Source organism: Lederbergia sp. NSJ-179 (assembly GCF_022867885.1).
In the GTDB taxonomy this organism is placed as follows: Bacteria; Bacillota; Bacilli; order Bacillales; family Bacillaceae_C; genus Lederbergia.
The window spans coordinates 57,672-104,132 of the sequence record NZ_JALIFP010000014.1; the positions used below are offsets into that span (position 1 = coordinate 57,672).

40 protein-coding genes and 1 pseudogene (1 of these 41 cut by a window edge) are annotated in these 46,461 nt (G+C 37.4%); 11 read left to right on the forward strand and 30 right to left on the reverse strand.

What is annotated here, in order from left to right; translation table 11 throughout:
* From MUB24_RS12210 to MUB24_RS12230, 5 genes are all read right to left on the reverse strand, one after another.
* On the reverse strand, nucleotides 1-1,502 hold the 5' portion of the coding sequence (locus tag MUB24_RS12210; RefSeq protein WP_244704412.1) for a beta-glucoside-specific PTS transporter subunit IIABC. Its footprint begins 364 nt before the window's first position; the window shows 1,502 of its 1,866 coding nt (coding positions 1-1,502); its start codon is at nucleotides 1,500-1,502; its stop codon lies beyond the left edge, outside the window.
* A 126-nt stretch (nucleotides 1,503-1,628) separates the two neighbouring features.
* Complete coding sequence (gene licT / locus MUB24_RS12215) at nucleotides 1,629-2,486, reverse strand: BglG family transcription antiterminator LicT (protein WP_244704414.1); 858 nt, start codon at nucleotides 2,484-2,486, stop codon at nucleotides 1,629-1,631.
* Between the two features lie 495 nt (nucleotides 2,487-2,981).
* A complete protein-coding gene (locus tag MUB24_RS12220) occupies nucleotides 2,982-3,248 on the reverse strand; it encodes a phosphocarrier protein HPr (RefSeq protein ID WP_244704416.1) in 267 nt (88 codons plus the stop codon).
* 335 nt (nucleotides 3,249-3,583) lie between these two features.
* Nucleotides 3,584-6,364, reverse strand: a complete 2,781-nt coding sequence (locus tag MUB24_RS12225) for a DEAD/DEAH box helicase (RefSeq protein ID WP_244704418.1) — start codon at nucleotides 6,362-6,364, stop codon at nucleotides 3,584-3,586.
* 390 nt (nucleotides 6,365-6,754) lie between these two features.
* A complete protein-coding gene (locus MUB24_RS12230) occupies nucleotides 6,755-7,642 on the reverse strand; it encodes a DMT family transporter (protein ID WP_244704420.1) in 888 nt (295 codons plus the stop codon).
* A 144-nt stretch (nucleotides 7,643-7,786) separates the two neighbouring features.
* Here MUB24_RS12230 and MUB24_RS12235 point away from each other — a divergent pair, with 144 nt between their 5' ends.
* A complete protein-coding gene (locus MUB24_RS12235) occupies nucleotides 7,787-8,680 on the forward strand; it encodes a LysR family transcriptional regulator (protein WP_244704422.1) in 894 nt (297 codons plus the stop codon).
* A 407-nt stretch (nucleotides 8,681-9,087) separates the two neighbouring features.
* On the opposite strand, the gene MUB24_RS12240 is transcribed toward MUB24_RS12235, so the two are convergent.
* From MUB24_RS12240 to MUB24_RS12250, 3 genes are all read right to left on the reverse strand, one after another.
* Nucleotides 9,088-10,419, reverse strand: coding sequence for an ABC transporter substrate-binding protein (locus MUB24_RS12240; RefSeq protein WP_244704423.1), 1,332 nt, complete (start codon nucleotides 10,417-10,419; stop codon nucleotides 9,088-9,090).
* Nucleotides 10,420-10,459: 40 nt separating this feature from the next.
* Entirely contained in the window at nucleotides 10,460-11,254 is a 795-nt protein-coding gene (locus MUB24_RS12245; RefSeq protein ID WP_244704425.1) for a glycoside hydrolase family 16 protein, read from the reverse strand.
* Between the two features lie 62 nt (nucleotides 11,255-11,316).
* Nucleotides 11,317-12,324: a LacI family DNA-binding transcriptional regulator gene (locus MUB24_RS12250; RefSeq protein WP_244704427.1), complete on the reverse strand. Its 1,008-nt coding sequence runs from the start codon at nucleotides 12,322-12,324 to the stop codon at nucleotides 11,317-11,319.
* Nucleotides 12,325-12,910: 586 nt separating this feature from the next.
* On the opposite strand from MUB24_RS12250, the gene MUB24_RS12255 reads away from it, so the two are divergent.
* From MUB24_RS12255 to MUB24_RS12275, 6 genes are all read left to right on the forward strand, one after another.
* Nucleotides 12,911-14,119: a YqcI/YcgG family protein gene (locus MUB24_RS12255; protein WP_244704429.1), complete on the forward strand. Its 1,209-nt coding sequence runs from the start codon at nucleotides 12,911-12,913 to the stop codon at nucleotides 14,117-14,119.
* Between the two features lie 65 nt (nucleotides 14,120-14,184).
* On the forward strand, nucleotides 14,185-14,511 hold the full coding sequence (locus MUB24_RS23670; RefSeq protein ID WP_396426747.1) for an EamA family transporter: 327 nt from the start codon (nucleotides 14,185-14,187) through the stop codon (nucleotides 14,509-14,511).
* A 58-nt stretch (nucleotides 14,512-14,569) separates the two neighbouring features.
* A complete protein-coding gene (locus tag MUB24_RS12260) occupies nucleotides 14,570-15,070 on the forward strand; it encodes a hypothetical protein (RefSeq protein WP_244704431.1) in 501 nt (166 codons plus the stop codon).
* 821 nt (nucleotides 15,071-15,891) lie between these two features.
* Nucleotides 15,892-16,527: a pentapeptide repeat-containing protein gene (locus MUB24_RS12270; protein WP_244704433.1), complete on the forward strand. Its 636-nt coding sequence runs from the start codon at nucleotides 15,892-15,894 to the stop codon at nucleotides 16,525-16,527.
* A gap of 514 nt (nucleotides 16,528-17,041) precedes the next feature.
* On the forward strand, nucleotides 17,042-17,143 hold the full coding sequence (locus MUB24_RS23675; protein ID WP_396426748.1) for a VOC family protein: 102 nt from the start codon (nucleotides 17,042-17,044) through the stop codon (nucleotides 17,141-17,143).
* Between the two features lie 20 nt (nucleotides 17,144-17,163).
* On the forward strand, nucleotides 17,164-17,409 hold the full coding sequence (locus MUB24_RS12275) for a VOC family protein (RefSeq protein WP_244704435.1): 246 nt from the start codon (nucleotides 17,164-17,166) through the stop codon (nucleotides 17,407-17,409).
* A gap of 303 nt (nucleotides 17,410-17,712) precedes the next feature.
* Here MUB24_RS12275 and MUB24_RS12280 read toward each other — a convergent pair whose 3' ends face one another.
* From MUB24_RS12280 to MUB24_RS12330, 11 genes are all read right to left on the reverse strand, one after another.
* Nucleotides 17,713-18,468: a SurA N-terminal domain-containing protein gene (locus tag MUB24_RS12280; RefSeq protein WP_244704437.1), complete on the reverse strand. Its 756-nt coding sequence runs from the start codon at nucleotides 18,466-18,468 to the stop codon at nucleotides 17,713-17,715.
* A gap of 101 nt (nucleotides 18,469-18,569) precedes the next feature.
* Nucleotides 18,570-19,502, reverse strand: a complete 933-nt coding sequence (locus MUB24_RS12285) for an FAD:protein FMN transferase (protein ID WP_244704438.1) — start codon at nucleotides 19,500-19,502, stop codon at nucleotides 18,570-18,572.
* A gap of 80 nt (nucleotides 19,503-19,582) precedes the next feature.
* On the reverse strand, nucleotides 19,583-20,770 hold the full coding sequence (locus MUB24_RS12290; protein ID WP_244704440.1) for an NAD(P)H-dependent oxidoreductase: 1,188 nt from the start codon (nucleotides 20,768-20,770) through the stop codon (nucleotides 19,583-19,585).
* A gap of 19 nt (nucleotides 20,771-20,789) precedes the next feature.
* A complete protein-coding gene (locus tag MUB24_RS12295) occupies nucleotides 20,790-21,395 on the reverse strand; it encodes an NADPH-dependent FMN reductase (protein WP_244704441.1) in 606 nt (201 codons plus the stop codon).
* Nucleotides 21,396-22,401: 1,006 nt separating this feature from the next.
* Nucleotides 22,402-22,791: a nucleoside 2-deoxyribosyltransferase gene (locus tag MUB24_RS12300; RefSeq protein WP_244704443.1), complete on the reverse strand. Its 390-nt coding sequence runs from the start codon at nucleotides 22,789-22,791 to the stop codon at nucleotides 22,402-22,404.
* A 508-nt stretch (nucleotides 22,792-23,299) separates the two neighbouring features.
* Nucleotides 23,300-24,133, reverse strand: coding sequence for a hypothetical protein (locus MUB24_RS12305; RefSeq protein WP_244704445.1), 834 nt, complete (start codon nucleotides 24,131-24,133; stop codon nucleotides 23,300-23,302).
* 64 nt (nucleotides 24,134-24,197) lie between these two features.
* Complete coding sequence (locus MUB24_RS12310; protein ID WP_244704447.1) at nucleotides 24,198-24,317, reverse strand: NUDIX hydrolase N-terminal domain-containing protein; 120 nt, start codon at nucleotides 24,315-24,317, stop codon at nucleotides 24,198-24,200.
* An 11-nt stretch (nucleotides 24,318-24,328) separates the two neighbouring features.
* A complete protein-coding gene (locus MUB24_RS12315; protein ID WP_244704449.1) occupies nucleotides 24,329-25,492 on the reverse strand; it encodes an extracellular solute-binding protein in 1,164 nt (387 codons plus the stop codon).
* A 69-nt stretch (nucleotides 25,493-25,561) separates the two neighbouring features.
* A complete protein-coding gene (locus MUB24_RS12320) occupies nucleotides 25,562-27,232 on the reverse strand; it encodes an ABC transporter permease (protein WP_244704451.1) in 1,671 nt (556 codons plus the stop codon).
* Nucleotides 27,195-28,301 (reverse strand): ABC transporter ATP-binding protein, encoded by a 1,107-nt coding sequence (locus MUB24_RS12325; protein ID WP_396426754.1) that lies wholly within the window; start codon nucleotides 28,299-28,301, stop codon nucleotides 27,195-27,197. The genes MUB24_RS12320 and MUB24_RS12325 overlap by 38 nt, the downstream gene beginning before the upstream one ends.
* Nucleotides 28,302-28,379: 78 nt before the next feature.
* On the reverse strand, nucleotides 28,380-29,402 hold the full coding sequence (locus MUB24_RS12330; RefSeq protein ID WP_244704455.1) for an ABC transporter substrate-binding protein: 1,023 nt from the start codon (nucleotides 29,400-29,402) through the stop codon (nucleotides 28,380-28,382).
* A gap of 122 nt (nucleotides 29,403-29,524) precedes the next feature.
* Here MUB24_RS12330 and MUB24_RS12335 point away from each other — a divergent pair, with 122 nt between their 5' ends.
* Both MUB24_RS12335 and MUB24_RS12340 read left to right on the forward strand, forming a co-directional pair.
* Nucleotides 29,525-31,297, forward strand: coding sequence for a cache domain-containing sensor histidine kinase (locus MUB24_RS12335; RefSeq protein WP_244704457.1), 1,773 nt, complete (start codon nucleotides 29,525-29,527; stop codon nucleotides 31,295-31,297).
* 4 nt (nucleotides 31,298-31,301) lie between these two features.
* Nucleotides 31,302-32,444 (forward strand): response regulator transcription factor, encoded by a 1,143-nt coding sequence (locus tag MUB24_RS12340; RefSeq protein ID WP_244704459.1) that lies wholly within the window; start codon nucleotides 31,302-31,304, stop codon nucleotides 32,442-32,444.
* A gap of 453 nt (nucleotides 32,445-32,897) precedes the next feature.
* Here the strand turns inward: MUB24_RS12340 and MUB24_RS12345 are convergent, their stop codons facing one another.
* The 4 genes from MUB24_RS12345 to MUB24_RS12365 form a co-directional block, all read right to left on the reverse strand.
* Nucleotides 32,898-33,404: a DUF6516 family protein gene (locus MUB24_RS12345; protein ID WP_244704460.1), complete on the reverse strand. Its 507-nt coding sequence runs from the start codon at nucleotides 33,402-33,404 to the stop codon at nucleotides 32,898-32,900.
* Nucleotides 33,388-34,176, reverse strand: a complete 789-nt coding sequence (locus MUB24_RS12350; RefSeq protein ID WP_396426751.1) for a MerR family transcriptional regulator — start codon at nucleotides 34,174-34,176, stop codon at nucleotides 33,388-33,390. The genes MUB24_RS12345 and MUB24_RS12350 overlap by 17 nt, the downstream gene beginning before the upstream one ends.
* Nucleotides 34,177-34,620: 444 nt before the next feature.
* A complete protein-coding gene (locus MUB24_RS12360) occupies nucleotides 34,621-35,232 on the reverse strand; it encodes a hypothetical protein (RefSeq protein WP_244704462.1) in 612 nt (203 codons plus the stop codon).
* 15 nt (nucleotides 35,233-35,247) lie between these two features.
* Nucleotides 35,248-36,420: a ParM/StbA family protein gene (locus MUB24_RS12365; RefSeq protein ID WP_244704464.1), complete on the reverse strand. Its 1,173-nt coding sequence runs from the start codon at nucleotides 36,418-36,420 to the stop codon at nucleotides 35,248-35,250.
* Nucleotides 36,421-36,989: 569 nt separating this feature from the next.
* Here MUB24_RS12365 and MUB24_RS12370 point away from each other — a divergent pair.
* The gene (locus MUB24_RS12370; RefSeq protein WP_244704466.1) at nucleotides 36,990-38,102 is read left to right on the forward strand and encodes a hypothetical protein; all 1,113 of its coding nucleotides are present in this window, start codon (nucleotides 36,990-36,992) and stop codon (nucleotides 38,100-38,102) included.
* Between the two features lie 311 nt (nucleotides 38,103-38,413).
* Here the strand turns inward: MUB24_RS12370 and MUB24_RS12375 are convergent, their stop codons facing one another.
* The 6 genes from MUB24_RS12375 to MUB24_RS12400 all read right to left on the reverse strand — a co-directional run bounded on the left by MUB24_RS12375 (nucleotide 38,414) and on the right by MUB24_RS12400 (nucleotide 44,362).
* Nucleotides 38,414-39,487: a pyruvate kinase gene (locus MUB24_RS12375; protein WP_244704468.1), complete on the reverse strand. Its 1,074-nt coding sequence runs from the start codon at nucleotides 39,485-39,487 to the stop codon at nucleotides 38,414-38,416.
* Nucleotides 39,475-39,852, reverse strand: coding sequence for a hypothetical protein (locus tag MUB24_RS12380; protein WP_244704470.1), 378 nt, complete (start codon nucleotides 39,850-39,852; stop codon nucleotides 39,475-39,477). Before MUB24_RS12380 ends, MUB24_RS12375 begins: the two co-directional genes overlap by 13 nt.
* 120 nt (nucleotides 39,853-39,972) lie before the next feature.
* On the reverse strand, nucleotides 39,973-40,740 hold the full coding sequence (locus tag MUB24_RS12385) for a Cof-type HAD-IIB family hydrolase (protein ID WP_244704472.1): 768 nt from the start codon (nucleotides 40,738-40,740) through the stop codon (nucleotides 39,973-39,975).
* Nucleotides 40,741-40,770: 30 nt separating this feature from the next.
* Nucleotides 40,771-41,664, reverse strand: a complete 894-nt coding sequence (locus tag MUB24_RS12390) for a carbohydrate ABC transporter permease (RefSeq protein ID WP_244704474.1) — start codon at nucleotides 41,662-41,664, stop codon at nucleotides 40,771-40,773.
* An 11-nt stretch (nucleotides 41,665-41,675) separates the two neighbouring features.
* Nucleotides 41,676-42,605: an ABC transporter permease gene (locus tag MUB24_RS12395; RefSeq protein WP_244704489.1), complete on the reverse strand. Its 930-nt coding sequence runs from the start codon at nucleotides 42,603-42,605 to the stop codon at nucleotides 41,676-41,678.
* Nucleotides 42,606-42,733: 128 nt separating this feature from the next.
* A complete protein-coding gene (locus MUB24_RS12400; protein WP_244704476.1) occupies nucleotides 42,734-44,362 on the reverse strand; it encodes an extracellular solute-binding protein in 1,629 nt (542 codons plus the stop codon).
* 538 nt (nucleotides 44,363-44,900) lie between these two features.
* On the opposite strand from MUB24_RS12400, the gene MUB24_RS12405 reads away from it, so the two are divergent.
* The gene (locus MUB24_RS12405) at nucleotides 44,901-45,119 is read left to right on the forward strand and encodes a helix-turn-helix domain-containing protein (RefSeq protein WP_244704477.1); all 219 of its coding nucleotides are present in this window, start codon (nucleotides 44,901-44,903) and stop codon (nucleotides 45,117-45,119) included.
* Nucleotides 45,120-45,367: 248 nt separating this feature from the next.
* Here the strand turns inward: MUB24_RS12405 and MUB24_RS12410 are convergent.
* A pseudogene (locus MUB24_RS12410) lies at nucleotides 45,368-46,315 on the reverse strand (hypothetical protein); the annotation flags it as partial.
* Nucleotides 46,316-46,461 lie beyond the last annotated feature (146 nt).

Consider the following 46,461-nt stretch of genomic DNA (forward strand, 5'->3'; position numbering starts at 1 on the left):
GGTCCCATCAAACTACTTGAAAATGTTTTATCAGGTACACTTTCTAACGGAACGACATTCCCTTCTAGCGGGCTAAACATTTCAAATTCTCGGCTACCAGACTCTTCCATAACTTTATCCTGTTGCTCCTCTTCCTCATTCTTTACATCTTCAAATCCTAAAAGCAAAGTAGCAACAAATGAAACGACAAACGCTATTATTACTGAAATAATGGCATAGATAAGATTTTTGGAATCAGCAGGATCAATATAGACAGGAAGAGCTTGCAATCCTTGTGCCACTACACCAAAACATTTAACGGCGAAAAAGACAGAGAACCCCCCACTAATAGCCCCGGCAATCATCGTGGCATATAATGGCCTTTTCAATTTTAAATTCACACCAAATAAAGCCGGCTCTGTAACACCTAATAAGGCAGAAAAGCCTGATGAAGCAGCAATTGATTTTAATTTTTTATCTTTTGTGCGTAATGCAACAGCAAACACAGCACCTGATTGCGCTAAGCTGTTTATAAAGTTCAAAGGTAAGATTGCCGTATCATAGCCATTCTTACCAATATTCTGAAGAAAGATTGGTAAAAATCCATAATGCATACCAGTTATGATAAACATTGGCAATAAGCCACCGAGGATAACCCCCGCAATTGCACCTCCATGAGCAAAAAGCCAGCCAATTACAATTCCTACATAATCACCAACCGTAAATCCGATAGGGCCCGCAACAATAAGTGTAAATGGGATCATAATTAATAGAACTAGTGTGGGCGTTAAAATAATACGTAAAATCTTTGGAACAATAGCGTTAATAAATTTATATACATAACTTAAAACCCAAACAGCCAGAATAACCGGAATGACTGATGCACTATATGTGTTAAAAGGAATGGTTAATCCTAAAAAAGTTAATCCATTTGCACCTTCTGCTAGTCCACTTGTCATCGTTGGGTACAATAGAGAGCCTGTTACCGCAAGCGCCAAATATTCACTCACTTTAAACCTTCTAGCTGCAGATACGGCTAGGAGAAATGGTAAAAAATAAAAGGCAACATCAGAAATAATGGTGAATACTTGATAGGCATCACTCTCAACAGAAATCCACCCCATTACTTGTAATAAGGCAAGGATTCCTTTCATCATACCTGCTCCAGCAATCGCTGGAATCACTGGTGAAAATACCCCTGAAATCATATCAAGAAAACGGCTAATGAGATTTTTCTTTTCTTCCTTCTCTTGATCCGCTGTATCTACCGAACCACCTTGCCCAATAATTCCTTCAACTTCCTTAAATACATTGCTTACATTGTTACCGATAATAATCTGAAACTGGCCATTTTGAAATTGGGCCCCAAACACTTCTGGACTTTTTTTAATAGACTCTATATCAACCTTGTCTTCATCCACTAAATTAAACCTAAGTCTTGTTACACAATGCCATGCTCTGTTGACATTTTCTTTTCCACCTATTTTGTCAATAATTGACTGAGCCAAAGATGAATTACTCAATTTTCTCACTCCCAATTTTTTACTATTGAAGCATAAAAAAACCTAAACGCTTCCTAGAATACATAATTGTTTTACATACTCTAGGGAACGTTTAGGTAATGCCTGATTTAACAGTTACACCCTAAATTATTCGTCCGTTTTATTAGTAATCCGTGAAGTCATTCTTTGGATATGAAGAATTAAATAGGTCATTTCATCGTCAGATATATTCCATCCATATTCTAAACGCAAATATTTTGCAATCTTTAACACACATTGGTAGATTTGCGGATTCTGCTGGGTCACCAAGGTAAAAATAGAACTTGCAGAATTCGTCCGAATTAACTTTTTCTCAAGATGTCTTAAGATAAAATAACGTAAATGGGTTAAGAATCTTGAGAAATTCAATGAGTCCTCTTCTAAGTTCACTTGAAAATGATAACTAATAATATCAAGAATTTTATTGGTAATTTCAGTTATCTTAATAGTCTCTGGCATACCTTCAATTCCAGATTGTGCATTCACAAAGTGTAACGCAATCGCCGTCGCTTCTGTAGCAGGCATTTCCTGGCCAGTTTGTTCCAAGATCATTTGTACGGCTCGTTCACCCACTTGAAATTCCTTTTTATATAAACTCTTTACTTCCCAATGAAGTGGATTTTTTATAAACAACTGATTTTCTGCTCTTTTAATTGCAAAGTTCAGATGATCTGACAAAGTAATTAAAAATGCATCGTTGAATTTCTTATCTAGAATTTTCTCTCCTAATGAGATAATCTTGGTCGTTAAATAAATTATCTCAGGAGGTATTTCATTTAAAATGTTTAATATTGGATGGCTATTTGAAGATGAATCTAAGGTATAAATTTTATCAACAAGCTGTTGATCAATCTCCTCGTTCTTTTTCCTTTTAAAACCGATTCCCTTTCCAATGACAACGACTTCCTGTCCATTATGGTCAACAGCCAGTACAACATTATTATTGAACGCTTGTTTCAATATCATTATTATGAACACCTCACTTTATGACTATAACTTAGTCTTTCCGAAGAAAATAAAAAAACCAATTATAAATAATGAGCAACAAAAAGGTTTTTGCACTCAAAATTTATAATTGGTTTTGCCTGATTTAATCAGTAACAATCCGCTATTTACTTTTATACTATCACAGTTGAGTAAGCGCAGTCAATATGTATCCGTCAAGTGCTCCTTGGAGCCTGTCCACCTCTGCAGTAGGATCGGATACGGTTTCTTCTCAAAAATCACAGACCACCCGTTCAACGGGTGGTTTGACTCAGCCCTGTTCTGCCCGACATTGGCTTGCGAAAACCTTTGTCATTATAGCGGAGGAGGACTTTTTATCATACGTAAAGGTACTTCCGTTTCTGTTCTCCCACGCATAACGTGGGGCTTAATCTGGAGTTAGATCTGGTTCTACTAAACGATAAGCCTTCGCGATAGCTATTCATCTTGAAGCAGCTATTCCCGCAAGTACGTTCATTAGTCAACCAACCCCTCATTTTTTAATGTTTCGGCAATATGATTCAATGCCGCTTCTTCATCATTTCCCTCAGCAATCACTTTAATCTCAGCATCCTTGCCAATTCCCATAGCCATGATCGACATAATCGATTTCAAATTAGCTAGCCTCCCTTTATATTCGAGAGTAACCTCAGACTGAAATTGACTAGCTGCCTTTACTAAATTTGTCGCTGGACGTGCATGAATACCTGTCTCATCTGTTATTGTGAATGCTCTCTCTAACATATCAAATTCTCCTTTAGAAATAAAATCATAGTACTAGTGTCGCAAAATAAAAACCCAAATAAGTACATATATGGCTTGCATATACATTACTTACCTAGGTTTTGCCTCCATGACCAGTCACAATCCTATAAAAGATTGAACAACATATATTATATACAAATATCCACCTAACTTCAAAAGTTTACCTTAGATCATCACCATTTGTTTCGATAACTTGCTGATACCACTCAAAACTTTTTTCCGCATTGTTTTCCTGTAACAGGGGAAAAACCTACATTTTTATCCCTTAATAGCTTATGTACTTGCTTAAAAAGTTCCCTATTAAAATCTCGAGTTTATGGATTGTTTGCCGTTTTATTTAATTCTTTCAAAGCAACTTCAAAATACTTCACCTTTCCCCATGTCTCTTTATTTCCAATTACAACAAAGTATTCTTTTGCCCGGCTTGCCGCTACATTTAGCAAGTTTGGCGTGTCAGACGCCCAGCGTAGAGGACCGTTTTCGCCATCATTTACCCCTAGAACCAATAGGACTAGTGGAGCCTCTTTTCCTTGAAAAGTATGGACCGTGCCAATTTTTACATTGCACACAGACATTTGCTTGTTCATTCTCTCTAAACCTTGTTTGACACTCATAAACGGAGTAATCATAAAGCACGTTTTATGAGGATATTCCTCAACGTAATCTTGGGCAATTTTGAATGCTTGTTCTGCTTGCTCTTGTACAAAGTGGTCCCCCTTTTGGGCAGTTTGACCAGGTACATGTAGCCACTGGCTCGTATATACCTTGCCGTCTTCAAGCTTATCATGCTTGGTACCGTAAAGCATTTTATTCTGATATGTCGTCTTATTACAGATAGTAAACATGGGATCAGCACAACGGCGATGAACCCTGAGTGGACATCCCAGCCAAATACGATTCCCTCTATCGTCCTCCATCTGGCCACCATACTTATTATTTAAATCAGCATATTCCTGGGCACTCGCTTCAGGCCTTGTCACTTTATGGAAATAGGCTGCTTTTTCATCCATGCCAACGCCGTTGGTCGCTATAAATTTGAGCTGATCATGACTTAAAGTAACGACTGGTGGAATCTGTAATGGATCCCCTACAACCACTGCCCGCTTACTGCGCCAAATGGCTCCGACTGCTGATTGAGGGCTAGCCTGTCCGGCTTCATCAATAAATAACCAGCCGATATCTTCCTTTTTTAAGTCTTTCAAAAAACTGGCGATTGACGCGAAAGTGGAAGAGAGAATGGGACTTATCAGAAAAACCGTATCAAACATTGCCTGAATAAAGGCTTGGCGTTTTTCATTATTTATATCTTCACTCAATGGATGTCTTCCATTTACAATATATTGTTGTGCCAACTCCATGTTTTTCTTAATTTTTTCAAAATGCGTATAAATAAACTGTTCATATTGCTCCATGGCCAGTCCAAATAATTTACTTCTTTCGCAGCGGATTAAGCTTCCTTCATCTACATTGATATACTGTTCTTCAGATTTTTGCCACTGTTCATGATCAATATCATCCAAGCCAGTTGCCGTATTAGCCGCCTGAATTTTTTTCAGTATGCTTTTCTCTATCTGTTCGAGACTATCTCTATCTTTCTCTATTTCCGGAATCCCCGCTTCCAGCTTCTGCATCATCTTTTCAAAAAACTGCTCTCGGTTCTTCTTTTTTCCTAGTGCACTTGAGATTGTCCCCCACTCGGATTGGCCGCTCCCAAAAAATCTATAGTGATTTCCCAGTAATACCTCATCCTCTGGTAATTCTTTACTAATATTTTCTACCGCAGCATTATTATTAGAGACAACAAGCATTCGAAAATCCTTCAGTTTTGGATGAAAAGTATAATATATATCCTCTTCTCCTGGTCCATATTTTATTTCTTCTATAATGGCTTGTTCCCTTTGCAAAAATTTAACCTTTTCAACCAAAATATTGGCAAAGACATCCTTTAGTAATGTTGTTTTTCCTGTTCCTGGAGGTCCATTAACAGAAAAAAGAAAACCGTCTTCTTTCTTATACTTCTCAAAAATTATATTTAAGGCTACCTGTTGCATTAAACCAAGTGGATATTTAGAAGGCCATTTTGCCGGTGGCATCTGCCTTAAAATGCGCTTGCACTCTGTGATGGAAGAATGACTAAAGAAATCGACCTGTTCCTTGGATTGCTTTGTTACCTCCCACTGATCAGCAGCAAGATAGGTCTTTAAAGCCTGGCCAATTTGCTTCTTATGTAAAGCCGTATGAACAGCCTTCAAATCCTTTAAGTAAAAACTATTAATTCCCACATACTCGTCAAAGGTCAGTATTTCATAGTGAGTGTTAAAAGCATCCGCACCGAATCGCAAGATACCGTCTCCTTGTAGATGGACAGGCGCAAGGTATGACTGCAAAACGCCATGGATGAGATGATTTAATTGTCGCCAATTTTGATAGCGAATATGGATGAACTTCAGATCTTTCAGCAAGTTAGGATCTTCCTCATCTTGAAATGCCAACTCGTGATCCATTCTTCCGTATCCTTCATCTTGGGTTAACTCGCCAATCGCCTGTTCCAGCTCATGCTGCAGGCCTTCTAATGTTTTTCCAGTCCTAAGCAGGAACCTCACGATTGGGCTGATCACAAGCGGACTTCTCTGCTCAGCTTCCTTATCGATTTTCAGCATATGATCCAACTTTACATGAATTAAAAAGCTGTCCGGCTTTTCCTTGAAGTCCATGAAGGAATTACTTTTATTTGCAAGCGAGGCGAAGTAACGCAAAACTTCCTCCTTCGCCACTGGCAAATAAAACAGGGAGGCACTTTTCTCTCTTAAATATACGCCTTTCACTCGACTCCCTTTCGTTTCAAGGAACATGCTCATATCACCCATCGGTTTTCCGTTATAAGTTACAAAATCTCTTCGCCTAAGTACTGGTTCTTCAGTAAAAAAACTTTGGAATTGCTTCATCGTTATATAGTTCTTACTATATTCCATAAAATTATAATGCTCTAACTCAATAAAATAACGAAGGAGCACATCGGCTGATTCTGATTGCCTAAGGGGTTGCTCTTTCGGTTTTCTACCAAAAATCTTTTTAAAAAACTCTATGAGTTTCATATGTGACTAGTCTTCCTCCCGTGTCTTTATTTTTAATATTCGCATTTTAATATCCAGTATAACATTTTTAAACGTACTTGTTTGGAAATTTCCTTAAACAAAAGACCTAAACAAAAGCAACGCTGAATGAATAGTTACGGCCAAGCATTTCTGAAGCTACACAAGGCGCATGAACGAATACGGAAGTCATTTGGAGATCCTAAGGTTGAAAAAGATTTGCATAAAAAATTTGATTACTATGCATAAAGAAACATGTACAGGGTAAATAGAAAAATAGAGTAAATTTATTTGAGGAGTCAAAGCACAAGTGCCATGAAAAAAGTTAAATTATCTGAATGAGACCATGTCCTTTAACCATGGTCTTGTTCAGAAATTTATAAGGATTAGCAACTAGAGTGCTTGATCCATTTGATCCGATATCTTGACAGGGTTTTTTTGAGGACTTGGACTATTAACATAGCGAATTCCTACCAGCACAAGAAAAATCCCCACCAATGTTACGAGACTTAAATTTTCATTTAAAAATAAATAACCACAAATAACCCCCATGATAGGCACAAATAATAAAGAAATCGACGCTTTACTTGCTTCTGTTTGGCGCAAAATATAATTCCACATCACAAAGGCAAGCGCTGATGCAACAATACCAGAATACATAATATAAACGAGAGGCATGATTCCCCATTGAGATTCACCATGCTCAAATAATAAAGTGTAGAGAAATAACCCGATTGTCCCGATCGACATTTGCCATGTCGTAAATTGCACGCTGTCGCTGTGTTTTAATTTCAATTTAAAAATCAAATTAGCTATTGCCCAAGAAATAGCAGAGCTCAATCCTAACAGCATAATCCAGACGGATCCTCCCCCATGAATATCCATCGCAACAAACAGTCCTATGATCCCGATCGCGATGCCCAATGTCTTTTTGGTTGTCAGACGTTCTCCAGGAATCCATTTATGAGCCATAAGAGATAAGAAAAGTGGCATACTGTAGGTTAACACCGAGGTTAGGCCGGCACTAATATAATTCAGTGATATTTGAATCGCGATATTGAAATAAGCTGTTTGGAGCAGTCCGCATAAAACAAGCCACTTTAAATCAGATTTATGGGGCAAAGGTGTTTTTTTCAATACACATATACATATCAATACGAATGACCCCGTTAAAAATCTTAGTGTCGCAAACTCTCCAGGTGGGAAAAAACCATTTCCTAGCTTCATGATGACAAAATTAAATCCCCATATTAGACATAAAATAACCATATAAATATACATGTAGACGGTTTTCTCCTCACTTTAAATAGATATAACTTCTTTCGTTTCTTCTAAAAAAACTCTACAATAAGAATGAATAAGTGTCTAATATATATTTATAGAAGTTTTCATTCGTAAAACGACTTAATCAAAAAGGTGAGAAAAATGGAACTAAGACAGATTAAGTATTTTATTGCTGTGGCAGAAGAATTACATTTTGGCCGTGCTGCCATTCGCCTACAAATAACACAACCCCCTTTAAGTCAACAAATTCTACAGTTAGAAAGAGAACTTGGTGTTACATTGTTTAAGAGAACAAAACGCCATGTAGAGTTAACCAATGCAGGGCAGATTTTTTTACAAGAAGTACGTGGGATTTTCACCCAATTAGAACAAGCGAAAGCTCTTACTTTAAGAGCCGAAGAGGGGATGGTGGGGAGACTTGCGATTGGTTTTGTAGGGTCTGCCACTTTCGACATTTTCCCTCTTGTTATAAGAGGTTTTCAAGAACAATTTCCAAATGTAGATCTAGTGCTACACGAAATGCCTACGCCAAAACAAATTGAAGCATTTCATCATAAAGAAATTGATATTGGCTTTGTCAGACCTTCCGTATTTGACCCAACGATATCACTTTTGTCGATCCAGCAAGAGACATGTGTAGCTGTCGTGCCAAAGTTTCACCCTCTTGCTCAACGTTCTACAATCTCCATGAATGATTTAAGTAAGGAACAATTTATTCTTGTGGAAAGGGAGATTTGGCCAAGTTGGTATGATGACATTTTATCCAAATGTCATCAGGCAGGATTTAGTCCAACTATACGTCAAAGTGTCAAAGAAATTCAGACTGTTGTGGGATTAGTTGCTTCAGGACTAGGTGTTAGTATTGTTCCAAGATCAACTTCAAACTTCCATATATGGGACGTTTCCTACTTAGACATCCAGCAAGATTCACCTCGCATTGAGATGAGTCTTGCTTGGCGAACAGATGATGAATCCATTTTAGTGAAACAATTTATTGACACGGCTGCACAAATCATTAATCGGCCTGACAGGTAACCGTCAAGAAGAGATAAATGCTTTTACATTTGGAGATCACAAGTTGTCAACATTGATGAGAACGAACCCGATAACCAATTGACAATATCTTTGTTGTAAAATGGTCCATCGCGTTCAACTCTTCTCCTCCTTCCGTTTGAACAAATCGGTCCTTCCAAATTGTTCATAAAAAAACATGAAAACTGGAGAATATCGTGCCTAGAAGAAATAAGCATTGACAAATTAGTGCTTCAGACTGTTACATTTGCTACTCAAGGCAAAAACTCCTTTGTAGAAAACCTGTTTTGTATAGGGACTTCACAATGTTTATTTCAACAATAGGAGTTTTTCCCATTTAGTCCATAAATTCCAATCGTTAATTATTTCCAATCATGCATTGGCCACTGGTCAGATCTAGTAATCGTCCTTTATTTCTTCGTCTTTTCATCCTTTAGTAGAATGGTTAACGCTTCGTCTGCTTCTCGTAAAACGGTGTTAATATCTTTATCTTTTTCTATCAACTCCCGTACCATAGTATCATATATGCCCCCAGCCAAATGCTCATATTCTGAATAACGGTCACTTCCAGCTGATGGTGTTTGCTTCGTTAATGCTTCTATATTAAGATCACCAACATGGGGACGTTCCTGGATTAGATCTTCGAGTAAATGCTCATTAATGGCTGGATCTTCTAGTGCGGATGCTTGCCCCGCTTTTGCCCACTCAATCTGTTTTTCATCTGAGAGTAAATAGGTAATCACCTTAAACGCGTCATCCGGATATTCACTTGTCGCGGTGACACCTAGACTAAATGCTTTAGATGGGCGCGTAATCCCCGGAAGATCCTCCCATTCTGGATAGGTAACAATATCGAAATTAAACGTTTCATCACTGGAATACCACTCGATTAATTGCCAAAGTGGGAGCATGGCGACATTCCGTTCACTAATAAACTGTTCTCCCCATTCAAGTAAAAATGCGTCTGAATCTTCTTTCGGTATATTCCCAGGAATACTTGCTATTTGCTCCATTGTTTGTAAAACTTTTACAAATTCTTCACGAAATTCATCGTTCATAATTCTTGACTCATCCGTATCTGGGTCAACAAAGGTTATCCCACGTTGATCATATAAAATACTTGGAAAAGCAGGCTGTAACCCGTGATACTGTACACCCTCTCTTTCGCCAGTGACTTTTTCAGCTAATGAAATAACCTCTTCCCAAGTCATATGATCTGTCGGATATTCAACCCCAAATTTATCAAATATATCTTTGTTGTAATGCAAGGTAGTCAAACCTAATGATAATGGGATTGTATATAAATTCCCATTTGAAAAAGTACGGTGTTCAGTCAAAATATTAGGTTGTATCCGACTTAAATCAAAACCGTGCTTTTCAATTAAATCTGACAAGTCGAGCGCTAATTCTCTTTCTACATATTGTTTTATGTGGACGGGATTCTCGACAAAGTAAATATCTGGCATTTCCCCTTTTGCGATTAATTCATCTAAATCACCAGTATCAATACGTTCAATCGTTATATAAGGGAACTTATCTTCGATTGGATTTTTATATTGCTTCTCAAATCCCTCATCATCAATGCCATGAGCATGCAGGAATTTTAACGTAATGGGTTCTGGCTCAGCATTCAGTTCATTTTCTGTATTTTCTTTAGGATTATTAGTACTTGAAGAGCAGGCCGCTATAAATAAGCTCAGGAATACGAGTAAAGTTATTATTCGCCACTGTAAAACTTTCATTTGCATCTCCTCCCTTATCTTTATTTATTTTTAATAAAATCTACGAAAAGTTAGAAGTAGACTCATACACTCGGACATAATCGATTTCAAACGTTTGTGGAAATACAGTCGTCTGATCAGGATTTCCCGGCCAGTTCCCGCCAACGGCAAGGTTTAATTGTAAATAGAAAGGTCTGTTAAACGGTGCCGGGAATGGTTCTTGCTCTTCTCCTTTTTTATGAGAGGTAAACCAAGTACTTTGTTTCGAGTAAAGTTTGTCATCAACGAACCAGCGAATCTCAGTAGGTGTCCATTCCAATGAAAAGATATGATAGTCTTCGGAAAAGTCCCCTTTGCTAAGGGTGTAGCTTTGTCCTGTGTACGTATGAGGGTGACCATAGTGCAACGTTCCATGAACTGTATTAGGAGAACTGCCAATCAATTCCATAATATCGATTTCACCACAGCTAGGCCATTCCCCATATGTCAACGTATCAGCTGGCATCATCCAAATAGCTGGCCAAATCCCTTGACCTTTTGGAGATTTAGCTCTAATTTCAAATCTGCCATATTGCCATTCAGCCTTTCCTTTTGTCATCAATTTTGCTGACGTATATGCCTTATCTTGATAGGTTTCTTTCAATGCGCGAATCACTAATTTCCCATTTTTCAGGTAAGCGTTTTCTTTGCGACCCGTATAAAACTGCAACTCATTATTCCCAAAACCATGTCCGCCTTCGACTTGGGTCCATTTGGATCGATCAATCTCGTCGCCAGTGAATTCATCTGACCAGATCAATCTCCATTTACCTTGAGGAACGCGTGTATCTAGAGTCTCATCTGCGTTTATGTTCATCTTAAAACCTCCTTCTTTGAATAGTGGAAAACGAAACCCATTTCGTTAAAGAGCAAAAAATATTATGTGATTCTTTGACACGATTCTCTTACCATTAATTCAGTAGGAATCATATTCATTGAAATCGTCTCTTTACGATCAATAGCCTCTATTAAAATATCAGCAGCTTTTCCACCTAGACGATTTGTATTCTGTCTAATCGTCGTTAACTTTGGGGTAGTATATCGAGCTAATTCAATATCATCAAAGCCAATAACAGAGATGTCTTGAGGAACTTGAAGACCACGATCTTTAATCGCTTGTATGGCGCCAAGAGCCATATAATCACCAGCAACAAAAACAGCCGTTGGCCTCTCTCCTAAATTCATTAGTGTTTGCATCGCTTGATATCCACTATCATAAGTAAAATAACCGCCATCCACGATCCATTCCGCTTTGATCGGTAATCCATACTGCTTTAACGCTTGTTTAAACCCATCTTTCCGTTTTGGGCCGGAAAATGTGTCATCTCCTCCTGAAATATGGGCAATGTTTCTATGACCTAAGGAATATAAATAGTCTACCGCTTCAACACTACCGCGGTAATTATCTGAACAGATCGTGCTGCCGTGTTCTGATTCCATATCAATTAGGACACAAGGGATATCACTTCTAAGTAGTTCTTGTACATCTTCATTATGATAATCTGAATGAACAATGATAACACCGTCTATACTCCTAAATTGACAATGCTCCAAGTAACTAAACTTCCTTTTTCCGATATCTTTTGAAATGAACATTAAGTCATAGCCTTTAGATTCAATTCTTTCTTTGAAACCTTCAATGACCGCATTAAAAAATGGGTGCTTAATCCCTATTCCAGAAAATTCCAAATAAAGAACACCAACCGTCCATGATTTCTTTGTTAAAATAGTCTGTGCATGTGAATTGGGGAGATAGCCCATTTCCTTTGCTATTTTTAAGATTTCCTTTTTTGTTTTAGGGCTAATATCCGAGTAATCATTAAAGGCTTTAGAAACAGTCGTGGCCGAAAATCCTGATTTTAAAGCAACATCATAAATTGTGGGCAAGTTCGTACACCTCACCAATCGAAATGGGTTTCGCTGTTGTGTATACGGTACCATGATCAAAGAAAATAATCAACAGAATAAATACATTATTTTTATTTTTTCACCATTTTTCATTTTTCTATTTTTATTGACAAAAAAATATTGCAAAAATGCCAAGCAGCCAAACAACACCGAATAGGATTCGTTCCGAGATTCTAGCTATTAATGAATAAGTCTTTGCCCTGCTGCTAAAGTTCACAGGTATACCAAAACGTGATTTCCTTGCGAATAAGGCAAGAATAGGTTCGATGTCAATCGCTGAAAAATAGCATTAAATCATTGGGTAAGTTCTAAATCATATAAATCTTGCAGGTCAAAAAGGCCTCCTTGTTGTAGAAAGCACCCAAAAAAGAAACTGGTGGAGCAAACTATTTTCAAAATGAGTTATGCAACAATTGTTTTTAAAAAGGTGTGAAGACCAGAAATGGAGGATTTTGTTCATTGTAACTAGGTATTTCTATTCCATTCCTCTGTTTGATAAACATAATAAACTATATTAAAATAATGGCATATTAATATAGTTTATTATGTTTGGGGGAGAAATATAATGATTGTTAACGAAAAACTAAGTCTTATTAGTATTGATCAATATCAAAAACTTATAGACGGGTCTATAAGAAGTCTTGGGGGCTATTGGAGATCAATATCCGCATTAGCGAGGCTAATGGAGGAGTTAGGAGAGCTGGGGGAGATTCTTTTAGACGTCCCAGATGAGTCTGAAGAGCTAGGTGGGGAATTGGCTGATATATTTGTTATTTCAACATGTATAGCAAATCAGTATCTTTCCGACTTAAAATTGGAGTATGAGCGTATGGGATTTCCAACTGACATTAATGAGTTAAATTTAATCAACTGTAATGACTCGATCTATGAAAAATTTTTAAAGATGTCCATGATTGCGGGTAGAATTGCAAGAATTATTAATCATTATGAAGGGGATAAGGTTAAAAAGCCAAAAGAAAGAGATAGAACTTTAGGCAGTGAAATTTCTAAACTACATTATGAACTAATAGGACTTTCAAACTTGTTAAATATAAATATATTTCATTATGTTTCCAAGGTCGTGAATATAAGTTCAGTTCGCGATAAGAATAGATTCAAAATCTCACATGACCCAACAACAGAAGCTTCTCTAGATAGATTTAAATCTGTAATTAATGAAACAGCTTGTTTCTTCTCTCAAAAAGCAAAGGTATGGGGAAGTTATGAATGGGATTCCAATATTAGTATTAAAGATAATGTCAGAAATACCCTACCATCATTAATGAGATTTACCAAATGCGCAGAAATTGAAGCTTTAGACGGCTTCGTTATCGAAGTTCGTGATGACAGGTATGCTAATGATATAGATGGTTTAAGTACAGTGTTAAAAGAAACTTTCAACGTGATAGCAGAAAACGATCCTACGGGAAAGAATTGCATGAAGGAAAATATAGAAGATGAAAACTGGCAGTTTTCATTTAATAATGTACGCTTATTTGTTACAACATTCGCTAACTTTTATTCAGAAAACAATCCAAGATATTCGCCTATTGTTGGTTCATCATTTATTTTTTTACAACCCGAGTTCTCATTTGATCACCACAGAATACACTTTGGGAATCCACATCGGGATAAAACCAAAGAAACTATTAGAAAAGTATTTAAAAGGAAAGGCTGCATTTATGAGGCGGAACTTATAAAGCAACCCATTGAAGCCTACAAATATATAAAACCATTGCATATGGATGATGACCCTGTTAGATGGTGGGTGTAGACTTTGGATTTGATAAAAAGCTCACATAAAAGGGCGGTCATTGTGGCTATAATAGTAACCTTTCTTTGGTCTGGTCTAGAAGACATTCCGCCTTTAATTTATGCAGGTATGCGATATGGGGAATAGCATCACTTTGTTTATTACCCTTTATCTTTACAAAGAAAAATAGAGAAATAGTTAAAGAGATGTCATGGAGAGAGTGGCTAACCATTATCATATTGGGAATAACGAACTATACTTTGACCCAAGGTGCTCAGTTTTTGGCTCTAAAATATCTACCCGCCTCTACAGTAACCTTGCTATTAAACTTTACAACCGTTTTGGTAGCGCTTTTTAGTTTATTATTTTTATCTGAGTCCTTGTCTCTAAAAAAATGGGCAAAAGCATTGTGAGCATTGCCTGAAACGAGAATATAAGAATGAAGAAACAGGAGAGGTAAAGACTATTTATATGCATCACGTTTTGGAAGCAAAGCTAGTGGTTGGGGACATGGTTTTCAGTATTGCATCAGAATTTATTGAGAACGAATCAGAAGATGTGGAAAAACAAGATTGTGAACGGAATGCCTTTTATCGGATGGAAAAGAAGTTGAAAAATACTTTTAAACGGCTACCAATTTGTATCATCGCAGACAGCTTATATGCATGTGAAAACGTATTTCAGCTATGCGATAAGAATAAATGGAAGTTCTTAATTAGGTTCAAAGAAGGAAGCATCAAATCGGTCATGAGGGAATTTCAGAGTCTTAAAGTATTGGAAAACAGCCATTCTTATGAAGGAATTTCATGGGTAAATGACATATCTTACAACGAACGAACAGTTCATGTACTAGAATTTGTGGAAGAACTAGAGAAAGACAAAAGGACATTTACTTATATTACCAACATCAAAGTTGGAAAGAAAAAGGCAAAGAAAAAAGCCTCTGATCTGTTAGAGCATTCCAGACTCTAACACTAACAGAAGAGGACTTAATAAAACTAGAGAAACCCATTCAAGTTAGATTTAACCTAGTAACTAAATTATAGCAAAGGGTGTGGTAATAAGAAAGTAAAAATTAAGTTATCCACAATCTTAAAGTGAAAACAAGGAATTTGGTTCAATTTGATCTTAAAAATAGGAAGCTCAATTGACGGAACATTCAAAATTTTTGATAAGGTACTTTTCTTAAAAAAAGGGAACAAAATATAAATTTACTCCTCAGAGCTGAGAACATCTTTTCTAAGTTGACCATACATGGTTCTACGTCTATAGTTAGGAATAAACACAATATGGTACATGCAATTCCAATTTGTATGTGATAAACTTGATTTATCTAATATGGATGTCCTCCTCTGCCCGACATTGGCTTGCGAAATCTTTGTCATTATAGCAGAGGAGGACTTTTTTATAGGATAGGAAAGTATAAATTTTGGCTAATGTTGGATCTAGCTCCAGCGCCCAGCGACTAGCAAACTTTCGGTGCCTGCTTGCGTAAGTCAACATCGATTCACCCTTCGGGTTCATCGTGTTTCCTTTATCTCGTCAGGCCCCTAAAAAGTTTGTACGTCGCTAAACGGGCGCTTGCGCTTTTCTTATCATACGTAAAGGTACTTCCGTTTCTGTTCTCCCACGCATAGCGTGGGGCTTAAACTGGAGTTAGTTATAGCGACTTACCCATTTTGACATTTGGAGGAGATACTCCTTTTTTACATCTCAAAAGCCTTGAGGCTATGGTATATGAAATTGATTCAGTTAGCTAACTAAATATTCACGCTCTTGAAAGAAGGTATAAAATGAAGATTGATACGCCTAAAATTCCAAATGATTTAACAGAAAGAAAATTTCCCGATATTTATTATGCAGAAGATCCCGAATTTGAAATGTGTATGATTACCGATTCAGAATTTACCAACGAAGCATTGGATCGATTGAGATTATATAAAACAATCATCAGAAATTGTAACTTTACTAATACGGATTTTAGCAGGATTGACCTTACAGATGTGCGCTTTGAAAATTGCGATTTATCCAATACAAATCTAAGTAATGCTTCTATGAATCGAGTTGAATTTCACAATTGTAAGCTGTTAGGCAACAATCTTACGGAATCATATATTGGTAATACAAGGTTTGAGCAGTCCATTCTAAATATGGTGATGTTTGGGAATTCAAAATTTGAAAAAGTAATCTTTGACAGTGCTTCTTTAAAAAGTGCTGACCTATATGATTGTAAGTTTAAGAAGGTCGAGTTTCTTTCTTGCAACCTCAATGGTGCGAGTTTTGAAGAGACGTCATTAAATGGGATTGATATAAGCTCATCCAATTTTGATTCTTTAATTGTGTCCATTGAAAACTTAAAAGGCTGCAAAGTGTCGGCGCCTCAAGCCATTCAGTTTGCATCTTTATTAGGGTTAAAGGTTCAAGAATAGATGATCTCCCACTATCGGACGATTGTGGAACACCTCAACAATTCAGGCATTCACTAGTCGCACAGGACAAAAGCGTAAGTGCTCGTTTAGCGACGTTGGTATATGAAAAGACATTGTGGAACTTTATTCGTCGTTGAAATGGATTTATTCGCCGTAACCCCGTTTTTATTCGTCGTCAGGCTACTTTTATTCGTCATGCTCTGTCTTTACTCGTCATCATGCCGCTTTTATTCGCCGTTAAAGGCTTTCAGACCCATTATTTGGCTCAGATAAAATAAGCTCGGATGTAGCTTGAAACGAAAGCGCCTGCTACCTTTGACAAGCAAATGTTTTAGGCAAAAGAAAGGCGTTCTTTGCCTTTCAATGGCTCAGGTTGTAGGAAGAACATCGGCTAAAAGCACGCCGTCCCGGCGTAACGCTGATGGACTCGCTCCTGCGAGAGCCTCTCATCGATGGCGCCTGAAGCTAGACAACAAATCATTTACATTACAAAAATGAGGAGGGGGAATCTAGTATGGGAATAACACTGAAATCAACATATTTGACCATCCCGGTAAGCAACTTCGATCGTTCTATAGAATGGTACGGACAACATTTGGGTTTTAAGGTACTATGAGGGATCCGTTTTATATTGAATTGGAAAATGAAGAAGGAATAAAAATCTTACTTCAACAAAATGAAGACAACCTTAATTCCCATTTTGTCTATCCAAATGGAGCACTCCAGTCATCTTACGGATTTATGGTTGATGACGCAGAATCTGCGTATCAGTATTTCATTGATAAAGGCATAAAAGTCGGAGAATTCTTTGACTATCAAGGCAAATCCTTTTCATTCTACGACCCGGATGGGAATTTTATAGAAATATGGGGTTTAAGCTAACAGGCAGCGATAGCACAATAAAAGCAACGGCAGTTTAGGTCTTTCGAGCTCTTATTCTGCCACCGCTTTTTTGATTCATGATTACATCTTAAGGAGGACAGATCACACCTATACATAATAAATTAGTCCGTGACCGCATTCCGGAAATGATCCAAAACTCAGGAAAAAGACTAAAAGACGATTAAAGACGATCTCATTGCATACAAAAGGACCTAAACAATTAGACTGTTTGTTTTTGAAACAGTAAAAAACACTTGCTCGCTCCCAGCACGGGGAGTAAGCAAGTGTCTTTTACTTGATAACTTATAGGTTAATCGTGACGTCTGCATCTTTGCGGAGTTCCGCCACATATTTCTGGGTTGCCTCTTGTTGCTTCGATTCTTTTAATTCATCTGCTATTTGTGATTTCGCTTCGTCAAAGCTGGGCAATTCTTGATCACTGCCTGTTTCTTCTTGTTGTGCTTTCATACTTTCATAAGCTTCTTTAATTTCATCTTCTGATGGTTCAATATCTCCGGAAACTTTCGCGATTAGTTGATCTAGCTTCACTTGTGTTTCGACCTGTGACATGAATTCATCTTCAGCCACGCCTTGTTTTTTAAGTACTTTGAGGAGTTCATCTTTAGATTCCATGTCATATTCTGCGATAAATTCATCTATTGTTTTATTGATGTCATCATCCGAGACATTCTTGATTGTATTATTTGCTTCTTGAATAAGCAGTGTTTGTCCCACCATGCCCTCGGCAACCTGCTTTTTTAATTGATCTTGATCGAGGTCATCTAGGCCTTGTCCAGACATTTGAGCTTGTATGAGTAGTTGTTGAAATTGACCTTGATACATATTTTCGAAATCCTCTTTCAATACTTCTTCATCATTCACTTTAGCTACAACATCTGGAATACCCTCTAAATCAGGTTTTGGCATTTCTGTAGCGGCCTTTTCGTTTCCATTGCCTTCGGAACCTTCATGTCCTTCTTCATTATCTTTATCCCCACACGCGGCTAGGATGCCGGCAATGAGTATAAAAGATAGCATTAATAACCAGGATTTTTTCATAGTAACCTCCCTTTTTTATCGTGTTGTGCCAGTCTAACATATACACAATAGAAATAACAAGAGGGATTTTCCAATACTCTTCTGAATTGTGTCAGAGTCTATTAAACTGATTCCATTAAATATGGTTCAAGAGCTTCAGAATAATAAAGCTTACCATTATTCGTTACCACAATTCCTGCTACATCTTCGATCTGATTTAATGTATCAATGATTTGGCCGGGCGACTGTCCGAATAGGCGGCCTGTCCATATTTCTCCATCAACTGATTTTTTGGATACAATGGTCAACCCAGCAATTTCTGATTGAATCGGATATCCTGTATGAGGGTCCAGGATGTGGTGGTAAGTTTTGTTATTGGTTGTGAATTTTCTTTCGTATACTCCAGAGGTGACAACGGATTGATTGAATGCCCTTAAAACTGCGATGTTATTTCCCCGTGGGAGGAAAGGGTGTTGAATTCCGATTCGCCAGTAACCATCCTCATGTTTGGGAGAAAATCCATAGGTCATAACATTTCCACCTAAATTGATTAAACCTGCTTGAACATTCATAGATTTCAAATCGTGGATAAGAAGATCGGCAATAAATCCTTTTGCTAAAGCGCCCAAATCAATAAACATACCAGTATGTTTTAGAAAAACGGTTTGTTCCTGGTCATCCAGGATGATCTCACTAGCATTCGTTTTGCTAAGCAAAGATTGAATAGTTGCTTTTGATGGAATATGAGCATCTGCAAATCCGATCCGCCAAGCCTGGACAAGCGGCCCAATGGCGATATTTAAAGAACTCCCCGCAGCCGTGCTATGTTTCTTTCCAACTTTAATTAATTCATACAAACTCGGATGTACTTTCACCGGCTTAATGCCTGCATTTTTGTTCACTTCCATTAATTCTGAAGTGGGATCATGAGCACTAAAACGTTGCTCATATTCTTTCAATTGAATAACCAGTTCATCCAAAACAAAATTGGCATATTTATGTTGAATTGATAATTGGATAATCGTCCCCATCATATGTATTTCACGGCTTTGCATGGTGATCCCCCTTCCGTTACGAATCTTTAAAAATCAACTTGAAAAAAGAGGTCGTCGTGACCTCTTTTTATGAAGAATTGTTATTCTTTAACAGTTGCTCCCGATACGGTATCTACTTTCGACGTTGCCCCTGATACAGCGTCAACACTCCCACCTGTTAATTGTTGTCCTGTTTGTTCTAGGTACCAATCAATAATTGGCTTAATATCTTGTACATATTCATTAATTCCAAGATAATGACCTTCATCATCACGGATGGCCTGATAGCTATGAACAACAAACTTATCTGGTCCATGTGTTGGCACATGGGTTTTGACGACATCCTCTTTCCCTTTACGTAATTGTTGAATCACCCAAGCAACACCACTATATGCTTGTTTAGGGTGACATTCTGCTAACGGATAACCCACTTGCTCTGGTCGACGAGAGGCTAACATGTCTTCCGCGTCAAACTTATGGTTATAGTACAAGAATTGGTTATTGCTATCCGCATACGTTAATTCCGCAGGCATAGAATTTAAAAAGTGATTCAATTGATTCACGGTTAAAATACCACGATCCAGCTTCACATACGTATTGCCCTCCACTGCCCCAGTTGCTTCAGCAGCTTGCTCCACCCAATCATCGGCCATCATATCAACGCCTTGAATCGTTGTATCAATCGATCCAGTAGCATATAAATCCTCACTGCTTGATAGATCTTTCATCCCTTCAGGCGCGTCTAAGATATTTACAACATTGATGAAGCGAATGAATTTCTTAATACAGGTTTCCAAGAATTGAGCTGTTTGCGCGTCTTTTAAATTTCCATCTTCATCAAAGGCTTTATGCACTTCCCCTAACAGAAATTCATTTCCTGGCATGACGACAGCATTCACGCCGGGCGCATCTAATATTTGCCGCAAATGTAATTGCGACCGTGAAGATCCTTGGACATCGTAAGAAGCCCCAACAATCATCACAGGTTTTCCATCGAGAGGATGGATTTTAAATGATAACCATTCAATGACACTTTGCAATGCAGAGGGGATAGAATGGTTATATTCCGGCGTGGCAATAATGACACCATCTGCTTCAACAATCTTTTTATTTAAATATTGAATTGGAGCACTGTCAGTTTGATCATTTGATTGGTTAAACATGGGAACATCTTTAATATCCAAAACTTCAATATCAACCAATTTTTTAAAATGATTAGCGATGAAATGTAATAGTTGATGATTATATGAAAAGTCAGCATTTGAACCAACGATTCCAACGAGTTTCATATATAGACCTCCTCAATAATTAATTGTCCTCCCATGAAAACTTCTGTACTCTTTTCTGGGAATGATTCTTTTTGACTAATTGATTCGTAATCTCCACAAATTGTATAAAGTCATTAAAAATTCCCTCAAGTTCTTCTATTTTATTTACGTCCTTTAAATGACCATCTTCATCAAAGGCTTGTAATGAATACCCCAATAAAAACTCAGAACTCGGCATAATGCGTGCTTTCAATTCAGGTGCATCCAATATTTGCCGTAAATGGGCTTGGGCACGGGAAGAACCTAATTTCCCATATGAAGCTCCAGTGATCATGACTGGTTTATCAATAAGTGGCTGAGTCGTATAGGACAACCATTCTAAGGTACTTTTTAATATCGCTGGTACGGAATGATTATATTCCGGAGTACTAATGATCACCCCATCTGCTTCCAAAATTTTATCCGCAAGCTGTTGAACCTCCTCAGGTGCCTCCCTATCTTTCGGCTTATTAAAAGCAGGCAAATTTTTTATTTCGAAGACTTCAATGTTCGCCTGATCGGCAAAATGTTTTCGAATAAATTGAAGCAAAAGACGATTCGTAGAATGATCTGAGTTCGTTCCGACTATACCTAGCAAATTCATCATTTTTATTGCTCCTTTCCAATAATATGTACATCGCAAGATTCAGAGAAGGTATACTTTTCATTTGTTACAAGTTAAAACACTATACTTAGAAGATTACCACAACTTCCGGGAAAACTTTGTGATGTTTATCACATACTTACCATAATACGTTTTATTCATTTGTACAAGGGTGTTCAGAGATATTAGATGTTTTTTCAGAAAAATCATAGTCTACTAGACGATTACAATATATGAATACCTTGTCAGTTTGATATGTAAATTGATTTCATCTCTCTCGGAAATCATTTTGCAAAGCATCCAAGTATTTCGTCAACAGGCTAATCCTTCCCTCTAAACTCCCTCACTTATGGTAAAATAAGGATAAAACTGATGTTTTTGTTGTTGGAGGTACATACAAATGAAGTTGAATGTCGAACAACGAAAGATTGTGGAGCTGGAGCCAAACGGGCATATGTTGATTAAGGGGTAGCTGGGTCTGGCAAGACAACCGTGGCAATACGGAGAATTTCTTTTCTGCAAACGCATTATTGTCTAGAAAAGCGCAAGCACCTTTAAATAGGAAGAACGGCTAAAAGCGCGACGTCCTGTCGCAACGCCGTTCTGACCTGCATCCTGCAGGCCTCCGACAAGCAAATGTTCTGAGAAAAGAAAAGTTCCGTTTTGACTTTTATTGGCTCAGGTTATTTGACCTCGAGCCGTTGGCGCCTGGAGTTAGACCTAGCATCAGCCAATTTTTATGGCTTCCTCGCTTACAAGAAAACGATGATTATATTTTGCTTGTTACGTTTAACAGAACACTGCTTAACTATATCCAATACCAATACAAGATATAGAAGATGGGGGTAAAGGTAATATCCGCAACATGGTTAACTGACAATCGTAATGTTGCCATTAAAACAATTAATCAGGTTATGGAAAGGCTTTTTAGAGCGGCATAGCCTTGAGCTTGAAATTGTTACAGACCAGCGTACCATATACGCAACCATCGAACAAGCGATAGATCAATTTATTCATTTGCGATGACGTTCTCCAATAAGTTTTCAATGGTGCCAAAACATTTATCTACTTCAGGTAGATGATAAAATGTGCTTGTCGTATCAAAGTTATTTACTCCCCCATCGGGTGAATATAGATAAATCTTTTTTCCTTGTCCCAGGGCAATCCCAAGCTCAATATGACTTCCTTTTCCTGCTGGTAATATAACAATTATAAAATTTGATTCTAATATGGCATCTCTTTCTTGATGTCCAATCTTTTTTAGATCTTCAAAAGTTGATGCTCTTTCATTTTGAGTCCAATCATATGTATGTATGAAACCCTTATCTTTCAAGTATTGGCTAACATAGCGAACTGTATCTTTATTCTTAAAGCTCGAAGCGACATAAAATTTTCTCATACACTCCTCCGTCTACGATAAAATATTTTGAACTAACTTTTAGTTTTAGAAACACCATCTTAGCTTTAAAAATGAGTTTTAATATTTAACTATTTAATTATAATAGCTAAGGCTCCCCATTCCCTTTCTTGTTCTGGAGTAATATATATCTTAAGAGAAGACATTACTTCAGAATACTTTTGGGAAAATGGAATAAAATTGTGTGTCAAAGATGTTGAAGACTTTATTCACTTAATTTCTTCTTAAACTAAAAAGTTAACATATCCTTTTGTTTCACAATAACAAGATTAAAAAACCTTTGCAAATCCGACTACGGGTCTCTCGTTTATCCGCATATCATTCAGATACCACCTCATGGTGATACACAAGGTTCGACTGCCCGTCCCACAGAAAGCGGAACAGTTTCCCCGTTCCGCTTCACTTGAAAGGAACCTTATGTTACGCGAACCTAAAACAACGGTAAAACTTCGCAAAAATTTGACTATCTTTGGAGAGTGGCAGGCATTCCCTATTTTATTTGGATTTTAATATAGGTTCTGTCGTCAAATGATCTATTGTGGTTAACTAATCCTTTCGTTGATCTATTTTCATAAATACAAAGTGGGTCAGCCTTTAAAATACGGGACAGTTCTTCTTCGGTTTCTTTGAGGTTATCCATGATCTTTGGATAACCATCAGAGGCTAATGATAGAAATTCCACATCATTAGATAAATCAACCGTTTTAATGAGCTCTGGAGGTATAGGGAATCCATTTACAACCGCATAACTTAAGTGACAATCTGGTGTGGTGTTTTGAAAGTTGTATTGCTTTTGAATCAGTGGTCTAATTAGTTGGAATCCGATATCTTCTCCTTCTAATAATTCTTCAACCGTTTTCCCCTTTAATAACTCTCCCTGTAAAATAATGCTCCTAACCTCACTAAAAACCTCATCAATATGTTTGATATTTTGATAGAGTTTGCCTTCACAATACAGCTGACAATCTCCTACCATCCATACCTTATGATAATATTTACTATAAATAACCATCGATGCACTTGGACATAGGTATGGAAATTCGAGTATTTCTTCTTCCAAGTCCAATACCTTATACAATTCTTTATATTTTTCATTAATTACTGCAATAATTTCCTCTATTGACTCTTGCCCATTTAATGTTGCAATAGCTTTTCGAATTAATTCCGCAGCTAGTCTACCCTGTGTTTTCCCATTATACAAACGATCGGATACACTAGTTGCCCCGTCAATTACTGCAGCAAAGTGTTCGTTACAGAAATACGTATCCTCACACACATCCATATTACCACTTTTTGATTGTATAAATTCCTCAACTAGCTTCACCCAATCACCCCTTAATCAAAATAAACGTTATTCGTATCGCTAGAAGCCACTTTTATTACTACATCTATCTGTTCCAATGAAGGTATCTTTCCTTATCAAACGGATCTTTACTATAGGCTAACCCTGTTTGCGATAAACTTTTTATTTCCCTTGCCCAGTACTTTATTTTCTCTGCCGTATCCATACTCCCCTCCTTTATTCGGAGCTTCTCTCGATCTCTTTTGCTTTTTCTTGTATGTTTTTCCAAATGTTCCTACTTCCTTCTGTAACTTCTTGCCCGTGGAATTTATTGTTTTCCTGAACAAGATGGTACAAATACTTAGCCATTGGTAATTGGTAAATAAAAGTCTCATTGGTCATCAATGTTTTCCTTGTTGGCATCCATCCTGTGTTTTGCAAAATTTCTAGTTGAACATCCTCTTGACCTAAAAATTGATACAACCGTCTTACCTTTTCTCCATTATCTAAAGCAACAAAACCATTTCCAGAAATAAACAATGGTTCCCGACTGTCTAGCAATGGTAGAACTTCAAATTCAAATGTATTACCGATAAGTTCTTGAATCATTTGTAATTTACTAGACGTGGTAATGAGGGCACCTATCTCCATGTTAGAAAACCGTGTAACCGCCATATGCTCATCAAGTGGCGGCATTAGCTGATACTTCTTGACTAAGTTGGTCCAATATCGTTCAAAGGAATTGTCGGAATTCTCCCTAGTGTACTGATAGGCTTCCCAATAGTACGGTATATCTTCATCAAAGTGGAATAACCAAAACGGCTTCGTTTGATTGTTGTGATTAATTCTATCTTGAATGAGTTTGGATGTTTCTAGGGATTCATCCGAGGAAAAAGGGGTTAAAAATTGATTTTCCGCAAAATGATTATTTAGAATGGACCGATTGATCACAATGATTGGGAGTTCAACTCCTAAAGGATACCCATAAAGTCCATCCGTATAATAAAAATTTTCTAATATGGCTTTATGAAAAGGGGCAAATAATTCCTGACCCATTTCCTCACTTGAATAGGGGTTCCCAACCGCTACCACTTCATCTAATCCATAACTTGAACTAACCTCGACAATATCAGGAAAATCGCCCTCCGTTTGAGCAAGTGCTAATTCTTCTAATAACGTTTCCTGGTTATGAAATTGTTTAATATTCGCTTTAATTTTTGCTTTTTCTTCAAAATGATGAATAGAAGAAAGAAGTCCGGGAGTAGTCATCCATATCGTCATTGTATCCTCATATTCATCCTCTTTGTTCAATACAAAGTCTTGGTTGATTAGATTAATTGTATAGATTATGGAAAGAACGACAATACAAACGGATAGAAGAAAAAGCACTCTTAATTTCATCGTTCACTACCCCCTATTAAGGTATTAATGATGATCATTCAGGCTGTGAGTCTAGGCATGGACCCCCTATTAAACTGAAATCTCCTTTTTACCAGAAATAATCGTAATTATAATTAATGAAGTAATCGTTGCTAAGGATAACATGGATGCTAATGCTGCAGCTGTTCCGAAGTTAGAGGTAAAGACTTCACTATAAATCGAAACGGTAATGGTGGCCGTTGCCCCATAATATAACACTATAGTGGAACTTAATTCATTTATAGTGGTGACCCAACTTAAAATTGCCCCCGATAACACCCCTGGTATCATCAAAATTGCCGTTGTCTTAAAGAATGTTTTCATAGGTGGAACACCTAAACTTATGGAGGCTTCTTCAACACTTTGATCCATTTGATGCAATATAGCGGTACTGGAGCGCATCGTATAGGGCAGTTTTCGTACAACATACGCTACAACCAAAATCACCCATGTACCAGTTAATTCAATAGGTGGCTTATTAAAGGCAATGATTAAACTAATCCCAAGAACAGTACCCGGTATAACATAAGGAATCATAATTAACGCATCTAAGAAAGAGGTAATCTTAGACTTTCTTCTTACCACTACATATGAAAGTAATAATCCTGCAATGACCATAATCACAATCGCAACACTTGCATACGTAAATGTATTTTGAATGGCTTTTGGCACCTTATAAAGGACCTCTCGATAACTATCTAAACTAAATCCCCCAACAAACACAGGCCCATTCGTTTTCAAAAACGAGGTCGTAATGACGGTCGCTTGTGGAATGATGGATAATGTCACTACTCCCATAACCATTAAGGTTGCTAGGACCCTTTTTACTGGGCTTAGCTTAATCACTTTTGGTGGTCGTAATGAACTCATTGTATATGTTTTTCTATTCACAATATGTCGTTGGAACAGTAATACAGAGGTTGTGACCGCGAGTAAAATCATACTTAACGTACTTGCCATTGCTGGATTAGACCCCATTTCACTAATAAACTGATCATAGGCTAAAATGGGAAGGACTTTTTCTCCTTGTCCAATTAACATGGGAGTACCGAAGTCAGCGAAAGAGGCCATGAATACCATTAATGCCCCCGTTGAAATGGTTGGAAATATTAATGGTAATGTCACCTTACGAATGCGATCAAAACCAGACACCCCAAGATTTGCTGATGCTTCCTCAAGAGATACATCAATTGTTTTCAATGCTCCAGACACATATAGATAAATATGTGGGTAAAACTGTAATGTAAACACCCAGATCATCCCATGCAATCCATAAATAGAAGGTATTTTTATTCCGAGACTCGCTAAAAAGTTCGTAATAAATCCATTATTTCCAAGCATTAAAATCCAAGAATACGCTCCGATAAATGGAGGAGACAATAGGGTTAGAATAATTAAAATATGGAAAACACCTTTAAACGGAATATTAAATCTCGACATCGCATAAGCGACCGGAATGCCTAGCAAACAAGCAAAGAAGGTTGCAGATGTTGAGACGATGAAACTGTTAATTAATGCGGAATAATAATATTTATAACTAAAAAATTCTTGATAATTTTCTAGTGAAACTTTTCCATCTTGCCAAAAGCTATTAACAAATATATTAAATAAAGGGTAAATGAGAAAAAAGCCAATTAGGATAAATGCCGCAATAATAACATAATGCCAAAAGTCTAATCGGAGACTAAACGATTTCCTTAATGCTTGTGTTCTTGTGTTCATTTAGTACTTCCTCCCCACTTTCATCGAAAATAACGGCTTCTTCAGGATTTAAATCTACTTTTATCCGATCTCCGGCCTTTCTAAGCATGTTGTATCGAATGGAGTGCTCGTGTGCACTGATCACTGTCCCCGAGTTCAGCCTAATTTTGTACACAACAGATTCTCCAAGGAAGGTAGCGTCGATAATCTCCCCATCTACTAAGGCTGGTCTAGCTTCACTAGTCCCGTAAATCTTAAGTTGTTCTGGTCGAATGGAATATATTGCTTTACCGTTTACATTTTCCAAAAGATTTGTACCCAATGTTACATCCTCAACTGTTACAATCGCTTTATTCTCCGCATCTACTACCTCCAAATCAGCTTCTAGGAAGTTCGTTGTGCCAATAAAGTTCGCAACGAATTTATTAGCGGGGCTTAAATAAATTTCATAGGGTCTACCAATTTGTTGAACTTTCCCTTCGCTCATCACAGCAATTCTATCCGATACAGCAAGGGCTTCTTCTTGGTCATGGGTTACATAGATTGTCGTGATATTAAGCCTTTTTTGTAGTCTACGAATATCTTCACGCATCTTAATTCTTAGTTTTGCATCTAGATTGGAAAGTGGCTCATCCATCAATAATAAACCCGGATAAATCACAATGGCACGGGCTAAAGCAACACGCTGTTGTTGCCCCCCACTCAATTGGGAAGGTTGGCGATCTTTTAAATGTGAAAGCTCAACCATATCTAAAGCTTCTGTTACTCTTGCTTTAATCTCATCTTTTTTAACCTTTCTTGCCTTTAAGCCATAAGCAACATTCTCAAACACGGTTAAATGAGGAAAGATAGCGTAGTTTTGAAAAACCATTCCGATATTACGTTTATGTGCTGGAACATTATTCATATGCTGGTCACCAAAGTAGAGATGTCCTTCTTCCTGTTGATAGAATCCCGCAAGTGTTCGCAGTAGTGTGGTCTTTCCACATCCACTTGGGCCAAGCAAGGTGAAAAATTCCCCTTTGCCGATGTCAATATTTATATGATCAATAGCTTTATTCTCACCAAAGTATTTACTGATTTGTTGTATTTTCACGTGATCTTGCAATGTCCTTCCTCCTTTTTAGAAAGGGACCAAGTATACACATGATCCCTTTAAAGCTGTATTCTATTGTTGTTCAATTAAGATTTGTTGGAACCGTTTCATTACCTCATCTTTATGATCAGCAGACCAACCAAAATCATAATCTACTAGTGGAATTTTATCGTTATCTACCAATCCTTCTGGTGGGTTTACATCATTACGAATGGAACGTCTGCTGAGGTCCTCTACGATCATTTCTTGTACATCTTTACCTACTACGAAATCAATAAATTTCTTTGCATTGTCTCCATTCTTCGCTTCCTTAATTAAAGCAACACCGTCGGGAACAGCAGATGTTCCTTCTTCTGGATAATGAACATTGACAGATGCTCCACCAGCAATATAGCGGTAAGCAGCTTCTTCCAATGTGATACCAACTGGGAATTCACCGTCTGCCACACCCTTTGGTACAGCACTAGAGCTCGATAAAACTTTTCCATCCAGATTGGATACAAAATCTCCTACAAAGCCCCAACCATCATCGCCATCATCTTGATAGGCTGTAAGCATGGTCACTAATTGGGTATAAGCAGAACCAGATTTACCTGGATCAACGTAAGCAATTCTTCCTGTCCATTGTTCGTCTAATAGATCTTTCCAACTTTTTGGTGCATCCGCGTCATCTACCATTTCTTGATTGTACATAATCACCATTGGAAGTGCTGAGAAACCAGTCCAGATATTACTTGGACTCTTAAATTCGGCCGGGATGACATCGTCTTCAGCCGTTTTATACGCCTCAAAGCTATCACCATAGGCCTCTAATGATTCTGCACCACCACCCCAAAATACATCCCCACCTGGGTTACCTTCTTCGGCAGTCACACGGTTTAATAACTCAGCCGTACCACCCGTTACAACGTCCACTTTAATACCTGTTCTATCTTGGAATTCTTTTACAATTGGATTAATAATTTCATTTTGATGTGGCGAGTACACGGTTAATGAACCAGTATCTTTACTAGCTTCTTCTTTATCATCAGATCCACATGCAGTGATCACCGCAAGAAGCATACCCATGATAAAAAGAAATAGTACCTTCTTCATTTTCATAACCTCCTATATTTTTAATTGTGCTACAATATTGATGATACAGACCGTCGAAAACGGATACAATTCATATTTTTTTCGAATCATGTATAATTTTTTTCCTATTAAAGGGTGTGGACATGTTAGGCAAACTAAACAATCTAAATTTACGCAGTAAACTTATCATCGTGATTGTCATTACATCCCTTATTCCATTATTACTGTTAGGACTTTTTACATTTAATTATTTATCAGGGTTACTCCAAGAAGAAGTCAGTGAAAATGAACTAGAACGAATTACATCGATTAACCATCAGGTTTCCTATTTTTTAAAAGACGTGGAACAAATGACACTTTTCTTTTATAAAAATGAAGAAATACAAGCGATTCTTAAGAAGGATAGCGACCGAAGCCTTAATGAAAAATACGAGGATTACAAAAATGTCCAAGATGTTTTTGATACTGTTATGGGAGTTAAGGATTGGGATGTTCATCTATATGTAATCGGCCTAAATGGAGACCGGTACTTTTCTAATGATTACCTCCCAAATCGCTACAACACCATAAGGGAGTCATGGGGAGTATTTCGAAAAGCAAATAATGCAAAAGGTTCCCTCGTCTGGGATACAAATTACTCTCTTAATCGAGTCGATCATCAAGACATTGTACTCACAGCGGGACGTATTCTAATCGATTCTAAAACGAATGAAAAAATCGGTTATCTCATGGTCGACATAAATGAATCAGCCTTTTCCAATATCTACGAGAAAAATAACTATGCAACCAATGACAGTTTTCTCTTATTAGATAATCAAGGGTATATCATTTCAAGTCAACCTGACAAAACGAATATCGGGACAAGGCTGGAAACAACTTACTATGACCGGATTATGAACGGGGAAAAAGGTTTTTTTAAATTTGATTGGCATGATACAGCATCTATTTTGACCTATCAAACAGATGAAAACACGAATTTCAAATCGATCAGTATTATTCCAATGGATATCATCCAACAGAAAAACAATCTTGTCCGAAATTTAACCTTAAACTTTGCGTTAATGGGGATCATCTTCTCCATATGGCTAGCCTATTACTTGTCTAAAACAGTGACAAAGCCACTTTATAAATTGATTTATTTAATGAAAGAAGTAGAAAAGGGAAATCTCGAGGTTCGATTTGATCCGAAATACAATGATGATATTGGGATATTTGGCAAACGATTTAATCGAATGCTAGAAAAACTAAAGGTCTCTATTCAAGAAAACTATGAAAAACAGGTTCGTATGAAAGATTCAGAACTAAAAGCATTACGTGCCCAAATCAATCCACATTTCCTTTATAACACATTAGAAACGGTAAATTGGTTGGCGAGACTAGAAGGCGTAAATGATATCAGTAAAATCGTCGTTTCACTTAGTGAAATTATGAAGTACTCTGTGAGGAAGGGGGAAGATTTCGTTACCATTGAGCAGGATGTGAAACAGCTGAAAAACTACTTAACCATACAGGAGTTTCGCTATCGGGATAAATTTGATGTCCATTTAAAGGTGGATGATTCGGTATTAAATCAAAAAATTCCTGCCCTATTGCTGCAGCCAATCGTCGAAAATGCGATTGTACATGGCCTGGAAAATAAGATTTCTAAAGGAATAATCCAGATTGTCATTACAAAAGAGCAAGAAAACATTCACATTGTTGTTCAAGATAATGGAATCGGAATGGATGAAGAGACACTCTCCCTTGTCAATCGAGAAATTAAAGAAGGAATTGAATTTGATGATTTAGGAATTGGAATTGAAAATGTCCGCAAAAGATTATATTTAAGCTACGGGAATCAATTCAAATGGTCACTCACCTCTGAGGTAGAAGTAGGCACAAAAGTAGACATATTCATTCCATATAAGGAAGGTTAAAAAGATGTTTTCTATTTTAATTGTTGATGATGAGTGGACAATTCGGGAAGGATTAAAAAGAACAGTGCCTTGGAAGGAGTGGGGAATCGAAGTCATTGGAACAGCTACGAATGGAAATGAAGCCCTAGAAATGTTGACTCGCTTCCATGCTGATATTCTATTGACGGATATCCGTATGCCTGGGATAAGTGGGTTGGAATTAATTGAAAGATGTCGAAGTCAATTTCCAGATTTAATGCTAGTCTTATTGACAGGGCATGATGAATTTGAATATGCTCAGAAAGCAATTAAACTCGGTGCGGATGACTTTTTATTAAAACCAACGAATGTGGATGAATTAGAAGCAACAATGCACTCGATTACTAGTGATTTATATTTAAGGCAGGCAGAAAAGAATAACTTATTGGCTTTATTCATTAAAGATGCTATCCAGCATCATACATTACAAAACATGAAAAAGATCCAATCATTCGGGAATATACGTCCCCATTATGGATTTATAATCGTTCGTTCACAAGCAGAAAAAATAGTTCATGCAACATTAGAATCCGTTCAGTTAATTGACGACAAAGTGTCTCAACAAGTGTATTTTTGCCATTCATTAAAGAATGGAGAACACTGGGAAGACACGATTCAGAAGTTAAAGAACCATTATAGCAGGATGGAATGTCATGCTACTTTCCATGTAAGCCTTCTGTCAGATGATTTAAATCAACTTATTACACTATATAAGCAAGCAAACTCGGCTTCCGAACTTTACAAGGCAAGCCAAAATATTACAATCTTCCAATACCATGATGATCAATATACTCTAGACTTTGAGAAAGTAATCCAGTACATTCAACAGCATTATCAGGAAGCGATTAGTCAAACTGAACTGGCAGCAAAACTCAATATGAGCAATAGCTATTTCAGTAAACTATTTAAACAACATACAGGAATTAATTTTGTTGACTATCTTACATTAAAACGAATGGAAGCAGCGAAGGAACTGCTTCTTTCGACCACATTAAAAACATATGAAATTGCAGCCGAAGTCGGCTATACGGAATCTAGATATTTTAGCCAACTTTTCAAAAAAACAACTGGACTAACGCCCTTGCAATTTCGCGAGAATGGCTCTTTGGGTAAGGACATCGAGGAATAGTATCGCTCCCTTACATTTGAGTAGGGAGCTTTTTTATTCCTTAAATCTTTAATTGCTAGAATTTCAGAATGAATGCTATTCATTTAATTATTTAAAATTTTTCCATTTGGTAACATTTACCTACGTTGCTATATTCCTAACAATTTGGACAGGTGTGCTAATATCTAATACCAAAATACTCCAGGCATGACGAAGGACATGTAAAAATGACTCACAGGCTGAATGTACCTGGCGCCATTCGTTATTTCTCTTCTTTTCTTGGTTATTGTCATATTCCCCCACATACTTCTTTAAGTTCATGAATTAGGATGAATTGAGTTATGCCATAGAGTATTTCCATGTCAATATACGAAGCTGGGTAATACAAGTAATATCGGATGCACTAAAAAACAGACAGAAATTTGACTGTGTTTTTTAAACATTGATTATCAAAGGTATTTTTTGCACAGGTTCTTATTCTAATGGTTTGTATTCTTCTCCGCTCCTTATGTAAGGGGATACAAATTTAAATGCAGCTTCCAATGTCAAGACATCGTAATTCTCTTTTCTTCTCTTTCTGTCACCCGGTACATGGTGGTGATGATGTGGTTCGGTTTCTACTAAATATTCACCGGGCGTGTTAGGAGCATCATGTGGTTCATTCTCCCAAGCGGAAATATGACTGAATATAATTCCTGTTTTGGGCATGATTCTTTTCCACTGATAATGATACTCTCGAACATACCCCTCTCTATCATACTTCTCCGTAGCATGTAACCCAGTAATTCCGTGTACAGGATGTTCTTTCAGTGGAAATAAGACATCTAATTTTGTTTTTGTTTGCTTATAGTTACCATAAATGGAATTTTTGTCATGAAGGTTTATATATGATTCTAAGATGTCGCCATAGTTATCCAAAATATCATCTAAATCAGCGGGTTGAAGCAAAATAGAGCTGATTGATTCAAGTCTCTTTGGCAAGCCCGGGACCCCCAATCAACTCTTCGAGCAATTCTTCTCTTTCTTCCTCTAGATCTTTCCATTTACGCATATCAGAAGGATCATCCATAGCATCTATGTCCATTACTTTATTTTTATGCAACACTTCCCAAACATTTTTCGCTTTATATTGTTTTTGTAATTCTGTTATTTCCTCTAGCACTTCTTTCAGACGTTCCTCCGGTGTCTGATTCCGAAGCTTTATCTCTTGCGCTAACATCTGCATACGAATGGCATATACAGGATCTTTCCACAGTTCTATTGCATGTTTCGGTATTTTTCGATGGGAGGTTGTATCAACCATATCCAGTCCTTGCTTCATATATTTGTTCAATGTCACGTTAGACACACCCAGAGACTCTGCTGCTTCCTTTGGAGTAATGAGGTACTCTTCTCGATATTCAAAGTACATCCCTTCTCCACCCATGCGATAATGCCATCGCTCCACATCTACTTTTAATTTCCCAAACTCCAAATCAGATACTGGAGATTTCAACTTTGCCAAAAGCTCCATGGTCTTTAACATATGTTTCATATTTTTTTCAGAACGAAGATAAGCTTCATCAAATTCAAATTCGCTGTTTTCAAAGGTAATTCCCTTGAGGCGATTCTTAAAAGCACTCAACATGAAGTGAACCACTCGATCGAATACATACAGCGTTTCCTTCCCAATTTTGGATAAACTATTGGTTTGATATGCTTCATGAATATCATCCTTTGATTGATCAAGCATTGCCAGACTCATTGTCTTCACCTCTCCCTACCTCCATTCTATTCTTTTATTTATGAAAAATCAATATCGTTAACTAATGAATTACCCATATCCATAATAGTATAATCAACTCCTCTGCTATTTATACCAAAAAGAGTCCTACGAATGCCTTTTAGAATTTCCATCCAGAGGAGGGGAGGAAAATACGTAGGCCAGTGTGCTCGCTATCCTAGCAAGATACTCCAATGTTCGTCCCTTTGATCGCTTAGTTTGTGCTCACAACTGTAAGTAAACGGTTTTAACTCATATCCTCAACAAATTGGACGAAGCTTGTAGCGTTGTTCTTGACAATGATCTGAGTGGCACCATCACGATCAGTGCCAACGAAGTTCTTTGGTAACATTCCATACATGATCTAGTAAAATAGGATTATCGGTTTTGCTTCTAGAGCAATACCAATAATCCTAATGGATGAAATACTGTGTTTCACTTATTCATTTCTGCAAGGAAATCTCCTAACAGGTTATCTAAATCATCGTCAGATGGATCCTCTTTCTCCTTCATTTCTGCGGAGTAATCTTCTCTTACGCTTTCCAACTGAAATGAATCTAAATCATCATCGAACGTATTGAACTCATTTGGAGAAGTTGTTTTCTCTAAAGAGGGTGAATGAGTTTCCTCGTTCAATTCCTCTGCCTTGAGTTTACCCATGGCCATTTCCTCTTGGAGATATAAAGCATCATCTAGGTTCAAAGAATGACTATTCAACGAAGCCAGCAAGGAAGCAGCACGGTTTGGATCATTTAATAGTTGGTAAATAATGCTGCCAAGCAATGCTTCAGAATGCTCATGCTTTAGCCAATTTCGCTGTGCTTTCGTTAATTTATGGGGGAGGGGAATAGAAAGGACTTCTTTTTCTCTTGAAAGTGACTGACCGACCCCTTGCATCACAAACTCAGCAATTTTGCTGGAAAAGTTCCTTCGTTCAGTTTCCTTTAACCTCTGTAGGTGTTTTAATAAATGATCAGGTGTATCAGAGGGTACGCGAAATGAAATGGCTTGACCTCTCTTCACCTCATTTGAGACAGACTTTTTCATGGGATCACCTTAATTCTACTTTTTTACCATTTCCTGAGGTGCCTTTTTCTTCTCTGTCTTCCTTGCAAAGTCAGTAATGAGCTTATAATAAGCGTTTGCCATCATCCAAATACTCTCTTTTTCATCTTCAAAGAATTCAATATTATATCCATCTAGATTGTTATTTAACGATTTTAGATAATCTTTTAATACTATTGACCCACCACCAACAAAGTAACAAATTTCAGTTTGTGAGTTTTTTAGCCATGTATTGCGTAATAAACGATATTGTTTTTTAGCTAACTCTAGCAGTATGCGGTCTGTAATATCATGAACGCTTGTCCGGTTTCCTTTTACTAGGATGTGATTGCGGTTATTTTTCCTGGTTATAATATCCACAACATCACGGCGGCTATCTAATTCCACCCCATGTTTGGATCTAATTTCTTCCCTTATCGCCTCTAGTGATTCAGATACCCCAAGATTAAACCCTTGCGCCTTATCATCATCGACATTCCTGTTTCTTATGACAGCAATATCTGTAGACAAGCCACCAATATCTTGAATTAAAATTCTTTTATCGATTAAATCTTTGTTAATGACTTTAAGATTATTATCCATTACAAGATTAATAAAGGCAGCAAAGCCCTCAGGATATACCTTTACCTCATTAAATTTAATATTCACCTTAAGTCCCTGATACTTTGGTGTTACGAGAAACTCTACTTGATGGACAGATCCTGTTAATTTCGAACGGTATCCAGCATCCTTGCCCTCTTTTACTTCACGGAGGGGGAGGCCCGTTCCTAACGTATAGTTCGCATCCACAACGTTTTTCACACGAGGGAAAACAGCTGCATTCTCTTCCCTTACTGCATCCAGTGCCAATGTTGAAAGCAGCATGACCAATGTTTGATCTTCTTCTGATTTACGACTTCCTGGGTCTAACTCTTGAGCATTACTACTTTTTGTCGCTAAATGACCAATACGATAAACGGCGTTATTTTCCTTTAGAGCTGGAGAATGCACCTTTAAATGAATCCCCTCGAGCGGATCCTTGCTATCTAAATCCTCTATTCCAATTACCGGACGGTCTTCTGTATCCCTTGCAATTATGTTAGGAATATTTAATTCATACTCTAGTTCCCCAAAAATAGACTTAACCGAATCATTCCCAACATCAACTGCCGCAATTCTCGACATAGACATTCATTATCATCCCTTTTCACTTAATAGATTTTTACTATGTAAAACGAATACCATTTAATACCACTTCATTTAAGTTTATATGAGATTACGAAATTCCTCAATGATGGTTACTAAATAAAATAAAACTGTAAACTTGTAAACATTCCGTAAACATAGCATCTTTTGTAAACGTATGTGTAAACAAAAATGACAAAGATGTACACATGCTGTATTTTCGGGATGTACACGCATTTGTATACACGTAAACCAATTCGTAAACATGTATACTTACCAGCAAGATAGCTATCATTTAGTTTAGTCGGAGATTAACACCCCAAACTTATTCGACCTCTATACCAGACGCTTCTGGTTTTACAGCATGTGGAGGTGAAGAAACTTAATAAACAGATGGTATTAAAATTGGAGAAGGAGCGTGCAGGAAAGCTCATAACAATTGGCTCTATTATCTGAAGGTTGTAATCTACATACCGTCGTGTTAAATTTATCCATACTTGTTAAATTTATTAAACTTAGGGAATACATCTAAGGTAATAGATAGAGAGAAACCCATACATAAGGAAGTGAACAACATGAAAAAGTTAGCCTTGCTATTCTCTGGCGTGCTCCTCACCTTTTTCCTAATTGCTTGTTCGGATAGCACCACTGCTAACAAAGAAAGCGAAGGAAATGATGAAAAACCGGTACAGGAAAACGGTGCAGCAGATAAGAGTGATAAAAAGGAAGAAACGGAAGGAGAGAACCCCCCTCAACCTTACAAACCAATGGAACCGGCAGAAGATGCCACCCCTCTTAAAGATACGTTATCTGAAGAGGAATTGGAACAGATGCCTCAAGCGGAAGCCCACGGAGAAGATCGTACGAGAATGGTTGAGGTGGGAGAAACATTGGTAAAAGATGCCGAGGATCAAACAGACGGGCCTTTAAAGAATCATAGACTTGTCGCCTATTACGGACACCCGAATTCTACCAATATGGGGATATTAGGGGAAATAGAGACTGATCAATTAATGGAAAAGTTAAAAGAACAGACACAAGCATATTCAGATGCCGATCCATCCCGCCCCGCCGTGCCCATGATTGAATTAATCTCTACCGTTGCCCAGCGAGATCCGGGCCCTGAAGGAAAGTACTACCATAGGACTTCACCGGAGCAAATGGACGAATATGCCGATCTTGCGAAAAAGAACGATGCGTTACTGATGCTGGATGTCCAACTTGGAACAGACTCAGTCATGAATCAAGTGAAATTACTCGAGAAATGGTTGAAACTCCCTTATGTCCACCTCGCCATCGATACCGAATTCCATGTAAAAGAAGGACAAACACCTGGTATCGATCTTGGCCAAGTGGACGGCGCTGAAGTACAAGAAGCGGTGGACTACCTCACAGAAATGGTAGAGGAAAATGAATTGCCAGATAAAATTGTCCTCGTTCATCAGTTCGTGGACGATGCATTAACAAACAAAGAAGCCATCCAACCAACTAAAAACGTAGAAGTCGCCTTAAACTATGACGGTTGGGGTGACGCCAATACAAAAATGTCGCTTTATCGCAAGTTCGTGCGAAATGAAGCGGTCCAATACGGCGGATTTAAAATCTTTTATAAAAAAGATGAGCCCGTGTTAAGCCCTGAAGATGTCTTGAAGCTTGATCCTAACCCGGCGATTATTAATTATCAGTAAATCGTTCCAGTTCGAAATGAATCTTAAGCTATAAGGCAATAGAAGGAAGTGGCCAGCTCCTTTTATTGCCAACTATTTAATCTTTCCATTTCCTTCCTTCATGTTGTTGATTTTCACCTTCACCAACCGTCCGTTTAACTTTTCAAACAATGCCATTTCCCCTTATCATTTCTTTGGATTTAATTGACGGCGGTTTCGTAATTCCTATTAATAATAGGTAACATAATGGATACTTTCTGCTGCTGTTCAATATACCTCTCACCCATCAGTCATATACCTGAGACACAGTCCTAACCACTTTCTTACTAAAGTTATGTGGAATTTCTAAATTCCAGCAATGGACCTTTATTGATTTGATAAAACTCTTGAAGAAATTCCAGAGATTTTGAAATATAGGGGCCTTTATTCAACATAATACAATCCGCCCTTAATCCCATAAAGGCATCTGTTAATTCTGTCCTCAATGGAATACCTTTCTTATTCATATCATTAAGAATTCCTGTTGCCCAAACAACGGGAACATGGGCGGCCCGACACATTTCCAAGATCCCCTCCTGAGCTTTTACCAACTGTTTATAACCAGTTTCAATGGCCAAATCTCCTCTAGCAATCATTACTCCAAACAAATCCAAATTAAGACCTTCAAGAATAATATTAGATAAGGATAAAAGTGCATGCTTAGTTTCTATCTTTGCAATGATTCCAATTTTCCTCTCCGTATATTGCTCTAAATATCCCTTCACAATTCGAATGTCATTGGGAGAATGAATGAAGGAAATTCCAACTATATCGACAAAAGAGATAACCTCAGATAGCATTTGAATATCTGTCTCTGTAACGACTGGAACATTGAAGCAAGCCAATGAATCTGGGAAATTAATCCCTTTATGAGGTTTCATATATTCGACTTTATGTCGAGTAAGGACAATCTTTACATCCAAATATTTGTCATTCACTTCTACGACAACTCCGCAGATTTTTCCATCATCATAATAAACCTTGTCTTTTGTTCTAACATTTCTTAAAGCTTTTGGTAGTGTAACTCCTATAGACGCTGGTTCTCCCTTTTTACTTTTCGGCCCTCCAAGATAGTTATCAAATTTATAAATTCGTATTATATCGCCTTTTTTTACCTTGATTGTTACTTGTTTTTCCCGAAAGTCATTCACACGAACTTTAGGGCCGGGAAGATCTATGTATATCTTGCATTCTCTATTTTGTCTTTCAATCCCCATTTCCTTTTCTGCAGCATGAATGTTTTCCACTAGAGTTTTCCATATTGAATAATCACGAGCTAAGTTTATTCGAGCAATTGTCATTCCGGCTCTTAATAATTCTTTAAAAATCTCTGGTGTTTCTAACATTGTTTTATCTAATGTGACCATAATGGAAACGGAATTCTTACTGATTTCCCTAACAACTCTTGATTTCGCTGTTCTTTTAAATATATGGCATTCTTTCTATCAATATAATGTTCATCCCGCCGCTCCTTAAGGGATAAATGGCTGATTATTTTATCCAATGAATATAAAACATGAGGACTCATCATTTGTATAGATGAAAATCCCTCTTCCACCAAATACGAATGGAGTGCCGGGCTTTTGAATTTCTGTAGCGCCAAAAATGCACATAAATTTTGTTTGCTCGCATCCGCCATGTTGATATGTTGGGCTTCAGAAAGGTTCAATAAAAAATTGTCCATTTCTTCCCGTAATTGAATCAGCTGTTGTGTAATTTTACCTTTATCCATATGGATCACCCCATCCTTTAATTTATACTTTCCCCTTTAAAAGGGTACTGAAGAAGAATGGGGCAACACCATACAATAGACAACGTGACACGCTGGATGGCTGCGGTGCATTCCCCTCTTCTATTTTATTTCACCAGATAACAGCCCCACTTCCTGTAATCCCCGGACAATTCCATCATCGTCGACATCCGCAGTCACAAAGTCGGCGTGTTTTTTAACTTCGTTCTGGGCATTGCCCATTGCAATGCCGATACCGGCTTGTTGTAGCATTTCGATATCATTCACCCCGTCCCCAAAGGTATATACATCTTTCATGTCTATTTTAAGCTTTCGGACCATTGCTTTTATCCCTTCTGCCTTCGATCTGCCTGCAGGTATAACGTCCACAGCTTCTTTACTCCAACGGACGAAAGAGTAATGATCATGAAAGTCTTTCAGGTAGTAATCCTCATCATCTTTTATGAATATGATGGCTTGATAGATATCCGAGAAACTTTTTGGACTATTTTCCATGTGTGCCTTTTTCCAAGCTGCAAAGTTTTCATGGGTTTGTTGCTCCATATTTAAAGCCGATTCATTTAAATAGATGATTTCGTGATGATGTTTTTCTACTGCCGCTGATAATCTTTTTAAATGCCGAGAGTCTAAATAATGTTTAGATATGACCTTGTTCAAACATACAACATATTGCCCATTGAAACTGACATATGAATTCATATTTAACTCTTTTAATAAAGGTTGGATCGTATGGGGGCCTCTACCAGTTGCGATGGCCGTGAAGATGCCGTTGTGATTTAATGCTGCAATCGCCCTTTTTGTTGATTCTGGAAGTTGCCCATCACGTCCAAGTAATGTTCCATCAATATCAAAAAACACTGCTTTTCTCATTTTCCAACTCCTATTTCATCATTGTTGTTATTACTCCTTAATGGAGCCAATCAAAACTCCCTGCACAAAATACCTCTGTAAAAAAGGGTACACAATTAATAATGGCAATGCCGCAACAATAATCACTGCATACTTAACAAGTGCTGCGGTTTTAACTTGTTCGACTAAAGAATCCCCTAGAGCGGCTCCGCCTCCCGCGGCCGTATCGACTTCGTGGATAATTAATATTTCCCGCAAGATTAGTTGCAATGGAAATAAATTAGTGTCTGTCAGGTAGATTAACGCTGTAAAATATTGATTCCACAAGCTAACTCCATGAAATAGCGCCATAACTGCAATGATAGGTGCAGAAAGAGGCAGGACAATTTTGAAAAAAGTGTAAAAATCTGAGGCCCCGTCCATTCTAGAGGCTTCAACGAGTTGATCCGGTACATTTTGCTCAAAGAATGTTCTAGCAACTAGAATTGACCATGCTCCTACAACCCCTGGTACGACAATGGCCCAGATTGTGTCCACCATTCCGAGTGATTTTACAACTAAATAAGTCGGGATTAAGCCGCCGTTGAATAACATTGTAAATAAAACAAACCACAGGATTAACTTTTTCCCCATGACTTCCTTTCTGGATAATGCATAGGCACAAGGAAGCAATATAATCAGATGCAATAGTGTTCCAAGTACTGTATAGAGAATGGTGTTTCGATATCCAAGCCAGATGGCATCGTTTTCAAAAATCACTTGAAATCCTTTAAACGTGATATCAACTGGCCATAACCACATTTTTCCTGTACTGACCGCAGCAGGATCACTTATAGACGCACTAATAGCAAAAACTAAGGGATAAATAATGATGATGGTTACGAACAGGACTACAAGTTTATTTAATAGATCGAATGTTTTATCAGAAAGACCTCTGGTAGCCATTATGTCACCTCTTACCACAAGCTATTTTCACTTGTTTTTTTAGCTAAATAGTTAACAGTTATCAACAAAATGATATTAATCACAGAATCAAATAATCCAATCGCAGCTGAAAAATCGTATTCTCCACCAATAATGCCTGTCTCATATACAAATGTTTGAATAATGTCTGATGTCTCCGAGTTTAACGAGTTCTGCATCAGTAACACTTTCTCGAAGCCAATCGACATGAATTTACCGATGTTCAGAATAAACAAGACAACAATAGCTGGCAAGATCGATGGAATATTAACATATAAGATTCTTTGTATTCTTGTTGCTCCATCTATACTGGCGGATTCATGCAGTTCTGGGTTCACTCCCGCTAATGCAGCCAAGTAAATAATCGTCCCCCATCCTAATGATTGCCATTCTCCGGACCAAACATAGATATGTCTAAACCAACCTGGACTAGTCAAAAATGGAATGGCTTCCCCACCTAATTTGACAATGACATTGTTGACTAGTCCACTAATAGGGTCTAAAAACGCAATCAGCATGCCAACGACGACAACGACTGATATAAAATGGGGTGCATATGTTAAGGTTTGTGTCCATTTTTTAAATGCACCATTCTTAAGTTCATTCAATGAAAGAGCAAATAAAATAGGCAATGGAAACAAGGCCAATTGATAGAAACTAATCGCAAATGTATTTTTTAATATCCTCCAAAAGTAGTACGAATGATAGAAGCGGATAAAATGGTCAAAACCAACCCATGGACTTCCGGTAATGCCGAGTGTAGCAATATAATCTTTAAAAGCGATTTGCACACCGTACATTGGAACATAGTGAAATATGGTGAAATAAAGAATGGCCGGTAATAATAAAATATAGAGCTGCCAACTTTTCACAAATCGCTTTTTTACACTTAATATACGTCCTGGGGTCGGAATCACCTTCAACGACTTGATTGAACCAGCTTGTTTTGTCCGCACGCTATGACCTCCTAAATCGATCCTATACGGACAACGGAAGGCTATCCGTATAGGTTTATGGTAGAATGATAGACTGAGAGTAAGGATGTCATGATTCAATTATTTTTATATCTTTTGTACGCTTCCTCCTGAATGTCCATATATTCGCTCAATCTCATATCCTCGATGGTTTTCACATATTTATCCCATTCTGAAAACGACACACTCCCTGAAATAAATTTGTCTCTCATTTCCTCTACATATTTTTCAATATCAGCTGCTAAAGAGGCCATCTTTTTACTCTCTTCACTTGAAAAAGTAAAGGCTGGCCATGTTTCTTGAATCAGGAATGGTTCATTTTTATCCGCTGCTTCGATAAGTGCTGGTAAATTTTCCGTTCCTTGAAAAAATTCCTTTTTAATAATGCCGGGTGCTCCACCATTTGGATACGTTAAGTATTTTGAAATGGCTTGGGACATCGTCAAACCGTCTGGGTTATCGGTGATTTCATCCAAAAATTTATACCCACCATCCGGAGTTTGCTCATACGTTTCGCCTTCCACCCCTAAATAATATAACTTTGCTCCTTCGTCGCTAAAAAAATGGTCAACCCATCTAACCGTTGCGGCTGGATATTGATTATCCTTCGTAATCACAAAACCTTGAATCCCCGATAGTGTGGGATATACATTGGAATATAGTTGATTACCATTTGGTCCTTTTAAAGCGATACCACTATCATAGTCATCTTCTCCCACTCCAAATGCACTTTCGGTACTCCAATAAATGGTACTCCCATACAAACCCTCGGATCCGTTCGCAAGATAATTATTATGTTCAATGGTGAAAATATTTTCCTCGATTAAATTTTCGCTATATAGCTTGTTTATATACTCAAGCATTTCCTTATACTCTGGTGAAGTAGGAATAAATCTTAATTTCTCTTCCTTGGGATCCATATCAATATAGGGATGAGCTGTCCCGCGATTCCCCAAACCAAACGACCCTTTCAACCAATTGACTAAATGATCCATACTATTCGCACCAAAGGGCACCTCCCTATTTGAACCATCCCCAAGTAGGTCTGTTTCTTTGACAGCTTTTAAATATTGATAAAATTCATCCAATGTTTCTGGAACCTTCATATCTAAAGCGTCCAGCCACTCTCTCTTAAACCACGGCCGTGCCCCCATCCGATAGGAAGTAAAATCTTCGGATGCTATTAAAGGAAACGAATAAATATTGCCATCTGGAAAAGTAAGCCCCTTCTTAATCTCTGGATTCTCTTCAAATAGTTTTGTTAGATTAGGCGCATGCTCTTCTATTAAATCGTTCAAACGAATAAATGTCCCTTGCTCTCCATATTTGAGAATGTCGATATTGGGAATTTCAGCAGAATGAAGAGCATCAGGTAATTTGCCACCTGAAGATAACAACAAATTTCGCTTTTCCTCCAAGCCATCCTGAGGTGTCATTTCCCACTTAACCTCAATATTGCTTAACTCTTCATACTTATTAAATACCAACACATCATTCCAATCATCCGCTGCAGCCGGCCTTCTCTTTACAAACATGTTTAACGTAATAGGTTCCTCCACAATTGGCAGCCCTGATTCCGTTAAAATGTCTAAGGACAGATCTTTTATTTCATTTCCGGCCACTTCCGTTTTTTGCTTATTACATGCAGATAGAAGCAACAAAAAAGATAATAAAACAGCTATCGCTTGGATTTTTTTGAGCTTCATTGTTTGACCTCCCTGTATTTGTTTTAACAATGCATGATTATTACTGATCCTATTAAATTGTTATATCTCAGGAAATCTTTAGTAGATCAATAAACCTTCCACAATTTGTTTACACTTGATAGTAACTCCCGATGTACCCGATTACATATCCATTTTTAAAACTTCTCCCAACCTGCCCAGCCTACCTTCACTACATTAAAACTCATTCTGATCCTTTTCATTTAAATAAAATGTAACTTAACGCATAGTTTTACTCGTATTTGGAAAAATAAAATAAGAGAATGAAATATTTCCTTTCCTCTTTCTTGGTGCGATATAATGAACTACTGTGAAAATTTGATTCCTCTTTTCCTAATTCCTCGTTGTCCCCCTCCCTTCTACATAAACAAACACTGAAATAATAATTGTGCACACTTCTTATTGATAGTTCTTCTTTACCATCATTTCTCTATTGGTACGTACATGCGTACCACATTCACCATGAGTATATGGTAAATTTTCAGTATAGTCAACCACTTTTTCCTAATTAAGGTGAATTATGAATAAAAAAGTTGTCGTAAAAATAAAAAAGTTGTTAAAAGAGCGGGATATTTCCTTACGGGAACTCTCACGCTTAACCGATATAAGGCACGCTACGCTTAGCGAACTATCCAATCACAAACGGCAAAACATAAACTTCCAACACCTCGAAAAAATAGCTGTAGCCTTGGATATTACAGATATAAGGGAAATTATTGATTTGGTGGATGAGGAATAGAGGAGAGTAAAAACCAGTAAGAATCAATGGCGGGTGCATTGATTCTTACTGGTTTAATTTCTCCGGTTATCAAATATGGAATATCTCCACAATGTAAGGACTTTATTTCAATTGTACATCATTGTTGACGAGCGATACACTTTCCTAATTACTTTTGATGCGGTTCACCATAACAATCTAAAGGCAATGATTTATATAAAAAGAGGACATTCCCACTGTAATAGCTAGGGATTGTCCTTTTTAATGTATCAAAGCACCCCACCATTATCCAAATATCGAATGGCGGTCGTGATTAAAGAAAGGCAGCGTTTATAAAAATAATCGTAATGTCTACCATCCTCAATATCAACTCTTGTAGTTCCATGATGACGGATTCTAAAGTTATTTCCAATCGCTGTAAGCTCTTGAAATTCTTTATCAAACATTTTAATAAAAGGTTCCTTGTTACCACTCATATCATCAATAATTCTACCTACTGATTTTTTCTTATCTAATGTTGGAGCATAATATGTTTTTAGTCTTTCAAATGCATCCCAGAGTTTTTCAACAGCAATTTTTAAATTCCCTTTTTCATAATATCCATTAGCTTCCTGCAGCAGTTCTTTGAGTCCTGCCTCACCAATCGAAGCCAATGAGCTTTTTGTTAAATGACTATCTACAATACTTTCAACTTTTCCGTTATTTAACTTCAAAGAAATATCATTCAGATTAAATATTGCATTAATCTCTATTGTAAAATCACTATTGCAGTATTTATCAAAAAACTCTATCGCATCTATCACACAATAAGGCGAAGTGGACAAAATAAAATTTTTAAGAACGTTAGTTTCAACATATTGATTTTCTTTATTGAAGCACTTAGGTGTATAAAACCTCTTTATATCTTGAAGAACTTCTTCACTTACTAAAACATAATACTGCCAACCTGTTTCGCTTATTTTTCCATCTTCGTAGTCATATCTTTCAAAAATTTGGTAAATTTGGTTTCTTGTTTCTCGTTTAATCTTAAACACTATTTGTTTCTGTTTTATTGCTTTTTTATTCCTTTGAGAAAAAGGAATAAATATCTCATTTTCTAATTGGTATAGTTTCCAACTATATATATCACGGTTAGATATTTTTTCTGCAGGATAGATTTCGTATCCATCATGTTGCAATACTTTGTTTATCTCAGTAAGAAACTCCTTCCAATACCCTAAAGTGGACCCCATTGTCAAGACACGGATTTTTAATTTTTAAGGTGGGGTAGAACGTGGATCTTCTACTATGTTACAGCCAGAAGGATTTGCATGGCTTACGAGGTTGGATTACCCACCATTAATTTTTGTTTGTGAGCCATCCT

What these genes read in the sequence shown, in the direction of transcription:
- MUB24_RS12310 (WP_244704447.1), bottom strand. Translation starts at nt 24,317, where the DNA reads ATGGATACGGCAGAGAAAATAAAGTACTGGGCAAGGGAAATAAAAAGT.
- MUB24_RS12365 (WP_244704464.1), bottom strand. Translation starts at nt 36,420, where the DNA reads ATGTCTATGTCGAGAATTGCGGCAGTTGATGTTGGGAATGATTCGGTT.
- MUB24_RS12340 (WP_244704459.1), top strand. Translation starts at nt 31,302, where the DNA reads ATGTTTTCTATTTTAATTGTTGATGATGAGTGGACAATTCGGGAAGGA.
- MUB24_RS12315 (WP_244704449.1), bottom strand. Translation starts at nt 25,492, where the DNA reads ATGAAATTAAGAGTGCTTTTTCTTCTATCCGTTTGTATTGTCGTTCTT.
- MUB24_RS12405 (WP_244704477.1), top strand. Translation starts at nt 44,901, where the DNA reads ATGAATAAAAAAGTTGTCGTAAAAATAAAAAAGTTGTTAAAAGAGCGG.
- MUB24_RS23675 (WP_396426748.1), top strand. Translation starts at nt 17,042, where the DNA reads ATGGGAATAACACTGAAATCAACATATTTGACCATCCCGGTAAGCAAC.
- MUB24_RS12220 (WP_244704416.1), bottom strand. Translation starts at nt 3,248, where the DNA reads ATGTTAGAGAGAGCATTCACAATAACAGATGAGACAGGTATTCATGCA.
- MUB24_RS12225 (WP_244704418.1), bottom strand. Translation starts at nt 6,364, where the DNA reads ATGAAACTCATAGAGTTTTTTAAAAAGATTTTTGGTAGAAAACCGAAA.
- MUB24_RS12400 (WP_244704476.1), bottom strand. Translation starts at nt 44,362, where the DNA reads ATGAAGCTCAAAAAAATCCAAGCGATAGCTGTTTTATTATCTTTTTTG.
- MUB24_RS12240 (WP_244704423.1), bottom strand. Translation starts at nt 10,419, where the DNA reads ATGAAAGTTTTACAGTGGCGAATAATAACTTTACTCGTATTCCTGAGC.
- MUB24_RS12295 (WP_244704441.1), bottom strand. Translation starts at nt 21,395, where the DNA reads ATGATGAATTTGCTAGGTATAGTCGGAACGAACTCAGATCATTCTACG.
- MUB24_RS12385 (WP_244704472.1), bottom strand. Translation starts at nt 40,740, where the DNA reads ATGAGAAAAGCAGTGTTTTTTGATATTGATGGAACATTACTTGGACGT.
- MUB24_RS12245 (WP_244704425.1), bottom strand. Translation starts at nt 11,254, where the DNA reads ATGAACATAAACGCAGATGAGACTCTAGATACACGCGTTCCTCAAGGT.
- MUB24_RS12270 (WP_244704433.1), top strand. Translation starts at nt 15,892, where the DNA reads ATGAAGATTGATACGCCTAAAATTCCAAATGATTTAACAGAAAGAAAA.
- MUB24_RS12280 (WP_244704437.1), bottom strand. Translation starts at nt 18,468, where the DNA reads ATGAAAAAATCCTGGTTATTAATGCTATCTTTTATACTCATTGCCGGC.
- MUB24_RS12255 (WP_244704429.1), top strand. Translation starts at nt 12,911, where the DNA reads ATGATTGTTAACGAAAAACTAAGTCTTATTAGTATTGATCAATATCAA.
- MUB24_RS12320 (WP_244704451.1), bottom strand. Translation starts at nt 27,232, where the DNA reads ATGAACACAAGAACACAAGCATTAAGGAAATCGTTTAGTCTCCGATTA.
- licT (WP_244704414.1), bottom strand. Translation starts at nt 2,486, where the DNA reads ATGATATTGAAACAAGCGTTCAATAATAATGTTGTACTGGCTGTTGAC.
- MUB24_RS12390 (WP_244704474.1), bottom strand. Translation starts at nt 41,664, where the DNA reads ATGGCTACCAGAGGTCTTTCTGATAAAACATTCGATCTATTAAATAAA.
- MUB24_RS12235 (WP_244704422.1), top strand. Translation starts at nt 7,787, where the DNA reads ATGGAACTAAGACAGATTAAGTATTTTATTGCTGTGGCAGAAGAATTA.
- MUB24_RS12370 (WP_244704466.1), top strand. Translation starts at nt 36,990, where the DNA reads ATGAAAAAGTTAGCCTTGCTATTCTCTGGCGTGCTCCTCACCTTTTTC.
- MUB24_RS12335 (WP_244704457.1), top strand. Translation starts at nt 29,525, where the DNA reads ATGTTAGGCAAACTAAACAATCTAAATTTACGCAGTAAACTTATCATC.
- MUB24_RS12230 (WP_244704420.1), bottom strand. Translation starts at nt 7,642, where the DNA reads ATGTATATTTATATGGTTATTTTATGTCTAATATGGGGATTTAATTTT.
- MUB24_RS12380 (WP_244704470.1), bottom strand. Translation starts at nt 39,852, where the DNA reads ATGGATAAAGGTAAAATTACACAACAGCTGATTCAATTACGGGAAGAA.
- MUB24_RS12260 (WP_244704431.1), top strand. Translation starts at nt 14,570, where the DNA reads ATGCATCACGTTTTGGAAGCAAAGCTAGTGGTTGGGGACATGGTTTTC.
- MUB24_RS12300 (WP_244704443.1), bottom strand. Translation starts at nt 22,791, where the DNA reads ATGAGAAAATTTTATGTCGCTTCGAGCTTTAAGAATAAAGATACAGTT.
- MUB24_RS12360 (WP_244704462.1), bottom strand. Translation starts at nt 35,232, where the DNA reads ATGAAAAAGTCTGTCTCAAATGAGGTGAAGAGAGGTCAAGCCATTTCA.
- MUB24_RS12285 (WP_244704438.1), bottom strand. Translation starts at nt 19,502, where the DNA reads ATGCAAAGCCGTGAAATACATATGATGGGGACGATTATCCAATTATCA.
- MUB24_RS12330 (WP_244704455.1), bottom strand. Translation starts at nt 29,402, where the DNA reads ATGAAGAAGGTACTATTTCTTTTTATCATGGGTATGCTTCTTGCGGTG.
- MUB24_RS12290 (WP_244704440.1), bottom strand. Translation starts at nt 20,770, where the DNA reads ATGAAACTCGTTGGAATCGTTGGTTCAAATGCTGACTTTTCATATAAT.
- MUB24_RS12375 (WP_244704468.1), bottom strand. Translation starts at nt 39,487, where the DNA reads ATGGTCACATTAGATAAAACAATGTTAGAAACACCAGAGATTTTTAAA.